Origin of the sequence: Dyella telluris (assembly GCF_014297575.1) — a bacterium.
GTDB classification, from domain to species: domain Bacteria; phylum Pseudomonadota; class Gammaproteobacteria; order Xanthomonadales; family Rhodanobacteraceae; genus Dyella; species Dyella telluris.
Genome location: NZ_CP060412.1, coordinates 795,913 through 853,433 on the forward strand (window position 1 = coordinate 795,913; position 57,521 = coordinate 853,433).

A 57,521-nucleotide genomic window follows, 5' to 3' on the forward strand; every position below is an offset into this window, starting at 1 on the left:
CCCCCGCGCAGATATAGCACAGGCGCGGCAGCCAGCCTTGCCGCACCACGGCGAAAGTTTTCGCGATACCCCCTCACTCGGAAATCCCTTCCCGGTACATGGTGGCCATCCTCTCCACCACCGGCTCGATGCGACGGATGGGGTTTGATTCGAATCGAAAGCGAACCCGAGACGTCGGCCTCTCGTTGACCAGCAACGCGGCGCCAGCGAGCGCATCGAACCGGCGTGTTCTGCCCGGCAGCGAGACGGCCGTGCAACTTACGGTATCGGAGAATGCCGAATGGATGAACACGGAGAGCGTGTCACCACCAGCCAGTTCGAAAGACCGTGAACTGCGCAAACGTCGTGCCCAGTACGACTGGCAAAAAAATCAGCAAGTCATCCTCGACGTGGTGGCGTTCGGCGATTGCCCCAAACCGAAGCGCATGTCGGCCCAGTGCAGATCAAGATCCGCCGTTGATGCGTCAAGCAACGCTTTCGCATATCTCCGCGATGCGTTGCGGATCCGGATCATGATCCCTGCCTGCACCACTCTTTCACGCATCATGAGCCCGTTTCCCGACACCCACATCAAGGTTGCGTGGAGCTTACGTGCCAGGGCGATCGCCAGGGTTGGCCATGCCAACGGGTACAACGATAGTCATAGGCGGCGACGTTAAGACACCTGTACTTCTAGACGGCTTCCGCAAGGTAATCGCCGTGCTAGTCTCCCGGCGGGGAAGCCAGCCGCGCTTTGGTGCCCAGGCTGGCGCTGCATGATTACCGTCCATGATTGGGGATTTCCCGGCAAAGGACTGCGCTGACTGGTGCAGGAGTGCGGCTCGTCATGGCGCAGGACCCCGTTTTGCCGGAATTCCGGTATCGCGCATTCATCAGTTACAGCCACCAGGACAAAGCCTGGGCCGACTGGCTGCACAAGGCCCTGGAGAACTACCGGGTTCCCCGGCGCCTGGTGGGGAAAGCCACCGCCGCAGGCGTCGTGCCACGGCGTCTGGTTCCGGTTTTCCGTGACCGCGATGAACTGGCAAGCGCCACCGACCTCGGCCGCAAGGTCAACGAGGCCCTGACGCTATCGGCCAACCTGGTCGTGATCTGTTCGCCCGCGTCAGCCAGGTCGCGATGGGTCAATGAAGAAGTCATGGCCTTCAAGCGGCTTGGGGGTAGCGATCGCGTTTTCTGCCTGATCGTGGACGGCGAACCGAACGCCACCCAGCTTCCCGGTCGCGAGGATGAGGAATGCTTCGCACAAGCTCTGCGCTACCAATGGGGCGACAACGGCGCGCTGAGCAACGTGCCTGCCGAGCCGATCGCCGCCGATGCACGCCCGGGGAAAGACGGCCGGACCAATGCCAAGCTCAAGCTGATCGCCGGCCTGCTGGATATTGGCTTCGACCAGCTCAAGCAGCGCGAGCAGCAGCGCTACCAGCGTCGCCTCGCCGCCATCGCGGCCACGGCGATGGTGATAACCGTGATGACATCCACCCTGGCCGTCGTGGCCATGCACGCACGCCGCACGGCCGAGCGCGAGCGCAATCAGGCGGAGGGCCTGGTCAGCTTCATGCTCGGTGATCTCAACGAAAAGCTCGGGCAGGTACAGCGTCTGGACATCCTGGAGGCGGTGGACGATCGCGCGATGTCCTATTTCCAGTCCCTGCCCAGCACCGACGTCACCGACACGTCGCTTGAGCAACGCGCGAAGGCGCTGGAAAAGATCGGCAGCGTGCGCTTCGACCAGGGCCACCTGGATGCGGCACTGCTTTCCTACCAGGCGGCGGCGCGCATCGCCGGCCCCCTGGCCAGCCGCGCACCGGCCAACATTCCGCGACAAACTGCCTATTCACGCGTGATCACCTTCATCGGCATGACCCAGTGGATGCAGGGCGACCTTGAGGCTGCGGGTAAAAGCTTCGCCACTGCGCAGGACGTATTGCGCCGCATACCGCTGCCCTTGTCCGGCGACAAGGCGCTGATCCAGCAATGGGCCACCCTGGACAACGACCTCGGCCATGTACTGGAGGCACGTGGCAAGCTCGACGAGGCCGTCGCGCAATACCAGAACATGCTGTTGCAATGCCGGCACCTGGTGGACGGTGCCCAGACCAAGACCGAATGGCATGAACTCCTCGGGGAAGCGCACAACAACCTCGGCAAGATGGCCCTGATGCGCGGCGATCTCGCTACGGCCATCGCTGAATACCGTGACGACGACGCCATCGAAACCGCGTTGAGCGAGCGCGATCCGAAGGACCACGACCAGCGGGAGAACATGGTGCGCGTACGTGCCATCCTCGGCCGCACCCTGGCTCTGGGCGGAGCCGTGGACCAGGGTGCGCAAAACATTCAGCAGGCGATCGACGGCGCGGTGCAGCTGAACCAGTTCGATCCCGAGAGCACCGGCTTCCGCGCGAAGATCGCGCTGTATTCCACGCAGCTGGCCAGGCTACGGCGACTGTCGGGTGACTTGGAGCAAGCGCGACGCCTCAACGACAAGGCGCTCGAGATCTTTGGCAACATGACGCACCAGGATCCGAGCAACGCGGAGTGGCAGCAGGACTATGCCGAGGCCCGGCTTGAACAGGTCGAGCAGCTGTTGGCTGCCGGCCAACAAGGCCAGGCACACAACGAAGCGACGCAAGCCCTCTCGGTGCTCTCCCCCATGCAGGCCAGGAATCCCGACGAACGCAGCTTGCTGCTGGACACCGCCCGTGCCCGCCTGCTGCTGGCCGCCGCCACACCTGACGCCGATGCCTCGCGCCAATCGCGCGAAGCGGCACTGAAGGACCTGTCGTCGGCCATCAGCGCCAACAGCGATCCGCGTCTGCTGGCGCTCCACGTGGAAGCACTGCTCAGCCTCGATCGGCGCGCCGATGCCGACCCCATCGTTCGGCAATTGTGGGCATCCGGCTATCGCGATCTGGAACTGCTCGCTGCGCTCAAGCGCAGCGACATCGACTACCCCTCCAATGCCGCCGTCGAGCAGCGCCTGCAAGCCACCATTGGCGCCACGGACCCGCGATAGGGCTTGTGTCAAACAAACAAAACGATGATCCGTCCGGGAGAGAAACCAACTCCTTCAATGAAAGAGGATCCAGTCATGCCGAACAACCTCAAGGTCAGTCTCGACGAAAGCCAGAACCCGTGGGTCGTGACGATCGATGAAAAAGGCAATGGAAACGGGAAAGAGAACGAGGTCGCCAGAAACGCCGCGCAACAAACCATCACCTGGCAGCTCAACGGCAACGCCGCGACCGGCAATATCATCGATTTCCAGTGGCTCGGCACTGGGCCGGGGGCCGGCATCTTCGGCCAACCGCAGTACAGCAGCAACAACCACAACATGACGCTGACTGACCTCAACAACAGCGCCGCCACCACCGGCGACTGGATCTACATGCTTGCCATCGAGGTCAACAACACCCGGTACACCACCACCGCTTCCATCGTCGGCACCACGAACAACCCCTCCATCAAGAACAACTGACCGGCACGAGTCATTGACCATGCATCGCAGGGAAAGCCCGCAAGCGTCCGCGCAGGGGGTCCAAGGCGACCTCCTCGCGGCCTATGACGCACACCGTGTCGACGACGTTCACTTTCGCACGACGCCCACCACGACACCGCTGGTGATCGGTGTCACCAGCCACCGCAATATCTCCGCTGCGGAGATCGAACCGATCCGGCATTGCCTTGCCGAACTCTTCGCCATGCTGAAGCGCGAATTTCCGCAACTTCCGCTCTGCGCGCTTTCGGCCCTCGCGGAAGGCGGTGATCAGCTGTTCGCCGAGGAAGCCTTGCGCGCCGGTGCGGAGCTGGTTGCACCACTGCCCATGCCGGCGGCGCTCTATCTGGATGACTTTGCAACACCGGAGGCCCGCGCGAGCTTCCAATCGCTGTGTGCCCAGGCGCGCGTGCTTGAATTGCCGCTGCCCCGGGGGCAACCGCACCACGTCGTGGAAGCGCCCGGTGCCGCGCGCGACAAGCAGTACGCAAAAGCCGGTGTATTCATCGCCAGCCATTGCCACATCCTGCTTGCGATCTGGGACGGCAAGGATTCCGGGCGCCTTGGCGGTACCGCGCAGATCGTCAACTACCATCTGAACGGTGCGCTTCCTGGTTTGGTGGAGCGCCATCGTGAAGCGCGCCATGTGCTCGGCGGCGGCGACGAGCGGCTGCTCCATCACATCGTGTGCTCGCGCGAGGACAGTCACGGCGACGTCGCGCCCGGGTTGCAACCTTTGCAGCAGTACTGGCGCAGCGGCGACATCACCACGACCGACACCATGCCGCCACCCGAGTTTCGCCAGATGTTCGCGAACATGGCGGAGTACAACACCGACTGGGATAAATACCGGCAGGATATCGAGCTGACATCGAGCCAGCAGGCCAGCCGTGTCATCAACGACCAGACCACCGTCGGCCGCACGTTTCATGCGGCCGACTGGCTGGCGATCCATTTCCAGAAACGCGTGCTGCTCGCCCTGCGGCTCACCTATGTGCTGGCCGCCTTGATGGGTATCGCCTTTGCGTTCTATGCCCATCTGTCCGAACCGGACTTTCTCATCTACACGTTCCTGCTGTTGTTTGGCATCGGCGCACTGGTCGCCTTGCTGGCAGGGAACCGTGGCTGGCATCGCAAATACCTGGACTACCGTGCGCTTGCGGAGGGCTTGCGCGTGCAGGCCTATTGGCGGCACGCCGGCATCTCGGCCAGTACCGACCACGAATTCGCCCACGACAATTTCCTTCAGAAGCAGAACATCGAGCTCGGCTGGATCCGCCACGTGATGCGTGCCGTGGGCATCGAACCGTCACCCGGCATCGATGCACACACGACAGAAGCACTGGCCGAGGTGACGCAGGAATGGGTCGGCGAATCCGGCCGCAGCGGCCAGCTGTACTACTTCGAGCGCAAGACCATCGAGCGCACCGGCTTGCACCACGTGACCGAAACCGTGGGCATGATCAGCCTGTGGGGCGGCATTTCCATCAGCGTCTTCCTGGCGATCTTCGCTTTCAAGCTGCCCGAGCAGATCAAGACCACGCTGGTGCTGATCATGGCGGTGCTATCCATCGTTGCCGCCGTGCGCGAAGCCTATGCTTATCGCAAGGCCGACAAGGAGCTGATCCGCCAGTACCGTTTCATGCAACGGATATTCAGCGGTGCCCGCGCCGCCCTGGACCGCACCGCGGATCCTGCCAAACAGCGCGAGATTCTGCTGGCACTGGGCGATGCCGCGCTGACCGAGCACGCGGAATGGACACTGATGCATCGCGAGCGCGATGTGGAGCACAGCAAGTTCTGAGCGCGCCAGCATCATCGTCAGCCACGTCGCGCCACGATTTCCTGGCCTCATTGCGGATAACCACGCTGCGCTATTTGCCCACCAGAGGGTCAGTCTTCAGTGCAGCCCTTTTGCGATGCAGCAAGCATCGCGATGCAGAAGCGGGTTAGAGTCCGCTGCGGACATTGATCGCTGAGTATCCGGACACCGGGTCCATCACGGCATGGCCTTTTTTTTGGGGATACGATTTAGATCGATCCAAATACGCCTTTTCTGCAAAAAGTCGGCTGGGGAGCGCAGGGCCATGAGGCAGTGCTTGTCGGTAGGGCGGGAACGTGATGGCACAAGGGGAACGGCGTTGCGCGCGGCGCTCGCCTGGCTTTTGTCATGGCGACCACATCGCCGAATACGAACGGCCACCTCTTTCGCTGGCAACCACCGATGCGGCGACCCTCAGCGCGTCGCTTCATGCACATCCTCAACAGCGACCTTGCCCTCCTGGACATGGATACGGACATGCAGCACGCGATTCATGCCAGCTCAAGGCATGTCCGCGGGCATTCCGATATAGCCGTCCAGATGCTTCAAGGCACGTGTATGGCCACGCCGGATCCTCGCCCACGATCCGGCCGTGGACGGGTGGAAGTCATGCCCCCTTCCCTTTGTGGGTAATCGACAGGAGCGCGTCTGATCATGAGTCCCATGGCAAAACGCACACGCATGCGAACACTGCTCGCCGCCACCAGCCTGATGTTGCTGGCCACCGCCCTTCCCTCCCCCGCCACCGAACAAGCCCAGCCGTCCAATGCACGGACGGATGGTGCAACCGCCATGGCCCGTGCCCGCGTGGCGGCGGATGTGCTGATGAACGCCTACGACCCCGACAAGGCCTGGTTTCCGTCAAGCTGGTGGAATTCGGCGGTGGCGTTGCAGACCATTGGCGACTATATGCAACGCACGGGCGACCGTCGTTACCTGGCCCAGCTCGACAACACCTTCGAAAAGGACAAGGGCACGTTTCCTGCGGGCGTGTTGTCCGGCGATCCCCTGCTGGGCAATTTCACCAGCCGCGCCATCGATGATTCGGAATGGTGGGGCCTGACCTGGGTACAGGCGTACGACCTGACCAAAAACCCCAAGTACCTGGCCATGGCGGTCACCATTGCCAATTACGTGAACGGCTATTGGGACACCAGCACCTGCGGCGGTGGTGTGTGGTGGAACGCCGAGCGCACCTACAAGAATGCCGTCACCAACGGCTTGTGGATACGGCTCACCGCGGAGCTCCACAACCGGATTCCCGGGGATACCCAATGGCTGGCGCGGGCCCGTACGGGTTGGGCGTGGTTCCAGGGCAGCGGCATGATCAACGCCAACAACCTGGTCAATGATGGCCTTACCGATGCCTGCACCAACAATGGCCAGAACGTGTGGACGTATAACCAGGGCATGGCCATCGGTGCCGGCCTGGAGCTTTGGCGCGCCACGCGTGATCCGCAGATCCTGGCCAGCGTGCGCCGCCTGGCCGACGCCGCCACCGGCCCGAGCGCCTTGGTCAGCAATGACATCCTGACCGAATCGTGTGATGCCATCGATCAAACCTGCGACGACAATGGCAAGCAGTTCAAGGGCATCTTCATGCGCTACTGGACCGAACTGGTGGACATCACCCGGGACAGCCGGTACGCCGCATTCCTCGACCTGCAAGCGGAAAGCATCTGGGCCGACGATCGCGATGCGGCGGGCAGGCTCGGCACGCGCTGGTCAGGCGCCACGAGCAACGATCACCCCAACGTGTTCGACTGGCGCACCCAGGCCAGCGCGCTCAGTGCCCTGATTGGCGATGTGCCGACACCCGCGCCACCGGAGTCGCTGGCCGCCACCCTGTCGCCGGCACAACCCGTGGTGATGCCGTCGGCCTCGGGCAACACGGCGATCACCATCCAGCTTGGCGCGTCGGCGACGGGGTTCATTCCGCTGCAGGCAATCACCTCGGTCGATACTCCATCCGGCTGGAGCATCACCCCGCGAGCCACCATGATGCGGCTGGATCCGCATGGCAATGCGAACCCGGCAAGCAACAGCATGCCGTTGACGCTCAGCGTGCCCAGCCTGGCCACGGACGGGCATCACTTCGTCACGGCCAACCTGGCAGCAGCCGGCCTGCGCTTCTCCACCCAGGCTGACGTACTGATTGCGCACACGATTGATTTCGACACCGGCACCGTTGACGAAAACCCGTGGCTGTTCGATGCCGACGGCTCGCAGAGCAACGGCGTGCAGAACCGCTTCGCCGACGGCAATGCCCACTTCACCTATCGGTTCCCGTTCCCGGCCGATACCAGCTCTGCGCAGATCACATTGATCATCGACAACGAGTTCCTGGTGCAGGCCAGCGTCGACAACGTGCACTGGACCACCGTGCTGCAGCAGAGTCAGCCGGTGACCGACGGCTCCAACAAGGCTGCCCGCACCATTGACCTTACGCCGTACCTAGGCGCGGCAGTGAACGGCGCCAAGCCGGTGTACATGAAAGTGTCCGACTCCTTCCCCAACGATGGCTGGGGTGGCCGCGTGTATCACGTCTCGGCGAATATCGTGCACTAAGCCAACCGGCGCGTCCGCTCATGCGGGCGGGCGCGCCGCTTGTTGGCCTGACCACCGATCGCCTTCTCCACACAACGCCCCACCATGGCGAAATCGATCTTGCAGTCGGAAAGCGACATAAGCGTCGTGCCGGAAACCGCGACTCGCGTGGCGCCCAGCCATGTCAAAAGTCACGCTAAACCTTCGAGGGTGATTCGGCATCCTACGTAGGTGCCACCACTAACCGGAGAGACATCGTGCGCTGCAGCCTACTTGCCTTGTCCTTGCTTCTTCCGCTGACCGCCATGGCTACGGATCAGGACATCAACAAAATCAGTGACGACATCCGTATTGAGTCAGGCCAGCATGCCGGCGACCTCAGTGCGGTCAGCGGTGATATTGAGGTGGGTGATCATGCCGTGGTTGGCGACGTAAACTCGATCAGCGGTTTGATTACCGTAGGCCGCGAGGCTCAGGTCACCGATCTTGGCACGGTCAGCGGGAATATCCGGGTTGGAAAGGGAGCCGTTGCCAAAGGCAATATCGGAACCGTCAGCGGCCACATCGAGTTGTCCCCGGGGGCGCAAGTGAAGGGGCACGTTGCTGGCGTCAGTCAATCCATAACGCTGGACGACGCTCGTGTCAGCGGGGGAATAGAGACGGCTACCGGGGATATCACGATTGGCGCCGGATCGATTGTTGAAGGTGGCATCCTGGTGACTCAACCACAGCGCGGCAATGTTCACTTCGGTAGCGGTCACGCGCCGACAGTGGTGATCGGGCCAAAAGCGGTGGTGAAAGGCACTCTTGAGTTCCGCCAAGAAGTGGTCCTGAAGGTCAGCAACAGCGCACAGATCGGCACCGTGAAAGGAGCGACGCCGGAGATGTTCAGCGGCGCAGCCCCGTAGCTTCGGTTGGCGCACATCCGGTCGCGCGGCAGGCAAAGGCCGCGCAGTACCCCGATGGGGAGCTATTTGAGGGAACGCCATCACCCTGTATGAATGGCGCGTGGTGCTATCCTCGGTCCGGGGAAAGTCCACGCAGCCATGTCGCTGCCAAGGGGTTTTATGCTGGGGCGCACTCACCCTGTGATATCGGCACTCTCCATTGCGCGGGCCTTGCATGAGCTCGCCACAGACGCCGTGAACGATGGCCTGTTTGCCGCTCCCATGGCGGCGACGATGTCGAGGGCCGCACGAGAGGCTGCCAGTTCGCTAGGCCTCTTTATCGTTGCGCGTGGCCCTGACGTCACACACAAAATCGGTAAAGCGCTGGACGATGCCCGCGTCGACCTGGAGGCCCTCGCTGAACTGGCCGACATGGTCTGTACATACGACCTGACCCCGGCTAACACCGTGCATCTTGCCCTGGCCATGCGTTACACCTCAGAACAGACGGTCAATCGGCTCATGCTGGCCGAATCTTCATTGACCTGAGTTCCCTAAACCTGCCGATCACGTCAAACCTGCTGAGCGCTTCGTTTTGGGCGAAAGCGCATTTTCATCAACGGTCACGCCGGTCGCGCGATCTGTTCGTACGGGCAAGCCTGTCATTCGACACGACCAGAGGCTCTGAACCCATCGGCGCCGCCGCATCAGTCACAGGCACGCCGCTATGGCAGACCCGATCGCCTTGGCCATCCCCTGGGCCAGTTCAGCGCTAGACTCGACACCTGTCTGCCCACGTTCGACAGGCTTCTTTGCCCGATACCACGGGAGGGTATAAACCTCCCATGCGCCTACCCACCCTGGAGCACCAGGCTGCGCCATAGGGGAGGTGTAAACCCGGACCATGCACGCGCCCACGACGAATTCTTCTGGTGCGGCTAGCGACACGGATAAGCCCTCCTGTTGCCCTGTTCGCATCCTCCGGCCGAGCCACGGCTGACGCAAGGGTCTTGGACCCATGTCTGCCCCAGGTCGAACGCGGAAGGCTGGGCACGGGTAGCCCGGACGGGCCAACGGAGCCATCCGGGATCCGCCCTCATGGCGGAGATCGTGCTCGGGCGGGTGCGGCGATCCCGGATTCTCGCTGCGCTTCATCCGGGCTACGGGTGGAGCGCCGCACTTTCCATGTCCGCGGGAACACGTAGCCCGGATGGAGCCAACGGCGGAATCCGGGATTCAGCAACACGGTGCATGCCATGCCTGCCGGGCGCGGCGATCCCGGATTCTCGCTGCGCTTCATCCGGGCTACGGGTTGCACGCGGTACCTCTCATGTCCTCTGGACATGTAGCCCGGATGGAGCCTAAGGCGGAATCCGGGATTCAGCGACGCGGTGCATGTCGTGCTAGCCCAAGCGTGGCCATCCCGGATTCTCGCTGCGCTTCATCCGGGCTACGGGTTGTGCGCGGTACTTTCCGTGTCCGCTGGCACATGTAGCCCGGATGGAGCCAAAGGCGGAATCCGGGGCCCACCGACACGGTGCATGTCGTGCTTGCCCAAGCGCGGCCATCCCGGATTCTCGCTGCGCTTCATCCGGGCTACGGATAGGGCTACGGATAGGGCTTTAGCGGGTGGCGCGCGCCGGGGACTCGGCCATCGCGCCCTGCTCCGCCAGCAGTTCCTGCTTGGCCACCTTTGCGGTGTGATGATTGCCGTCGTGGCTCCAGCCCGGCGGCATCAGCAGGTAGAGCAGTTTGTTGTGCAGTCCCGGTGCGTGCCAGACATCCCGTCCTAGCAACCAGAATTCACCGAGCATGGCGTCGATCACGCTGTAGCGCTTGACCGGCCGCGTGATGCCGTACTCGATGCGGGTGTCCTCGCGCACTTCCATATAGGTTCCGAACACGCGATCCCAGAGGGGAAGCAGGTTGCAGAAGTTGGTGTCCATGTAGATCACATTGCGTGCGTGATGGACACGGTGATGCGACGGCGTCAGCACCAGGCGATGGAGGAAGCCCAGCTTGCCTTTGGGCAGCACGTTCTCACCCAGGTGGATGAGCTGGCCCCAGAAGTTGTCGATGATCATGATCAGCACGAGCAGCGGCGGGCTTACGCCGAGCAGCATGCAGATGCTGGTACGCACGACATCGGCATACATGCCTTCCAGGAAAATGTGTGCGTAGTTCACTGACAGATTCATCGACACCGGCGCGTGATGGGTCGAATGCAGGCACCACAGCAGGCGCACCTTGTGGGCCAGAAAGTGGTAGACGAAGTGCGCCAGCTCCCACACCAGGTAGCCATACAGCAGCCCATACCAGGTGAGCCCCGCCTGGAACGGTGCAAGGTGGTTGAACAGGCCGATGCAGTAGCCGACCACGGCCACGGTGAGAAACGCGCCGATGAAACGATTCACCACCCACAGCAGCATGGGTACCTGATAATCCTCGCGCGTGGTGCCTCGCCGGAGGATGCCGCGAACCAGCTCGATCACCAGCAGCACGGGAATGATGGGCCCGAGCAGATGGCCGAAGCCGTCCACCGTGGCCAGTGCACGGTAGTTGCCGGAGGCGAACATCTCCAGCAGCGGACCGAAGCCGAAGAAGTCCATCAGTTGATCGCGGATCCAGCCCAGCATGCCCATGCACTCATCCTCGGATGACGTTTCTACGATGGACCTGGTGCCTTGTGACAACCAGGCTCATCGTTGCCTCACACGGCGTCTGCGGGTGGTGCAATTCCCCGTGAGGCGATAGCGATCCGCCGCTTACTTCGGCGGAGAAAACGACGGCGGCGCCTTGGCGATATCGCTGCCCCACGACGTATTCGCCTTGGCTCCCAGCGTGAAGTCGAGCTGGCCGCCATGCTCCGCAAAACTGGCCGGCAGCCACGGACTGTCGTGCGGCTTGCCGTCGACACTCAGCGCCTGCACAAACGGCGTTTGCGGCGAAGCGGCAGGCGCGGTGATCACCACATTGCCCTGCGCGCGGTGCACCACGGCATGCGTAAACAACGGGCTGCCCAGCACCAGTTCCGCGCGACCGGGAATGGCGGGATACATGCCCAGCGCCGACCACACGTACCACGAGGACATCTCGCCAAGGTCGTCGTTGCCGGGGATGCCTTCGGGGGTGTTCTTCCACAAGATGTTGACCACGATGCGCACGGCTTCCTGCGTCTTCGACGGCTGCCCGACGAAGGCATACAGCCACGGCGTGCCCACGGAAGGCTCGTTGTTGAGCTCGGCATGCAGCGGACCGGCCTCGGTCAGCGCCCACTGGCCCTTGTCGTCGTGGAAGAAGCGATCAAGACGTGCGGTGGCCTTGGCCACGCCGCCCAGCTGATCGAACAGGCCGCGCACGTCGAACGGCACCATCCACAGGTAAACCGCCGCGCTTCCTTCGACGAAACCGTCGTCGCTGTCGGGCTTGAACGCCGGCCAGGTGCCATCGGCGTTGCGGTTCTGGATATAGCCACCTTCCGGCGCCGCCTTCGGGTTGAACAGGTTGCGCCAGTAGCCGGCACGCGTAAGGAAATAGCGCTCGCCCTCGTGATCGCCCACACGCGCAGCCAGCTGCGAAAGCGCGAAATCCGCCGTGGCGTCTTCCAGCGTCTCGGCCGCACCGCCCCACGCGTTCGACTCCGTGGCGATGTAGTGGAGCTTCAGCCACTGGTCCAGCGACGGACGCTGCCCCACGCATTCCACATTGCAGCCTTCATTGGAAAGATCATGCGCCGTCGGCACCGTCGCGGCCTTGGCCAGCGAATCGTAGGCGCCACGCAGGTCGAACTCATGCCCACCGAATGCATCGATGGCCGCGATCGAGGGAACGGCCGGGTCGCCGCTCATCACGTGCGTGCCGCCGCTGTTGTGGCTCCAGCGATCCCACTCGCCGCCGTTCTGGTTCGCCTGGTTGAACAGCGACTGCGCAATGTCGCTGCCCACATCCGGGTAAAGCCAGGTGAGCAACTGCACCTGCGAACGGTAAACATCCCAGCCGGAGAAGTTCGCGTACTGCGCGCGCTGTCGACCTTCCACGCGATGCGTCTTCTGGTCAAAGCCGCGGTATTCACCGTTGACGTCGCTGAAAACGTTCGGCTGCAGCAGCGAGTGATAAAGCGCGGTGTAGAACGTGGTGCGCTGGTCGGCGCTGCCGCCGGTGATGTCGATCTTGCCCAGTGCCGCGTTCCAGGCATCGCGCGCCTTGGCCTGCACTTGCGCCGTGGTCGCCTGCGCCGGAATTTCCGCAGCGAGATTGGCCTTGGCGTTGTCCAGGCTCACATACGAAATGCCCACGCGCACTTGCACGGGCCCCTTCGCGGGATCGAAACCGACCCACACGCCGGAGCCCTTGCCCGAGGCGGGAAAGCCCTTCGCGTCATAACCCGTGCCGCCCTGCGCGGCGGTCTTGCCGGCCTGCACGTCGCCATCGTGCCAGGCACCCGTTGCGGCGAACGGCTGGTCGAACTGCGCCACGAAGTACATCGTGTAATAGCTGCGCGTGCCGGCCTTGGCCAGATAGCCGCAGAAGTTGCCGCTGGTCACCGAGCCAGTGATGGTGTGATGCACCTGGTCGATGCTGACGTTGGCATCACTGCTGCCCACTTCCGAATCGGAAGCGCGCAGCAGCAGGTTGGCTGGTTTCCCGGCCGGGAAACTGAAACTGCCCATGCCGGCGCGCGTGGTGGCCGCCAGATCGACGGATACGCCGTTGGCGAGCTTCACGCGATACGCGCCGGCCTTCGCCTGCTCGTTGTCGTGGGAGAAATCGCTGGCGTAGGTCGCGTCGGTGAGATCAGCCGAAGGCGAACCCGTCACCGCCGATGTGATGGGCATGAACGGCACATCGCCACTCGCACCGCGGCAACCGGCGCCGGACAGATGCGTAAGGCTGAAGCCACGAATGCGCGGCGCATCGTAGAGATAACCGCTGGGCGAGGCCGTGTGGTCGTGCTTGCCCCGCGTGTTTTCGGGACTCCACTGCAACATGCCAAAGGGAACCACGGCCCCGGGATAAGTATTGCCGCCGTGGCGACTGCCGATGATCGGATTGACCTCATCCGCCGGCGCGTGGGTGCCCTGCGCCAGCACGGGCATGGCTGCCGCCATCGACACGCCGCATGCCATGGCCACCATCAACGCGCGGCGAAGCCCCCGCCCACCCGACAAACCCTGCCTCATCTGCTGCTCTCCCCGAAAATGGTGCGATTTGACCGGATTTGTATCGATCCAAATTCCGGATCCAAAAAAAGGCGATCAAGGCGGAAACCCATGTTGCGGGTTGCGGCGACTGATGCCTGACACCGAACCGTAGCCTGATTTCCCACCGCATGCTTGCTGCGCTGCAAAAGCCGTGACGGCGGACACGCATCGGCACCCCGGCGCCCTCCTGTTTCCCACATACCGGAACCGTTCACCGCCACGCGCACGTCGTTGTGACCTCTGCAACTCCCCGCTGACTGGCGGGCCACCGATTTGACCGGTCACTCACATCCGCCGGCGTAGCTGTCGTGGGTGCAAGCCTGAGGAACAGCTCGCCACCATCAAGGAGCCTCGCCATGAACAAACACACCATCACCTCACTGGTTCTCGCCCTTTCCATGCTCACGGGCACCGCGTTCGCGCAATCCAGCGAACCGCGCACGCGCACCGTGTGCGAGGACGTTCAGGTCAAAAAGGTGAACTCCAGCGACACCCATCGCGTGGCAGGCACGGCCATCGGCGCCGTTGCCGGTGGCCTGGTCGGCAACCAGATCGGCGGCGGCAAGGGCAAGACACTCGCCACGGTGGGTGGTGCCGTCGCAGGCGGCGTCGTGGGCAACAAGGTGCAGGAGAACCACCAGGACAAGAACGCCACGTACACCACGGAGCGGCGCTGCCACCAGGAGCAGTACTGATGTCGGCATGCGCGAACGCCCGTTGGAACGAGAGGCCCTGGAGAGCAGCGAGAACTAGCCCCGGGATATAACCCTACGCGCTTTCGAGTTCACTTGACACTGTATCGTGTATAGCCACACGATACAGTGTCCAAGTGATCGTCAGCTTCCGCCACAAAGGCCTCCAAACCTTCTACGCCACGGGCTCCACCCGTGGCATCCAGGCAGCGCATGCCGGCAAGCTGGGCCGCATCCTTCAGGTGCTCGATGCCGCAACGCAAGCACACCCGAAGGCGTCGACCTTCCCGGCTATCGCCTGCACCTGCTCAAGGGTGAGCTCAAGGGCTTGTGGTCAGTCACGGTGAACGGCAACTGGCGCGTGATCTTTCGTTTCGTGGGCGCCGACGTGGAACTCGTCGACTATCTGGACTACCACTAAAAGGCCTCGACATGATCAAGAACCCCGTGCACCCCGGCCTGATCCTGCAAGAGGACGTGCTCGCCCCGCTGGAGCTCACCGTCACCACCGCCGCCGAGCGCCTGGGCGTGTCGCGAGTCGCCCTCTCGCGTGTGCTCAATGGTCGTGCCGGCATCAGCTCCGAACTCGCCATCCGCCTGGAAAAAGCCGGCGCAGGCAAGGCCGAGACATGGGTGAAGCTGCAAGCCGACTACGACCTGGCCATCGCCCGCAAAACCAGCATCCGAAACGTCCATCCGCTAGCTGCCTGACCCCGTTATTCCGCTCAAGGGCGTAGCCACTCGTAGCCCGGATGGAGCCAACGGCGGAATCCGGGGTTCAACGATGCGGCGCATGTCGTGCTTGCCCGGGCGTGGCGATCCCGGATTCTCGCTGCGCTTCATCCGGGCTACGGATGCGCGCCTTGACCCGTAGCCCGGATGGAGCCAACGGCGGAATCCGGGGTTCAACGATACGGTGCATGTTGTGCATGCCCAAGCGTGGCGATCCCGGATTCTCGCTGCGCTTCATCCGGGCTATCCGGCATCCAATCAGCGTATGGGGACACCACTGGGACAGAAAAAGCGGAGCACGAGCGGTATAGAGCGGGACAAATCGGGGACATCGCAAAAGAAAAAGGCCCAACCTAGTAGATTGAGCCCTTTTCTAACTGCTTGATTTTGGTGCCGGAAATAGGAATCGAACCTACGACCTACGCATTACGAATGCGCCGCTCTACCAACTGAGCTATTCCGGCGAGGAACCGCTAATTCTACGGAGCGAATCGAAAGCGCGCAAGACGTTGCCGCTTACAGACTTGCCGAAACCCCACCGGCCAGGCGAAGTTCCTTGGGCAGCGCGAAGGTGATGGTCTCCGGCTCGCCGTCCAGCTCACGCACGGCACCGGCGCCCCACGACTGCAGGCGGGCGATGACGTCGCGTACCAGCTTCTCCGGGGCGGAGGCACCGGCGGTCAGGCCGATGCGGGTGACACCATCGAGCCAGCTGCGCTCGATGTGCTCGGCGCCGTCGATGAGGAAGGAGCGCACGCCCTCTTTCTCCGCCAGTTCGCGCAGGCGGTTGGAGTTGGAGCTGTTGACCGAACCAACCACCAGCATCAGATCCACCGAGCTGGCCAGACGGCGCACGGCGTCCTGACGGTTCTGCGTGGCGTAGCAGATGTCGTCCTTGCGCGGGCCTTCGATGTCGGTGAACTTGGCGCGCAAGGCTTCGATGATGGCCTTGGTGTCATCCACCGACAGCGTGGTCTGGGTGACGTAGGACAGCTCGTGCGGGAACTTGGGTTCCAGCGTGGCGACGCATTCCACCGACTCCACCAGCAGGATCTCGCCGGTGTTGGCCGGGTTCCACTGGCCCATGGTGCCTTCCACTTCCGGATGGCCGGCGTGGCCGATCAGCACCACGCTGCGGCCCAGGCGACCCAGGCGCGCCACTTCCATATGCACCTTGGTGACCAGCGGACAGGTGGCGTCGAACACTTTCAGGCCGCGCTGCTCGGCTTCCTCGCGCACGGCCTTGGACACGCCGTGGGCGCTGAAAATGACCGTGGCGCCATCGGGCACTTCGTGCAGTTCTTCCACGAACACGGCGCCATCGTTGCGCAGCTTGTCGACCACGTAGCGGTTGTGCACCACTTCGTGACGCACATAGATGGGCGCGCCATAGGATTCGAGCGCGCGCTCGACGATGGCAATGGCACGGTCCACGCCGGCACAGAAGCCACGGGGATTGGCGAGCAGTATGTCCACGAATGCTCCGGATCGATCGGGCGGCTGACAGATACGGATTATCGCACGGCCGGTGTTGCCGTACGTGAGGGTGTGTTCAGGCCTTGGTTTTGCCCTGAAACAGGCCGAAAACCACCAGCGCCACGGCGCCCACGGTGATCCCACAGTCAGCGAGATTGAACACCGGGTAGTTCCATTCGCGGAAATACACGTGGATGAAGTCGGTGACCTGCGAGGCATGCAGGCGGTCGATCAGGTTGCCCAGCGCACCGCCGATGATCAGGCTGACCGGCAGCGCCGTCTTCCAGTCGCCGCGCGGCGTGCGCGACAGCCACGAAACCAGCACGCCACTGATCACCACCGCCAGCAGCACGAAGAACCAGCGCTGCCAGCCGTCGCTGGCGGCAAGGAAGCTGAAGGCCGCGCCCTTGTTGAAGGCCAGCGTCCAGTTGAGGAAACCCGGGATCACCGGATGCGGCGTGCCGGCCGGCTGCAGCGCGGCGAGCGCCCACCACTTGCTCAGCTGGTCGAGCACGATGACGACGGCGGAGAGCAGGAGCCAGTTGAGGGCGTTGGGTTTGGGTTTCATGGACACATCAATCTTGCGTAGCTACTCCCTCGCCCCTCCGGGGAGAGGGTTGGGGTGAGGGGCCAATCTTGCGGCGGGTTGGGTGTGAAGCGAAGCCTGCGCTACTGCAATGATCCCGCGAGCACCCACCCCTCACCTCGGTCCTCTCCCCGGAGGGGAGAGGAAGAAGTGTGGTCAAAACCAGCGACGGTCCTCACCCGGACCGTCCACGTTGCTGATGCAACGATCGCACAGCTCCGGATGGTTGGCGTGCGTACCGACGTCGTCGCGACGGTGCCAGCAGCGCACGCACTTGATGGCGTCGCTGACCGTGGCCGAGACCCACACGTCCGCGCCTTCCAGCTCCGTCAGCACCGCGTCCGCCGGTTGGCCACCGGCCAGATCCAGGCGCACGTCCGAGGTGATGAAGAAGAAGCGCAGCTCCGACGCGGTGGGCTGGTAGCGCGCGACAATGGCCGGATCGGCATGGATCGCCAGCTTGGCTTCCAGCGAAGCGCCGATCTGCTCACCCTTGCGCATGCCTTCGAGCACGCGCGAGGCCGTGTCGCGAATCGCCAGCAGGTCAGCCCAGTAGCGGCGCTGTTCCGGCGAGCCCTGCGTGGAAGCCAGGCCGTCGTACCAGGTTTCGAACAGCACGCTTTCGCTACGCTCGCCCGGCATGTGCTGCCAGATTTCTTCCGCGGTAAACGTGAGCACCGGCGCCAGCCAGCGCACCAGCGCCTCGGCGATGCGGTACATCGCGCTCTGCGCGCTGCGGCGACCGTGGCTTTCGGTCGGCATCGTGTAGAGGCGGTCCTTGGTGATATCCAGGTACAGCGCGCCCAGCTCGTTGGTGCAGTAGTTCTGCACGCGCTGCACGATTTCCGGGAAGTCGTAGCGGTCGTACGCCGCCATCACCGCCTGCTGGGTGTCGTACGCCTGCTGCACGGCCCACTGGTCGAGCAACAGGCTCTCTTCCACCGGCACCAGGTGCTTGGTGGGGTCGAAACCGTCCAGGTTGCCCAGCAGGAAGCGCGCGGTGTTGCGGATGCGGCGATACGTGTCCGACACGCGCTTCAAGATTTCGTCGGACAGCGACATCTCGTTGCGGTAGTCGGTGGAGCAGATCCACAGGCGCAGGATGTCCGCGCCCAGGTTCTTCATGATGTCCTGTGGCTCGATGCCGTTGCCCAGCGACTTGGACATCTTGCGGCCCTGCGCATCCACGGTGAAGCCGTGGGTGAGCACGTCGTTGTACGGCGCCTTGGCGAACATGGCCGACGAGGTGAGCAAGGAGGACTGGAACCAGCCGCGATGCTGGTCCGAGCCTTCCAGGTACATCACGTGGTAGCTGGACGCCTTGCCCTGCTGCAGCTCGGGGCGCTGGCCCACCACGGCGAAGTGGCTGACGCCGGAGTCGAACCACACGTCGAGCACGTCCAGGACCTTTTCATAGTCCTTGGCCTGGTCGCCGAGCAGTTCGGCCGCGTCGAGCGCGTACCACGCATCGATGCCGCCCTGCTCCACACGCTTGGCCACCTGCTCCAGCAGCGCGACGGAATCGGGATGCGGTTCCTGCGTACCCTTGTGGATGAACAGCGCGATCGGCACGCCCCAGGTGCGCTGGCGCGAGATGCACCAGTCGGGACGGTCGCTGACCATGCCAGCGATACGCTCTTCGCCCCACGACGGCACCCAGCGCACATGCTTGATCGCATCGAGCGCGGTCGGGCGCAGCCCTTCCTTCTCCATGCTGATGAACCACTGCGGCGTGGTGCGGAAGATCACCGGCGTCTTGTGGCGCCAGCAATGCGGGTAGCTGTGTTCGATCTTGGCGAAGGCCAGCAGCACGCCGCGACGGCGCAGCAGCTCGACGATTTCGTCGTTGGCCTTCCACAGGTGCTTGCCGGCGATGACGGTGCCATCGAGCGCGGCCGGCGTGTCGGCACGATAGGTGCCGCGCGCCTCGGTGTAGTTGAGCGTCTCGATGCCGTACTTGCGCGACACGACGAAGTCTTCCACGCCGTGGTCGGGCGAGGTGTGCACGGCGCCGGTACCGTCTTCGGCGGACACGTGGTCGCCGATCAGCACGGGCACTTCGCGGCTGTAGAACGGGTGCTTCAGCAGCACGCCTTCCAGCGACTGGCCCTCGACGTGGCCGAGCACCTTCGCCTCGCCCTCGATGCCGTAGCGCTGCGCGACCTTTTCCACCAGCGCGCTGGCAACGACCAGCAGCAGGCGATGGCCATCGCGCGACGGGCCTTCGATCAAGGCGTATTCGAGTTCACCACCCAGCGACACAGCCTGGCTTTCCGGCAGCGTCCACGGCGTGGTGGTCCAGATGGGGATGGCGACGATGGCGTCGCCCGCGTCCACGCCGAACTTCTGCGCGAGCGCCTTGGCGTCCACCGCGTCATAGGCCACATCGACGGCCGGCGAGACCTTGTCGGCGTACTCGATTTCTGCTTCCGCCAGTGCGGAGCCGCAATCGAAGCACCAGTACACCGGCTTGGCACCGCGCACCACGTGACCGTTGCCGACGATCTTCGCCAGCGCACGCACCATGTCCGCTTCGTACTTGAAGTCCATCGTGCGGTACGGGTTTTCCCAGTCACCGAGCACGCCCAGGCGCTTGAAGTCGGTGCGCTGCAGGTCGATCTGCTGCTGCGCGTACTCGCGGCACTTCTGACGGAAAGCCGCAGCGTCGAGCTTGTCGCCCACGCGGCCGAATTTCTTCTCCACCGCCACTTCGATGGGCAGGCCGTGGCAATCCCAACCCGGCACGTAGGGCGCGCGGAAACCGGCCAGCAGGCGCGATTTCACCACCACGTCCTTGAGCACCTTGTTCACCGCGTGACCCAGGTGAATGGCACCGTTGGCATACGGCGGGCCATCGTGCAGCACGAACACCTTGTCGCGGTTGGCCGCGCGCTCCTGAATCTGCACGTAGCGGTTCACCTGCTGCCAATCGGCCAGCCACTTGGGCTCGCGCTTGGGGAGGTCACCGCGCATCGGGAATTCCGTCTGCGGCAGGTTGATGGTGTTCTTGTAATCCTGGGTCATTGCCTGGGGATGCTCAGATCGTAGGGTTGTTCGGGGTCACCGGGCGGGCGCCATGGCCTTTCGGGCCGGCGCCGCCATCGTCTGGCGAAAACGCCAACGTTACCGGATTTAGGCCGGTTACGCCTCGCTGAGACGCGGGTTCATGCCCAGCAATTCACGGGCTTGCCGCGCGTCTTTAGCCATCTGGACGGTCAAATCGTCCAGATTGTCGAATTTCTGCTCATCCCGGAGCTTGGCGACGAATTCCACCGCCATGCGCTGGCCGTAGAGATCGCCCTCGAAGTCGAACAAATGGACTTCCAGCAGCGGCTCCGGCACTTCGTTCACCGTGGGCCGCACGCCCAGGCTGGCCACCGCAGGCCAGCTGCATTCGCTTTCACCCAGGCCCACGCGCACGGCGAAGATGCCGTGGACCGGGCTGGTCCGTTCGCGCAGATGGATGTTGGCGGTGGGATAGCCCAGCTGGCGCCCCAGCTGTTTGCCGTATTCCACCTTGCCTTCCATCACGAAGGGTCGCCCCAGCAGCGGCGCGGCGCCGGAGAACTCACCCGCGGAAAGCAGCGCGCGCACCCGGGTGGCGGAAACCCGTGCGCCTTCCAGCAGCACCGACGGCATGGTGCGGGCGGTGAAACCGAACTCCGGCCCCACCCGCTCCAGCATGGCCACGTCGCCGCTGCGCTTGTGGCCGAAGCGGAAATCCGCGCCCACCCAGACCTCGCGGGCATGGAGCCGCTCCACCAGCACCTTGCGCACGAAATCGTCCGCAGACATGGATGTAAGGGCGCGATTGAAGCGCAGCAAGAGCACCTGCTCCATGCCCGCGGCGTCGAACCCGCGCAGCTTCTCGCGGACGCTGGAAAGGCGCGGCACCGGCTCGGGCGAGAAGAACGCCCGCGGCAGCGGCTCGAAGCTCACCACGATGGGGGTAAGACCCAGCTCGGCCGCGCGCTCGCGCACCTCGGCAAGCAGGGCCTGGTGACCACGATGCAGGCCATCGAACGCACCGACGGCTACTACGCTGCCGCCGGGAGCCAGGCTGGAGCCGGCGACATCCCTGGAAAGTCTCATCATCGGGCGAGTATAGCGTCTGGGCAGGTAGTGCCGGTTGCCATACTTGCACTCACCGCAATCTCGGATGCCCCTCACCGTCATCCCCGCGAAGGCGGGGATCCAGTGACTTTTGAGGCATCGGGCAAGAACGAAAGACGCTGGATCCCCGCCTTCGCGGGGATGACGACTTCAGGACCTCAGACGCCGCGCAATTCGCGCAAGCGGAAGCCCGTCGCAAACAACGTGACCACGTAGGCACCACCGCCCGCCCCCACCAGCACGGCCAGGCGCCACACACGCGTCCATTTGTCCGCATCGGTCCAGTCCGGCCAGGTGTGCATGCCCACCAGCAGCACGGCCACCATCACCGCACAGGACACCACCAGCCTGAGCATATGACGCGCCCAGCCAGGCTGGCGCTGGTACACGCCGGCGCGGCGCAGCCAGTGCCACAGCAGGCCAAGGTTGATGTAGCTGGCCAGCGCGCTGGCCATGCCCAACGCCATATGCAGGCCCGGCACGGCCGCAATGCCGTCCAGCCACGGCAGCTGGCGCTGCTCCGGCGTGGCCCACAGCACGTACAGCAAGGCCACGAAGGCCACGTTCATCACCATGTTCGCCACCAGCGAGGCCACGCCGGCGCGCACCGGGGTCTTGGTGTCCTGGCGCGAATAGAACGCCGGCAGCGCCACCTTCACCAGTGCAAAGGCCGGCAGGCCGAAGCTCAGTGCGGTGATGGACAGCGTCGCCATGTGGGTATCGAACGGCGTGAACTGACCGTGCTGGAACAGCGTAGCGACCAGCGGCCGGGCCAGCAGCATCAGCGCGAACATGGCCGGCACGGCGATCAGCAGCGTGGTGCGCAGGCCCCAGTCCAGCGCCTTGGAGAAACCTTCGCGGTCGGTGGTCACGTGATGGCGCGACAGCGACGGCAGGATCACCGTGCCCAGCGCCACGCCGAACAGGCCCAGCGGCAGCTCCAGGAAGCGGTCCGCCTGCGACAGCCAGCTCTGCGAGCCGGTCATCAGATAGGCAGCGATCACCGTGTCCAGCAGCAGGTTGATCTGCGCGATGGAGGAGCCGAACAGCGTCGGCACCATCAGCTTCAGGATGCGGCGCACGTCCGGGTGGCTCCAGCCCCAGCGCGGCAGCGCCAGCAGGTCCAGGCGGCGCAGCGACGGCAACTGGAAGATCAACTGCAGCACGCCGGCCAGCATGATCGCCCAACCCATCGCCATGATGGGCGGGTGCACCCACTTCGACAGCCACAGCGCGCCGCCGATCATGCACAGGTTGAGGATCACCGGCGTCAGCGCCGGAAGCGCGAACTTATGGAAACTGTTGAGCGCGCCGCCACACAACGCAGTGAGCGAAACGAACAGCAGGAACGGGAAAGTCAGGCGAAGCAGCTGCGCGGTGAGCTCGAACTTCTCCGGCGTGTCGGCCGCGCCCTGCGAAAACAACGCTGCCACCTGCGGCGCGAAGATCACGCCCAGCGCGGTGATCAGCAACAGCACGCCGCCCAGCGTGCCCGACACGCGCGCCATCAGCTCCTTGAGGTCGCCGTGGGGGCGCTTTTCCTTCACCTCGGTGAACACCGGTACGAACGCCGTGGAGAACGAACCCTCCGCGAACAGGCGACGCATGAAGTTGGGGATGCGGAACGCCACCCAGAACGCGTCGGTGGCCGCATTGGCGCCAAAGGTGGCGTTGATCGACATGTCCCGGACCAGACCGAGTACGCGCGAAATCATGGTCATGCTGCTGAAGGACAGCAGCCCACGGAACATGCTGGGAGACTTCATGCCGCTAGTCGTGCCTTTTCTGGTGAGACGTACCGGACGCCGGGCCCCTCTGCCCTGACGCCGAAAGGCGCGTAGTGTGCCAGCCCGGCATGGCAAGTTGACAGCTCAGACGTGGCATAATCAGGCGTTCCCGTTCACCTTGGGCCGCCCATTCAGCGGTTCGATGCCTTCCGGCATGCCCCGGCAGCGCTAAGCTGTTGACGCTGCGGCTCATTAGCCGCATAATTGCCGTCTTTTTCCAACCCAGCAATTCATTTCGGAGTTCTACCTTGGCCAACATCAAGTCCGCGAAGAAGCGCGCGCGCCAGTCCGAGCAGCGCCGCCTGCGCAACGTCAGCGCCCGTTCCATGGTGCGCACCGCCCTCAAGAAGGTCGTCAAGGCCATCGAGAACAAGGACAAGGCAGCCGCCGTTGAGGCCTTTGCCGCCGCCCAGCCGGTCATGGACCGCTACGCGTCGCGCGGCCTGATCCACAAGAACAAGGCTGCTCGCCATAAGAGCCGCCTCAACGCGAAGATCCGCGAGCTGGCGTAAGCCAGCTCCGCGTACTGAATCTCGGGTTGGCGAAGAAGCCGGCGCAAGCCGGCTTTTTTGTGTGCCTGGAAGAAGGGGCCGACGGGAGTCGGTCTTTTTTGTTTTGGGCCAAGGGAATTCCGCGGCGGGGGAGTGTCCCGTGGATCTCTTTGCCGGGTGAGATGGAGGGGGTTTAGATAACGCCTCCTTGGGCAACAGTTCTTTGGTTTCGCCCAAAGCGCCATCGCGAACTGGCCGCCTGCGCAGCGGGCGTTCCGACCTCCTGCCGGAGGCCGGGTCACTTTTCTTTGCTTGCCCAGATAAAAGTAACCAAAAGAAAAGGCACCCCATCTCGGCGCTCAAGGGGAGCGGTAGGCAAAGAGCAGACGGCTCGTGCGGCTACGCTGCGGCGGTCTATCGCGTGTCGGCTCAGCTTTTCTGTAGGAGCGCACCCTGTGCGCGACAGCCTGACGGAGCGGTATCGACATGGCGCTGCGGTCGCGCACAAGGTGCGCTCCTACAGGGGTGTCTCGCACCGTGTGAAGTCTGTTTCTCTCTCACCTCAGTGCCCACCCCAGTCCTCTCCCGAACGGGAGAGGACGAGCGACAGGTGATGTTCAACGTGAACACCCGAGTGGCAAGGAAGGAAGTGCCGCGCAGCGGCACGACGCTCCGCGTTAAGTCCTCAGAGCATCGGCGCGTTGCGAAGCGCATTGCAGTACCCGCTGTGTAGAGGCGGAGGTTGCCAAGCAACAACGTTCCTCAGCCGTTCGGGCTTTTCCTAACGGAATGCTGCCAGCTCTTAAGGCCATTTTCTTTGGGTTACTTTTCTTTTGGGCCAGCAAAAGAAAAGTGACTCGGCCTCCGGCAGGAGGTCGAAACGCCTCCGCGGCGTAAGCGGCAATCTAGCGAGAACGCTACAACCCGAAGGCCAGTGCCAAGTCACTGGATCCCAGCTCCCGCTGAAATGACGGTTCCTATGAAGCGACGTGGCCAGGTTGCCCCCTCACCCCAGCCCTCTCCCCAGCGGGGAGAGGGAGCAGAAGCGTCCACGCTTTCTCTGCCCACGCAGCCCAAGGAGCGGGAAAAAGAAAAAGGCGGCCAAGGCCGCCTTTTTTCAACACCAGGGATCAGGCGCGAGCCACGCTCACTCCGCCACGCCATCCCCACGCAGGCGCACATCTCCCGGCAACATATCCGTGCGCTCTTCCTGCGCCATCTGCTGCTCAGTAAGGAAGTGCCACACCTGCTGGCACACCGGCATGGTGTTCTCGCGTGCAATCGCGGAAACCAGGAACCACGGCTCCTTCCAGCCAAGGCGCGCCACGACATCCGCCGCCACGGCCTGGCGCTCGTCTTCCGGCAGCACGTCAGCCTTGTTCATCACCAGCCAGCGCGGACGCTGCAGCAGTTCGGGGTCGAATTTCTCCAGCTCCTGCTCGATGGCCTGCACCTGCTCCACCGGATCGGAACCGTCGATCGGGGCGATGTCCACCACGTGCAGCAGCAGGCGCGTGCGCGATACGTGGCGCAGGAACTGGATGCCCAGGCCGGCACCGTCCGCGGCGCCTTCGATCAGGCCCGGAATGTCGGCGATGACGAAGCTCTGGTCCGTGCCCAGGCTGACCACGCCCAGGTTGGGGTGCAGCGTGGTGAACGGGTAATCGGCCACGCGCGGCGTCGCGGCGGACACGGCGCGGATGAAGGTGGACTTGCCCGCGTTCGGGAAACCCAGCAGGCCGACGTCGGCCAGCAGCTTCAGTTCCAGCTTCAGCTCACGCAGGTCACCCGGCGTACCCGGCGTGGACTTGCGCGGCGCGCGGTTCACCGAGCTCTTGAAATGGATGTTGCCCAGGCCGCCCTTGCCGCCCTGCGCCACCAGCAGGCGCTGGCCGTGCTGGGTGAGGTCGCCGATGGTTTCGTCGGTGTCGACGTTGATCACCACGGTACCCACCGGCACGCGGATGTAGGTGTCTTCGCCGCCCTTGCCGTACATCTGGCTGCCCATGCCGTTCTGGCCGCGCTCGGCCTTGAACGAGCGCTGGTGACGGAAGTCGATCAGGGTATTGAGGCCCTCGTCGGCCACCAGCCACACCGAACCGCCACTGCCGCCGTCACCACCGTCGGGGCCGCCGAAGGGGATGAATTTTTCGCGACGGAAGCTGATGCACCCGTTGCCGCCGTCACCGGCTTTGACATTGATGATGGCTTCGTCGACGAATTTCATGGGGAAGGTTCCGGGAAAGAGTACGGGGGAACGATGACGCGCAGCCGCGAAACATCATAAGGGAATCCTGCAGTTGCGCTCTCTCTGGCGCTCGCCGCTCCGTTCCCGACAAAAACAAAAGCCCCGCCGAAGCGGGGCCTTCGCTGCAACATCGCTGGGAATTAACCCTTGACGACGCTGACGAACTTGCGGTTGTTCTCGCCGCGCGTCTTGAATTCGACGGTGCCGTCGACCAGCGCAAACAGCGTGTGGTCACGACCCAGGCCCACGCCGGTACCGGCATGGAACTTGGTGCCGCGCTGACGCACGATGATGTTGCCGGCCTCGATGGCCTGGCCGCCGTACACCTTCACGCCGAGATACTTCGGGTTGGAGTCGCGACCGTTGCGGGACGAACCTACGCCTTTTTTATGTGCCATGACTATCTACTCCGGCTGATCAGGCGTTGATGCCCGTGATCTCGACTTCGGTGAAATGCTGACGATGTCCCTGCTGCTTCTTGTGGTGCTTGCGGCGACGGAACTTGATGATGCGGACCTTGTCGGCACGACCATGCTTGCGCACGGTGGCGCTGACGGTGGCACCGGCCACGGTCGGGGCACCGACGGTGATCGACTCACCGGCACCGACCAGCAGAACCTGGTCGAAGGTGAAGGCTGCGCCTTCTTCAGCGTTGAGCAGCTCCACGCGCAGGACGTCGCCCTGCTGAACGCGGTACTGCTTGCCGCCGGTCTTGATGACTGCGTAACTCATGGGAATATCCCTTCTGTCGTTATTCTCTTGGGCTCGCCGGGCCTGATTGGACACCGACGAACTCGGGAGTATAGCGAGCCCGAAGGGGGCTGGTCAATTACTGACCACCCTGCCCGCTGCTCGTCGCGGGCTTGGTGTCCGTCTTGGCCGGGGCCGCCTTGCTGTCGGTCTTGGCGGCTGGCTTGGCCGCCGGTTTGGCCGGAGCCTTCTTCGGCGCTGGCTTGGCCGCGGGCTTCTTGGCCGGGGCCTTGCTGTGCGAGGTGGTATGGCTGGTGGCCTTCGCCGCCGGCTTGGCTTCTTCCCCGTCCGAAGCGTTATCCGCGCCCTTCAGGGCGGCGGCGCCCGCCACGGCCGCTCCCGGCGCCGGCGATGCGGCGACCTTGGCCGGGCACCGGCCGGAGCCGTCCAGGGTGCCCATGTGCTTGAGCTCGTTGACCATCTGGTCGCTGCGCTCATGGCTCCACTGCTGGCCGGCCTCGTTCGCCTCGGCCATGGTGGTGGGCATCTCGGTGATGACCTTCTGGCCCAGCGGTGAGCGATAGAACTTCAGCAGGCCGTTCATCTCGTCCGAGGTGAAGTGGCGCTGCCACACGGGCACCAGGCGACCGATGAACAGCTGGGTCTGGCTCTCGTTCATGTAGTTCTGCCAGAAGTCCGTCGGCACGCACGGCATGGACGCCTGCAGGGTGTTCACCGCCTGGGTGTTCATCTGCAGCAGCATCTTGCCAAGGCCGACCACTTCCATCAGCTGACGGACCTGATCCTCGGTCGCCGGCGACGATGCTGCCATTGCCTGCCCGGCGGCCATTGCAAGCGCCATCGCGGCACCCCATCTGCTCAACTTGCCCATCCGCACTCTCTGCCCGTCTTGTCGGCCGGAAACCGGCCAAAGAATCCATTAGGCCATACTCGGCCGGATCTTCTCTTAAGAGTTTGTTGGATGGGGTCAGACGGCAATAACCGAACTGACAAGTTTGATATAGTACAGTTTTCCCCTACTCCCTCCGACCATCCCGGGCGACATGGACACCATCCGCATACGCGGTGCGCGCACGCACAACCTCAAGAACATCGACCTCGACCTGCCCCGCGACAAACTGATCGTGATCACCGGCCTGTCGGGTTCGGGCAAGTCCTCGCTGGCGTTCGACACCATCTATGCCGAGGGACAGCGACGCTACGTCGAATCGCTGTCGGCGTATGCGCGCCAGTTCCTCTCGATGATGGAGAAGCCGGACGTCGATCACATCGAAGGCCTGTCGCCGGCGATTTCGATCGAGCAGAAGTCCACCTCGCATAACCCGCGCTCCACCGTGGGCACGATTACCGAGGTGTACGACTACCTGCGCCTGCTGTACGCCCGCGTGGGCACGCCGCGCTGCCCGGACCACGGCATTCCACTGGAAGCGCAGACGGTCAGCCAGATGGTGGACAGCACGCTGGCGATGGACGCCGAGAAGCGCTTCATGCTGCTGGCGCCGGTGATCCGCGAGCGCAAGGGCGAGCACGTGCAGGTGTTCGACCAGCTGCGCGCGCAGGGTTTCGTGCGCGCGCGCGTCGACGGCACCGTGTACGACCTCGACGCCGTGCCGCCGCTGACGCTGCGCCAGAAGCACACCATCGAAGTGGTGATCGACCGCTTCCGCCCGCGCGATGACATCAAGCAGCGCCTGGCCGAATCGTTCGAAACCGCGCTGCGCCTGGGCGATGGCCTGGTGATCGTGGTCGACATGGACGATGCGAAGGCGCCGGAGCAATTGCTCTCGTCCCGTTACTCCTGCCCGGTATGCGATTACTCGCTGCCGGAGCTGGAACCGCGCCTGTTCTCGTTCAACTCGCCCGTGGGCGCCTGCCCGACCTGCGACGGCCTTGGCGTGACGCAGGTGTTCGATCCCGCGCGGGTCGTGGCGCATCCGGAGCTGTCGCTGGCCGGCGGTGCCATCCGCGGCTGGGATCGCCGCAACGCGCACTACTTCCAGCTGCTGCTGTCGCTGGCGGCGCATTACAAGTTCGACGTGGATACGCCGTGGCGCAAGCTGCCGGCGGACGTCCAGAAGGCCGTGCTGTACGGCAGCGGCAAGGAACTGATCGCGTTCAAGTACATCACCGAGCGCGGTGGTCGCGTGACGCGCGAACATGCGTTCGAAGGCATCCTTCCGAATATGGATCGCCGCTACAAGGAGACCGAATCGGCGGCGGTGCGCGAGGAACTGTCCAAGTACATCAGCGACCAGGCCTGCCGTGACTGCGAAGGCCAGCGCCTGAACCGCTCGGCGCGCAACGTGTTCGTGGCCGATCACGCCCTGCCCTCGCTGACCTCGCGCTCCATCGACGATTCACTCGCCTTCTTCGAGAAGCTCGCCCTGACCGGCTGGCGCGGCGAGATCGCGGTGAAGATCGTCAAGGAAATCCGCGAGCGCCTCACCTTCCTCAATGACGTGGGCCTCAATTACCTCACGCTGGATCGCCAGGCCGACACGCTGTCCGGCGGCGAAGCGCAGCGCATCCGTCTCGCATCGCAGATCGGCGCCGGCCTGGTGGGCGTGATGTACGTGCTCGACGAGCCGTCCATTGGCCTGCACCAGCGCGACAACGAACGCCTGCTGGGCACGCTGACGCGCCTGCGCGACCTGGGCAACACGGTGATCGTGGTGGAGCACGACGAAGACGCCATCCGCATGGCCGACCACGTGCTCGACATCGGCCCCGGCGCCGGCGTGCATGGTGGCGAAGTGGTGGCCGAGGGTTCGCTCAAGGACATCCTGAATTCGTCGCGTTCCGTCACCGGCCAGTTCCTGTCCGGCAAGCGCGGCATCAAGGTGCCGGAAGAGCGCCGCCAGCAGCTCGACCCCGACTCGTGGCTGCACCTGAAGGGCGCCAGCGGCAATAACCTCAAGAACGTCGACCTGGACATTCCGGCCGGCCTGTTCACCTGCGTCACCGGCGTATCCGGCTCGGGCAAGTCCACGCTGATCAACGACACGCTGTTCCGCCTGGCCTCCGCGGAGCTCAATGGTTCCAGCGAGAAAGCGGCGCCGTACGAGTCCATCGAAAACCTGGAACTGTTCGACAAGGTGGTGGACATCGACCAGTCGCCGATCGGTCGTACGCCGCGCTCCAATCCGGCCACCTACACCGGCCTGTTCACGCCGCTGCGCGAGCTGTATGCGCAGGTGCCCGAAGCGCGTGCGCGCGGCTATACGCCGGGCCGCTTCAGTTTCAACGTGCGTGGTGGCCGCTGCGAAGCCTGCGAAGGCGACGGCATGATCAAGGTGGAGATGCACTTCCTGCCGGATGTGTACGTGCCTTGCGACGTCTGCCACGGCAAGCGCTACAACCGCGAAACGCTGGAAGTGCACTACAAGGGCCACACGATTGCCGATGTGCTCGACATGACGGTGGAAGACGCGCTGAAGCTGTTCGAGAACGTGCCGACCATCGCCCGCAAGCTGGAAACCCTGCGCGCCGTGGGCCTCGATTACATCAAGCTCGGCCAGAGCGCGACCACGCTCTCGGGTGGCGAAGCGCAGCGCGTGAAGCTGTCCAAGGAACTGTCCAAGCGCGACACCGGCCGCACGTTGTACATCCTCGACGAACCGACCACGGGTTTGCACTTCCACGACATCGAGCAGTTGCTCGACGTGTTGCACCAGCTGGTGGAACAGGGCAACACCGTGGTGGTGATCGAGCATAATCTGGATGTGATCAAGACCGCCGACTGGCTGGTCGATCTCGGCCCGGAAGGCGGCGCCGGTGGTGGTCGCATCCTCGTGACCGGCACGCCGGAGACGGTGGCTGCCACGCCGGGCTCGCATACCGGACACTTCCTTGCCCCGCACCTGGACATGAAGCCCGCCAAGGCGGCCAAGGCCCAGGGCAATGGCAAGAGCAAACCTGCATTACGGAAGAAGACTGCATGAGTTCCACCGAAACAGTGCCTGAGAAGCGCACGCGTTCCCGCAAGGCCGAGACGCAGGAAAGTGCCCCGGCCGTGACGGACGCACAGGCACCCGAGGCGGCGGCCGGACCGCTGTTCGTCGCCCCCATTGGCGTGCGTTGGCGCGACCTGGACGCGTTCAATCACGTCAACAATTCCAACTACCTGACCTATCTCGAAGAAGCGCGTCTGCAGTGGCTGCAGCACGTGCCGGGCTGGTTCGACGAACACTCGATGCCCGTGCTGGCTGCGAGCGAAGTGAATTACCGCCGCCCCATTGAATGGCCCGCGCAGTTGAACGTGGAGCTGTTCTGCGAACGGTTGGGCAACAGCTCGGTAACCATCGGGCACCGCATCATCAACGCACACGACGGCGCGCTGTACAGCGACGGCAAGGTGGTGATGGTGTGGATGGATCCGGCCAGCGGCAAGCCGGTGCCCCTGCCGCAATCCATCCGCGACGCCGCCGAAGCAGGCGCTTGAACGGACCAGCCGGCAATCGGGGTTAGCCCTACCGGCACGACGGATGCCGCAGCTTCATGCGGCATCCGTACTATCAACGGCGACCACCCGAAAGGAGTTCGACCGTGATCCCGCTTCCCCTCCGCACCTTCGCCTTCGCCATGGCCGCCGGCACCGGCGCAGGCGCCATCGCCGCACCGTCTTCCACCACGCTCACGCTGTACCGCAGCGACGACGCCTCGCTGTTCAGCGCGGGCGACAACGGCGGGGTGAATGCCGGTTACGCCGTGGCGCGCGAACCCCGCCAGCTTGAGCTGACCTCCGGCACGCAGGACATCAGCCTCGGCGGACTGCCGCAGTATCTCGACCCCGAAGCCATGGCGCTGAATGTGGACGGCGATGCTGCCCAGGTGATCTCCCAGCGCCTGCTGCTCAGCCAGGGGCAGAACGCCGCGCTGGGCAGCCTGATCGGCCAGAAGGTGGACGTGGTTTCCTCGAGCGGGCAGTCGCTCGCCAGCGGCACCCTGCTGCGCGCCAGCGACGGCTTGGTGGTACAGGAGAGCAACGGGTTCTCCACCCTGATCCGTGACTACGCGGCGGTGCGCGCACTGGGCAGCTTCCAGACCGGCTCCAGCCTGCAGTTGCGCGTGGACGCCAAACGCGCCGGCAAGGCGCAGGCCACGTTGAGCTACACCACCGCCGGTCTCGGCTGGCGTGCCGCCTACGTGGGAACGCTGGCGCAGGGCGATAGCTGCAAGATGCAGTTCGAATCACGCGCCAGCGTCGCCAACCGCAGCGGCCGCGACTGGAAAAACGTGCAGCTGACGCTGGTGGCGGGCGAACCGCAGATCACCAAGCAGGCCGGAGGCCCCCGCCCGATGGCTTTCGCCGTGCGTGCCAAGACCGCCGACGCTGCCATGCCTGAGCAGGCCACGCTGGCCGACTACCGCACCTACACCATGCCCGGCGCGGTCGACCTGCCCGATGGCAGCGTGAGCCAGCTGCCGCTGTACACCACGCGCAGCATCGCCTGTGAACGCACATCGCTCTACGAGAACGGCGGCGGCTGGGTACCTCCGCAGCCGATGATCAGCCAGGACTTCGTGCCCGGCGGCGAGAACACCGGCATCGTGAGCACCCTGCAGTTCCGCGCCTTCGACAGCCTGCCGGCGGGCTACCTGCGCGTGCTCACCGCCGACCGAAACGGCACGCCGCAGTTCATCGGCGAAGGCCGTATCAGCGACACGCCCAAGGGCAGCGATGCGCGCATCACGCTCGGCCAGGCATTCGACCTGCGCGGCAAGCGCGAGCGCACGAGCTTCCACGTGGACAAGAACGGCCGCACGCTGGACGAAGCGTTCCGCATCACCCTGACCAACGCCGGCGACAGCCCGCGCACGGTCACCGTGCGCGAGCATCCGCAGCGCTGGCGCCAGTGGACACTGGTCTCCTCCAGCGGCAAGCCGAGCACACAGACCACCGACACGCTGGAGTTCAAGGTGACCGTGCCCGCCAGCGGCTCGGCGACCGTCGACTACGCGGTGCGTTACACGTGGACGGCCGAGGACAACCCTCAGGGCTGAGATCAGAAGTGAGTGAAGAGAAGTGAGGAGTGAGATAAGGCGACGGGGTCGCAACTCTGGTCCTTTCTTCTCTCACCCAGCCCTACTCACGCCCAGCCTTCCGGTCTTTGCTACTCTCGCTTCTCACTCCTCTCAACTCACTCCTGCCCCTATGCTCAACCTCATCACGCACGACGCGGTTACCGAAATCAACCTGGCACGTCCGCCGGTGAACGCGCTCAATGTCGAGCTGCTGGGCGCACTGCGCGACGCCATCGACAAGGCCATTGCCGGCGGTGCGCGCGGCATCGTGCTGTCGGGCCAGCCGGGCATGTTCTCCGCCGGCGTGGACGTGCCCTCGCTGCTTGGTCGCGACCGCGAAGGTGTGGCCGACTTCTGGCGCGAGTTCTTCCTCACCGGTGCCAAGCTCGCCATGTCACCGGTACCCGTGGTGGCCGCGATCACCGGCCACAGCCCGGCGGGCGGCGCCGTGTTGTCGCTGTTCTGCGATTACCGCGTGATGGCGGAGGGCCCGTTCCGCATCGGCCTCAATGAAGTGCAGGTGGGCCTGGTGGTGCCGGAGAGCATCCAGATGGCGTTGCGCCGCATCGTGGGCAACTACCGCGCCGAGCGCCTGATGGTCGCGGGCACCATGGTCGAATCGTCCGAGGCGCTGGCCATCGGTCTGGTGGACGAACTCACCAATGTCGAACAGGTGGTGACGCGTTCCGTGGTGTGGATGCAGGCCCTGCTCGCCCTGCCCTCCAATGCCATGCTCAAGACGCGCGCGATTGCCCGCGCCGACCTGACGGCCGTATGGGCCCATCCGGAGAAATTGCCGCTCGACGAGTTCGTCGATGCGTACTTCCATCCGGAAACGCAGGCGGTGCTGGAGAAGCTCGTCGCGAGGCTGAAGAAGAAGGACTGATTTCCGTTCCTTGCAGGAGCGCACTTGTGCGCGACCGTTCCGATATTCGGTCGCGCACAAGTGCGCTCCTACAAGAGAGCCATTAGCCCGGCTCGGCGCCCTTGGCCACGGGCCGGCCTGCATCGCTCACCCAGCCGCTCCACGACGGCGCATACAGGCGCGATCCGGACAGCCCGGCGTGTTCCATCGCCAGCAGGTTGTGGCACGCGGTGACGCCCGAGCCGCACATGTGCACCACGTCCGGCGCTGCATGCGAGCCCAGCGCCGCTTCGAACTCCCTGCGCAGCACATCGGCCGGTTTGAAACGGCCATCCTCGCGAAGGTTTTCCGAGAATGGACGATTCAGCGCACCCGGCACGTGGCCGCCGACCGGATCGATCGGTTCCACTTCACCGCGGTAACGCGGCACGGCGCGTGCGTCGAGCAGCACGCGCTTCGGATCGTTGCGCAGCGATGCATGATCGACGATGTACTGACCGGCATCAAAATGCAGTGACACCGGACGCGCGGCGCGATGTACGTCGCCCGCTTCCACCGTCTTGCCTGCGTTGACCCATGCGGGATATCCGCCGTCGAGCACGGCCACGCTGCGGATGCCTGCCAGTCGCAGCAGCCACCACAGGCGCGCCGCAGCGAGCGAACCGCTGGCAGCGTCGTAGCACACGATCTGCGTGCCTTCCCGCCAGCCCCAGCGTGACAGCACTTCGGAAAAGGCCTGCTCCAGCGGCAGCGGGTGGCGCCCCAGGCCTTCGGCCTTGCGCGAGAGATCGGACAGGTCGGCATCAAGGCTGGCATAGACCGCACCGGGAATATGCCCCTCGCGATAATCGCGCTCGCCCTTGCCTACATCGCGCTGACCCGAGCCCGGCGCCATCAGGTCAAAGCGGCAATCAACGATCAGCACATCGTCAGGCACGAGCGCCGCCAGTGCCTCGACATCGATCAACGTCGTCTTGAGTGTCATGCCCGTCCCATCCTCTGCAGGAGGTTGAACACCATGGCGGCGGTGGCACCCCAGATACGGTGGCCGCCATGCACGAACTCCACCATGTCACGGCGATGGCCGCGGAAATCCATGGTGTAGCGTTTGAGATTGCGCGGTTCGAGGAAGAACGACAACGGCACCTCGAATACTTCCGCCACTTCCGCAGGCGCGGGATACAGCCGCGCGTCCGGATCGATGCGCGCCACCACCGGCGTGATGGTGTAACCGCTGATGGTCTCGAAGCGATCAAGAAAGCCCAGCGGCGTAACGAGCCGGCGCTCAAGGCCGATTTCCTCTTCGCTCTCGCGCAGCGCGGTGGCGATGGCGTCGGCGTCACCGGGATCCGTGCGGCCGCCCGGAAAGGCGACCTGGCCGGCGTGGTCCTGCAGGTGATCGGTGCGCACGGTCAGCACCAGGCGCGGCTGCACGCCTTCGCGCAGGCCCACCAGCACGGCGGCCGGCCGACGCGGCTTGTTGCCGATCAGCTCGACCATGTCGCTGTGGTTCCAGCCCTGCCCTTCCGGCGGCGACGACAAGGGCAACACGGCGTGGCTCAGGTCGGCGAGCAGTTCATCCATCACGCGGTCTTCCGCGAGGGAAGCACGTCGCGCATGTAGCGGATTCGTTCGTCGTCCGGCATGCCTCGCCAGCGGGCGATTTCGTCGCCGGTGCGCAGGCAGCCGATGCAGTAGCCGCGCTCGTCCAGGCGGCAGATGCCAATGCAGGGACTGAGGGGGTTGCCGGAAGAACCAGGGGAGCTGTCAGCCACCGTCATGCCGCTAGGAGATATCCACGAAAGCGCGGCACGGAAGCGTGCCGGGCAAGCGGCGATGTTATCACGGCAGGCCCGGGGGCCGGGCCGGGTGGTCGCGCGCCATGGCGGCGACCACGGGGGTCAGGGCTTGATTTCGAGCAGCTCGATTTCGAACACGAGCGCCTCGTTCGGCCCGATGCGCGGCGGATCGCCCTTCACGCCATAGGCCAGGCTGGGCGGCACGGTGACCTTCCACAGGTCACCCACATGCATGCGCTGGATCACTTCCTGCCAGCCCGGAATCACCTTGTTGTTGACCACAAAGCTCACCGGCGAACCATGCGCCCACGAGCTGTCGAACTCGGTGCCGTCGATCAGCATGGCGCGGAAATTCACCGTGACCACCGAGCCCTCCGGCACCGGCTTGCTGCCCGTGCCCTTCTTCAGCACTTCGTACTGGATGCCCGACGGCAGCTGGATCACGCCCGGCTTCGCCTTGTTGTGCTCCATGTAATCGGCGCTCTTGCGCGCATTGGTTTCGGCGGCCTGCCTGAACTGCGCCAGCGCCTGGGAGTGCATCTGCTCGTCGAGTTCGCGCAGCTGGTCGTGCATGTCGCGCATCGGCACGGTCGGGCGCTTCTTGGCGTAGGCGTCCTGGATCGCACGCAGCAAGGTGGGGATGTCCACGTCCGGTTCGCCGTTGGCGAACTGGCTGCCGATCTGGTAGCCGATGGCGTAGGACAGCTTGGTCTTGTCGAGCTTGACCTTGGACTGGTCCTGCGGGGCTGCACTGTCCTGGGCATGCGCCACGACACCCCATAACAGGACGCCCAGCGCGAGCCAACGCAGTTGTGCCATGCCTTCCTCCATTCAGAGCCTACCCAGGCTCAAACCGCAGGTCCGCCATCCTAAGCGGTCTTGGCGAATCGTGCAGCGGTGCCGGACCATCCGGCGTCCCTGCTAAGAACGTGCGAAGCGCCAAAGGTTCCCGCTGGTACCATGAGCCCCTTTTACCGCCGGAGTGGAATCATGGCCTATCGCAACCTGGAAATCGCCAACCGTGGCGCGGTGCGCACCATCACCGTCAACCGCCCGGACAAGCTCAATGCGCTCAACCGAGAGACGCTCAACGAGCTGACGCTGGCCTTCACCCAGGCGGCCCAGGACGATGACGTGCGCGTGGTGGTGCTGGCCGGCGCCGGCGAAAAGGCCTTCGTGGCGGGCGCGGACATCGCCGAAATGAACGGCTACACCCCGGTCCAGGCACAGGGTTTCTCGCGTGCGGGCCAGCGCCTGATGAGCCTGGTCGAACGCCTGGGCAAGCCGGTGATCGCCCGCATCCAGGGCTTCGCCCTCGGCGGCGGCATGGAGCTGGCGATGTGCTGCCATCTGCGCGTGGCCAGCGAGAAGGCCAAGTTCGGCCAGCCCGAAATCAATCTCGGCCTGATCCCCGGCTTCGGCGGCACGCAGCGCCTGCTTCGCCTGGCTGGCCGCGGTGCCGCGCTGGAGCTGTGCCTGCTGGGTGCGCCCATCAACGCCCAGCGCGCCTATGAGCTCGGCGTGGTCACCCGCGTGGTGGCGCCCGAGGCGCTGGACGACACCGTCAACGCCATGGCCGACCAGCTGGCCGCTGCCGCGCCGCTGGCCGCTGCGGGCATCCTCGATGCCGTGCTGCAGGGTGGCGAAACCAGCATCGATCAGGGCCTGGAGTTTGAAACGCAGGCGTTCGCCCTCGCCTTCTCCACCGACGACATGCGCGAGGGCACCACGGCGTTCCTCGAAAAGCGCAAGGCGGAGTTCAAAGGGCGCTGAAGAGCGAGAAGTGAGTGAAGAGGAGTGGGAAGTGAGAGTGGTTTCTCTCACTCCTCACTTCTAAATCCTCACTACTCGCTCTTAATGACCGCCGCGATACTTCTTCTCGCCAGCCGTCACCGCCAGATCCATCCGGTTTTCCGGCGGCGCCAGCGGGCACGTGGCGTAGGGCGTGAAGGCGCAAGGCGGGTTGTACGCGCGGTTGAAATCGAGCACCACCTTGCCGTCCTTCGGCAGGTCGGCATACAGGAAACGCGCGGCGCCGTAGGTTTCCTTGCCGGAGGTGCGATCGGCAATCACGAAGAACAGCGAGTCGGGTTCTTCCTGGATCGGCATCAGCTCGTAGGTGTGGCCATCGCGCTGGAACACGGCCTTGCCCGGTACCTTTTCCTTGTTGATGGTGCCCAGCACCGAGCCGATCTCCAGCTCGTGCGGTGGGTTGAACGGCACCCAGTCGGCCACGATGCGCCACGACGGATCGGCCGGGTAATAGTCCAACCCGAGGAAATGCGTGCGCGTTTCTGCGTCGCTGTCCTTCACGCGCAACGCCTTGCGGCCGTCACGCTCGATGACGAGGAAGCTCACCGAGCCGAACGCCACCACGGACGGCGCGCCGGCACCGGCGTGGGCGTCGTCGACCAGCGCGGTCTCATGCACCAACTTGCCGTCGACGGTGGCGCCACTGTTCTTGTCGAGCACGATGTGCAGGCTGCCATCCTTCGACAGGGTGACCACGCCCAGGTGGGCAGGACCGGCCTTCAGCACGATGTCGTTGTCGGCGGCGCTGCCTACGCGGTTCGCGCCTTCCTTCAGCCATTCGAGGCCGATCAGGCTCAACCAGCCATTCGGCGCGGTGAGGCTGGCGAGGCGGGTCTGTTGCCAGTGGCTGTTCTGCTGCGGGAAATCGGTGGCCACGGCGGCGTTGGTCTGGGCTTGCACGTTGGCAACTCCAAGGCTGAGGGCAAAGGCGAGAGCGGCGGTACGCAACATGGTCAGCCCCGTCGGAATGAGGCTCCGAGTATGGACGTCCATTTATCGACGTGGCAAGCGCGCACCGTACAGAAAATCAGCGTCCCCGGAGGAACAGCTTGTCCAGCTCGGGCAGGCTGAGCTGGGTCCAGGTCGGGCGTCCATGGTTGCACTGCCCCGAGCGTTCGGTGGCTTCCATTTCCCGGAGCAGCGCGTTCATTTCAGGCAGGGTGAGACGCCTGCCCGCACGAACCGACCCATGGCATGCCATGGTGGCGAGCAACTCGTTTTCCAACTCCTGCAGCCGGCGCGAGCTGCCGTGCTGCGCCAGCTCAGCCAGCACGTCGCGGCACAGCTGCGCCACATCGGCACCTTCCAGCAGCGCGGGGATGCGCCGCACCACCACGCCGGACGGTCCGCTGCGCGACAGCTCCAGGCCCCAGTCGGCCAGCGCGTCGCCGTGTTCTTCGGCGGCGGCAGCCTCTTTCGCGCTCACCGACACATTCAACGGCACCAGCATCAACTGCGAACGCAGATTGCTGCACGCGCGGCCGGCCTTGAGCTTTTCGTAGGTGATGCGCTCGTGCGCGGCATGCATGTCCACCAGGATCAGCCCATGCATGTTCTCCGCGAGGATATAGATGCTCTTGAGCTGGGCGATGGCGAAACCCAGCGGCGGGGCCTCCTCCTCGGAAGCCTCCGGCATGGGCACATGGGCCGGGAACGCCATGGATGCGGGTGCATGGGCCGGTTCACCGAGCAGTGCGGCGTAGCCGGCCATCGGTTCGTCGCGCACACCCAGGCTCAGTCGACTCTGGCTGAAGGCGTTCGGCCAGGCCGGCGCGGACACTGCAGCGGCGGATGGCGGCGCCATGCTGTAGGACGGCGCCATCATGGGCGCCTGTGGCTCACTGGAAGGAAGCCCCGTATTGCCGGCGCGCGTGTGCGCCAGGGCTTCGTGCAGCGTGCGGAACAGGAAGTCGTGCACCAACCGCTGCTCGCGGAATCGCACTTCGCTTTTGGCCGGATGCACGTTCACGTCCACACCGGCCGGGTCGAGTTCCAGGTACAACACGAAGGCCGGGTGACGCCCGTGGAACAGCACGTCGGCATACGCCTGGCGCACCGCATGGGCCACCACGCGGTCACGCACGAGACGGCCGTTGACGTAGAAATACTGCGAGTCGGCCTGCGAACGCGATGCGGTAGGCAAACCCACCCAACCCGACAGATGCAGGCCCGCGGCAGCGTGATCGATGCGCAGGCTCTGCGCGGGGAAATCCTCACCCATCACCTCGGCCACGCGCAGCAAGGCCGCGCTTTCGTCGCGTGCCGCCTTGAGGATGCGTACTGGCTTGCCGTTGTGGCTCAGGCGAAATTCCACCGAGCCACGCGCCAGTGCGAGCGACTTCAGCAGGTCGTCGATGTGCGCGAACTCGGTACGCTCGGCGCGGAGAAACTTGCGTCGTGCCGGTACGTTGTAGAACAGGTCGCGCACTTCCACGCTGCTGCCCTGCGGATGCTGCGCCGGCCGGGCTGCCTGCATCTTGCCGCCATCCACTTCGATGCGGAAGGCGGTTTCCATGCCCTGCGCGCGAGAGGTCAGTGCAAAACGCGCCACCGACGATACCGACGCCAGCGCCTCGCCACGGAAACCCATGCTGGCGACGTGCTCCAGATCGTCGAAACTGCCGATCTTGCTGGTGGCATGCGAGGCCACTGCCAGCTGCAGTTCGTCGGGAACGATGCCGCAGCCATCGTCGCGTACGCGGATCAGCCGCGCTCCGCCCTGTTCGATATCCACCTCGATGCGCGTGGCGCCGGCGTCGAGGCTGTTTTCCACCAGCTCCTTCACCACGGACGAAGGTCGTTCGATCACTTCACCGGCAGCGATCTGGTTGATGAGTTCAGGCGGAAGCGGACGAATGACTGGCATCCGCGAAGCTTAACGGGAAAAGGCGGGGAGTGAGTGGCGAGAAGTGAGTAGTGAGAGGTGCCAAGCGTAACCGCTTGCTTTCTCTCGTTTCTCACTCCTCTTCACTCACTCCTGGCTGTTCAGCCGGCCGGAATGGCCAGCATCATGCCCACGCGCATGCTGTTGTCGCCGTCGAGCTTGTTGGCGTTCTTGAGCGCGCTGATGCTGACGCCGTACTGCTTGGCAATGCTGCGCAGGCTCTCGCCGCGCTCGACGCGATGCATGTCCTGCACGCCGTCGTCCGCGCGTGCGGAGCCGGCCGGCGTGGACGCCATGGCCTGCGCCACGGCGCGGGTGGCCCGGGCCGAGGTGTCGTCGTCACCCTGAGACGTGGCCACGTTGGCCACGCCGTTGCGACGCGACGCCTGGGCGGCAAACCAGCTGCCCGGCGGCGGGGTGGATTCGAAATAGCTGCGGACGCCGCCCATCACCGCCGCGGCGAGGCGCGCCTGGTGGGACGGGTCGCGCAGCTTGCGCTCTTCGTCCGGATTGCTGATGAAGGCGGTCTCGACCAGGATCGACGGCACGTCCGGTGAACGCAGCACCACGAAGTTCGCACGCTCCACGTAACCGCGATGGGTCGGGCCGAGATTGCCCAGCGCGCGCAGCACGTTGCCGGCCACCGATTCGCTGGCCTGCATGGAATAACCCTGCTGCAGATCCAGCAACACGGCGGCCAGGCCGTCGTTCTTGTCGTCCAGCGTGACGCCGCCGATCAGGTCGGCGCGGTTCTGGCCGTCGGCCAGCCAGCGGGCCGCCATGCTGGTCTTGCCGCGCGGTGACAGCACCCACACGGACGAACCCTTGGCGTCACCGTTGATGAAGGCGTCGGCGTGGATCGACACGAACAGGTCGGCCGAGTTGTTGCGGGCAATCTGGTAACGCTGCGCCAGCGGAATGAAGAAGTCGGCGCTGCGCGTCAGCACGGCGCGCATGCCCGGCTGCTGGTTGATCTGGTCGGCCAGCTGGCGCGCCACCGCCAGGGTGACGTTCTTTTCCAGCGTGCCGCCGGGACCGTGTGCACCCGGGTCATCACCGCCGTGACCAGCATCGATGGCAATGACCACCTTGCGCTCGCCGTTGAGCATGGCCGCGGCGGCACGGGTAGAAGCCATGCCGCTCTGGGTGGACTTGAGCGAGGACTTGCCGGTGCTGCGCACCGGTTCCGGCGCAGGCGCGGGGGCCGGCGGCGGGGTGGCGACCACGGGCGCCGCCACGGATGCCGTGCTGCTGTCGCCGTCGTCATCCGACGACGGCACGGGCGCGGGGGCCTGAGCCGGCACCGGGACGCCCAACTTCGCCGCCGCCCTGGCCACGCTGCCACTACTGCCGGGGTAAAGGTCGACCACCAGACGGTAGCCGTAATCGGCCTGCGGCTTGAGCAGGAAGCTCTTCACGCTGCTGGAGGGGTCGATCTTCGCGGTCAGGTGGACGTTGTTGCCCTGCCGCTCGCCGCTGAGGCCCTTGTACAGGCCCGTGGCGCCAGGCGCGCTGAAATTGCTGGCGATGGAGCTGGCGTTGACGTCGACCGTGAGCTCGCCGCCGTCCTGGTTGAGCTTGTAGGTCACCGGGCCGGATACGTCGAGCACCACACGGGTGTACTCAGGGCCAGCCCAGACGCGGGCGGACCTCACGTCGGCCGCGCGACTCGCGCAAAAAGGCGCCGCGGCCAGCAAGACCACAGCGCCGAGCACAGCTGGTTGCGTCCGATATCCCTTCATGGAGCGGAATTGAAGCCCAGCGGCCTCACGAAAGCAAGAGGTTTTCCCTTGAATATCCATAACCTGCAAGGCTTTTGTCAGTCGGCATCCAGCTATCGGCCGCAAGCCACGCAAACTGAAGGCTTAGCGCCCTGCCAAGCCCTCGAAAAAAATCTCAGCAAGTACGGATACTTAGAGGCGACGAGCTTCAGCCCACGCCGCCGTCGAGCCGGGAAACCACACCGGCACCCCGCGTCGTCTGCGCCTCCATCCGCGCGCTGCGGCCCGTACCGGCATAACCCAGATGAATCACCAGATCGGGCATCGGCAACGCCCCCTTGCCGCGCTCGGGCCACTCCACCAGCACCAGCGCGGCGGGGTCGGACAAGGCGTCCAGGCCCAGCCACTCCAGCTCGCCCGGATCGGCAATGCGGTAGAGATCCAGGTGCCAGGCCGGGCGACCGTTGGCGCGATAGGACTCCACCAGGCTGTAGGTCGGGCTCTTGATGCGCTCGCCCACGCCCAGCGCCCCCAGCAGCGCGCGGGCGAAACTGGTCTTGCCCGCCCCGAGGTCGCCATGCAGGTACACCACCAGCCCGCCGTCCAGCACCCCGGCCATGCGGGTGGCGAGCGCGGCGGTCGCGGTTTCGTCGGGAAGGTTCCAGCTTGAATCGGTCATGCGTCCCTTCCGTTGAGCAGGAGCCGGAGCGGCTCCAGCAGGTCGGTGGCCAGAAGGCCGCGTTCGCCACCGCGTGCCGCGGCCAGGTCGCCGGCGCGTGCATGCAGCGAAACGCCGAGGCAGGCAGCCTGCCAGGCATCGCAGCCCTGGGCCAGCAGCGCCGCAATGATGCCCGTCAGCAGGTCGCCCATGCCGCCGGTGGCCATGCCCGGATTGCCCCAGGGGCATACGGCGACACGCCCCTGCGGGTCGGCGACGAGACTGCCTGCACCCTTGAGCACCGCCACCGCCTGGTAGCGACGAGCCAGTTCACGCACAGCGGCATAGCGGTCCTTGCCGATGGTTGCGGTATCGCAGCCAAGCAGGCGCGCCGCTTCACCCGGATGCGGGGTGATGACGGACGAACCCGTGCATTCTCTCGGCTCAAGGGCCAGCAAGTTCAGGCCATCCGCATCCAGCACCAGCGGCAGCTGGCTATCCAGCGCAGTCAGCCACAGCGCGTGGCCCCAGGCGCCCTGCCCCAGCCCTGGCCCCACCGCGAGCACGGTGGCACGCGGCAATAAGGCCTCCAGTGCCTGCGGGCCATTGACGTCGTGGGCCATCAACTCCGGTCGTGCGCTGTTGAGCGCGGTCAGGTGATCGGCGCGGGTCGCCACGCTGACCAGCCCTGCCCCGCCACGCAACGCAGCTTCACCGCACAGGCGAATCGCGCCGGCCGTGCCGTGGTCGCCACCGATGGCGAGCACGTGGCCGTTACTGCCTTTGTGTGATTGGCGCGGGCGCGGCGGCAGGGTCCACGGCTGCATGAGGTTGGCATCCGGATCGACACCCTGCCACAGCGTTTCCGGCAGTCCCAGCGACTCCCACTGCACGGTGCCGACATAACCCGGCGCAACCCCGGTGAACAAGCCGCGCTTGAGTGCGATGAAGGTCACCGTGACATCGGCCTGCACCGCGTCGCCCGGCACATCGCCGGTATCGGCATTGACGCCCGAGGGCACATCCAGTGCCAGCACCGGCCTGCCCGTCGCGTGAATGTCACGGACCAGCGCTGCCACATCGGGCGTCAGCGCGCGCTGCAGGCCCGTGCCGTACAGCGCATCCACGTGCACATCGACCAGCGGCAGCTCGATGCCTTCGCGCCAGGCATGCACGGTGCCGCCACTGTGCTCGAACTCGTGGCGCGCGCGCATGGCGTCGTCGCCACGGCTTTCGCCCCAGGCCAGGACATCGGCATGAAGGCCGGCCTCACGGCCAAGCGCCGCCAGCAGGAAACCATCACCGCCGTTATTGCCCGGGCCGCAGTACACCGCGATGCGACGCGCCTGCGGCCAGTGCTGGCGCAGGCATACCAGCGCGGCCGCCGCAGCCCGTTGCATCAATTCGTAGCCAGGGATGCCGAGCCCATCGATGGCACGGCGATCGAGCGCCCGCACCTGTTCAACGGTATAGAGCTCGTGACGATGGGAAGAGGCAGTCATGACGGAATTATAGGCATGCCGGCGCAGGAGCCCATGACCATACCGCCTACAATAGGCACATGGCCTCCGTTTCCGCCCCTGCCGCCGACTACGCCGCGCTCGCGCTCGACATCAAGCGCTGGGCGCGCGAGCTCGGCTTTGCCGATTGCGGCATCGCCGGTACCGACCTGGGCGAGGACGAAGCGCATCTCAAGCGCTGGCTCGACGACGGTCACCATGGCGAGATGGATTACATGGCGCGCCATGGCGACAAGCGCAGCCGCCCAGCGGAACTGGAACCCGGCACGCTGCGCGTGATCTCCGTGCGCATGGATTACATACCGCCCGGCACCAGCAATGCGTGGAACGTGCTGCGCGATCCCGATGCCGGCTACGTCGCGCGTTACGCGCTGGGCCGCGACTATCACAAGCTCATGCGCAACCGCCTGCAGAAGCTGGCCGAGCGCATCCACGGCGCCATCGGTGACTTCGGTTACCGCGCCTTTGTCGACTCGGCGCCGGTGCTGGAGAAGGCACTGGCGCGCAATGCAGGGCTGGGCTGGATCGGCAAGCACACGGTGCTGATCAACCGCAGCGCCGGTTCGTACTTCTTCCTCGGCGAGCTCTACACCAACCTGCCCTTGCCGGTGGATGCACCTGCCGGCGCGCACTGCGGCAGTTGCCGACGCTGCATCGACATATGCCCCACCCAAGCCATCGTCGCGCCGTACAAGCTCGATGCGCGCCGCTGCATTTCGTACCTCACCATCGAGCTGCGCGGCAGCATTCCCGAAGAGCTACGCGAACCCATGGGCAACCGTATCTTCGGTTGCGACGACTGCCAGTTGATCTGCCCCTGGAACAAGTTCGCGCAAGACGCCACCGAGCCCGATTTCGCCCCGCGACATCAACTGGATGGTGCAAAGCTGGTGGAGCTGTTCGGCTGGAGCGAGCAGGAATTCCTGCAACGTACCGAAGGCATGGCGATCCGACGCACCGGCTACGAAGGATGGTTGCGCAATATCGCCGTGGCGCTGGGCAATGCACCGGGTTCGGTGCAAGTGCGCGAGGCGTTGCTGGCGCGCGCCGATCATCCGTCGGAGATCGTGCGCGAGCACGTGGCGTGGGCGCTGGCCCGCCATCCAAAAACACGGTAGGAGCGCACCTGGGCGCGACCGCCGTGGCGAGAGGCGGTCGCGCCCAAGTGCGCTCCTGCATTCGATCGAAGCGTTACTTGGCGATGCGGCGCTCGTGAATGACGTCGATCAGCGCCTGCGTGGCCGAGTCGAACGATGAGGCATGGCCTGCGCCGCCCTCTTCCAGCGAGGGCAGGATCTGTCGCGCAATCGCCTTCCCCAGCTCCACGCCCCACTGGTCAAACGCGTTGATGCCCCAGAGGTGGCCAAGCATGAACACCTTCTGCTCGTACAGCGCGATCAGCGCGCCCAGGCTTTCCGGCGTGAGTGCATCGAGCATCATGACCGTGCTCGGTCGATCACCCGGGAAGGTACGTTGCGCGGCGAGCACGCGACGCTCTTCCTCGGTGCCCGACGTCGCTTCGGCCAGCGCTTCGTCCAGCGTCTTGCCCAGCGCCAGCGCAGCGGCCTGCGCCAGCAGGTTGGAGAGCAGTGCGTCGTGGTTGGCGCTGAGGTCATGCGCAGGCTTCACCACACCGATGAACTCCAGCGGCACGACATCCGTGCCCTGGTGCAGCGCCTGGAAATACGCGTGCTGCGCGTTGGTACCCACGCTGCCCCACACCACCGCCGAGGTGGACTGCGCCACGGGCTGCCCCTGCGGCGTGACCTGCTTGCCCAGGCTTTCCATTTCGAGTTGCTGCAGGTACGAGGTGAGGTCGGTGAGCAGGTCCGCGTACGGCACCACGGCACGACTGCCGCGTCCCTGCGCATTGCGGTTCCAGTATTCCACCAGGCTCAGCAGCACCGGCAGGTTTTCCGACCACGGAGCGGTGCGGAAATGGTCATCCACCAGCGCCGCGCCACGCAGCAACTCATGGAAGTTGTACGAGCCGATGGACAGCGCCAGCGACAGGCCGACGGCCGACCACAGCGAGAAACGGCCGCCAACGAAATCCCACATGGGATACACCTGCGCCGCCGGCACACCCCATTTTTCGACTTCGGCCACATTGGCGCTGACGGCGAGGAAATGGCGCGACACGGCGGCCTTGTCGCCGTTGTAGGCACGACTGATCCAGTCGCGCATGACGTTGCCGTTGAGCAGCGTCTCCTGCGTGGTGAAGGTCTTGGACACCACGATGACCAGCGTGCGCCTGGGATCGAGCTGGTGCATCAGCTCGTAGGCCGACTGGCCATCCACGTTGGTGAGGAAGTGACTGCGCAGGCCCGGCACGTGATACGGCGTAAGCGCACGCACGGCCAGGCGCGGCCCCAGGTCGGAACCGCCGATGCCGATGTTGACGATGTCGGTGATGCCCGGCGCCACGCCGAATGCGGTGGCATCGCCCAGCTCGACCGCCTTCACCAGCGCATCGATGCGCGTGAGGGTCTGCTGGATTTCCTTCAGGGCGTCCTGCGGTGCCGGCGACGGCAACGAAGAACCCGAGGCACGCAGCGCCGTGTGCAGCACGGCACGGTTCTCGGAGGTGTTGATGGGGGCACCGGCGAACATGGCGTCGCGCGCGGCCTGCCAGCCCGAGGCTTCGACGTGTGCGCCGAGCGCATCCAGTGCCTCAAGATCCAGCTTCTGCCGGCTCAGATCCAGCAGGATCGGGCCCAGACGATGTCGCAGGCGTTTGCCGCGTGCGGCGTCCTTCAGCAAGTCACGAAGATGGGTACCGGCAAGACGGTCGACGTGTTCTGCCAGGAAAGACGGACGACGCTCGTGCGACATGGGATCTCATGCTTGGCTTGGAGAGATCCCGATCTTACGCAGCTTTTCGCGCAGTGCGCCAGCAATTTTGTTGCGGCGCACCCAAGCGCCGCCCGAAGGCGGCGCCACCAGCATCAGGCGGCTGCCATCTGCTTGGGAATGGAGCGATTGGTGTGCGAAATGGCGTTCTTCGCATCCACGTACACCAGCGTCGGCTGGAACTGCTCCACCTCGGCTTCGGAGAACTGGGCAAACGCGGCGATGATGATCAGGTCACCCGGCTGCGCACGGTGCGCGGCACTGCCGTTCACCGAGATGATGCCCGAGCCTTCTTCGGCACGCAGCGCGTACGTCACAAAGCGCTTGCCGTTGTTGATGTTCCACGCATGGATCTGTTCGTACTCGCGGATGCCGGAGGCATCGAGCAACAGACCATCAATGGCGATGGAGCCTTCGTAATGGAGCTCGGCGTGAGTCACCGTGGCACGGTGGATCTTGCACTTGAGCATGTTCAGGTTCATGACTTCATTTTCCGGCAGGTACAGCCCGCGTAGCTCACCATTATCCTGCCGGGACACGCCGCGTCGCAACATGGGTCCCGGCACGGCCTAGATAAGGGTGCTCAGTCGAAAGGCAAGTTGTCGATCAGGCGGGTGGTACCCAGCCTGGCCGCAATCAGCGCCACCAGGCCCTCGGTCTCGCCCTCACCCGGCTCGGACAGGTCCTCGACCCGGCGGATGGCGGCGTAATCGGGCTCGAACCCGGCCCGGGCCAGCTTGGAGGCCGCCGCCTGCTCCACCACCGGCCAGGCGTGGCCCTTGGCGATGAGATCGCGCATCTGCTGCAGGGTGGCGTAGATCTGGGGGGCCAGGGCGCGCTGCTCGGGGGACAGGTACTGGTTGCGGGAGCTGAGCGCCAGGCCATCGTCGGCGCGCAGGGTCGCCGCGCCCATGATCTTCACCGGCAGCGACAGGTCGCGGACCATGCGCTCGATCACCTTGAGCTGCTGGAAATCCTTCTGGCCGAACACCGCAAGATCCGGCTGGACCAGGTTGAACAGCTTGCACACCACGGTGGCGACGCCATCGAAATGGCCCGGGCGATGGGCACCCTCCAGCGTTTCGGTAAGCAGCGGCACGTGGATGCTCACGCTCTGCTCCGCGCCAAACGGGTACAGCGTGGTCACGTCAGGGGCAAACAGCAGGTCGCACTCCTGCTCGGCCAGGCCGACCTGGTCCTGCACCAGGGTGCGTGGGTAGCGCTCGAAGTCCTCGTTCGGGCCGAACTGGGTCGGATTGACGAAGACGCTGGCCACCACGCGGTCGGCGCGGGCACGGGCCAGCTTGATCAGCGAATGGTGGCCGGCGTGAAGGTTGCCCATGGTGGGCACGAAGCCCACCGTAAGGCCCTGGCCGCGCCATCCGCGGATGACGGCGCGCAGCGCCGCGGCATCTTGCACTGTCTGCATGTCTGTTCTGCTTTACTCAGTCGCTTCAGTCGAAGCAATGTTCCGGCGCCGGGAAGGCGCCATTGCGTACGTCATCGGCATAGGCCGTGATCGCCGCGCCCACAGAATCGCGTCCTGCGAGGAAATCCTTGCTGAATTTCGGTCGTTTGCCAGGCGTGACGCCCAGCATGTCGTGGATCACCAGCACCTGGCCGTCACAGTGCGGGCCGGCGCCGATGCCGATGGTCGGGATGGAGATGGCCTGCGTGATGCGCTCGCCCAGTGCGGTCGGGATGCCTTCGAGCACCAGCAGGTCGGCACCGGCCGCTTCCACGGCCCTGGCCTCCTCGACCAGACGGTCCGCGGCGCTCTGCTCGCGCCCCTGTATGCGGAAGCCGCCGAACTTGTGCACGGACTGCGGCGTGAGGCCCAGGTGGGCGCACACCGGAATGGCCCGCTCGACCAGCGCCGTGATCACTTCGAGGATGTGCGGTGCGGCGCCTTCGATCTTCACCATCGCGGCACCGCCCTCGCCCACCAGCTGCGCGCCGGCTTCCAGCGCGTGCGCCACGTCGCGATCGGCCATGAACGGCAGGTCGGCGACCAGCAGGGTGGCCTGCAGCCCGCGGGCCACGATGCTGGTGTGATAGACCATGTGGTCCAGCGTGACCGGCAAGGTGCTCTTGTGCCCCTGGATCACCATGCCGAGCGAATCACCGACGAGTGCCACGTCGATCCCGGCCATTTCAAGCTGTGCCGCGAAGCTGGCGTCGTAGCAGGTGAGCATGACGATGCGACGGCCTTCCGCCTTCATCGCGCGCAGCATCGGCACGGTAACCGGCTTGCGCGTGGGTGCGTTCGCTTTTTGCGCGTACACGGGTTTTCCTAGAACGGAGGCAGACGCGGATTATCCCGCGCTAAATGTGAAGGGCTCAAGGTAGACGTTCGCAACCGGCAGCATCCACCGTGGCCAGCAGGTCGGCCACCCGGCCCTGCCCCGGCAGCAGCAAGTCCGGCGCCAGCGCATGCAACGGCAACAGCACGAAGGCGCGATCGGCAATGCGCGGATGCGGCAGGGTCAGCCGCTCGTCGGACAGCACCACGCCATCCATGTGCAGCACGTCCAGATCCAGCGTGCGCGGCCCCCAGCGCTCGCCATCACGCACTCGCCCTGCCGCGCGCTCGACGGCGAGCAGCGCATCGAGCAGATCATGCGGCGACAAGGCGGTGTCGATGCGCGCCACGGCATTGACGAAGGCGGGCTGATCCACCACGCCCCACGGCGGCGTGAGGTACAGCGGCGAGCGGTCCAGCAACCGCGTCCGCGGAAGTTTATTCAGCGCATCGAACGCGCCCAGCACCTGGCCGTGCGCGTCACCGAGATTGCTGCCCAGCGCAATGAATGCTTCGGTCACGCCGGGTCCGACTTGCCCTTCTTCGACGCCGGCTTGCGTCGGCGCCGCTTGCGCGGCTTGGGCGCGACGGCATCGTCCGCCGGACCACCGGCCGCGCCGCCCGCCAGTGCAGCCGCCAGCGTCTCGGGCGGCAACTGCTGGGCATGCGCCCACCATTCGCCCAGCTGCTGCACCGCCTGCGATTCGGCCGCACGCAGCAGCAGGAAATCGAACGCGGCACGGAAACGCGGATGCGCCATCAGGCGGAATACGCGCTTGCGCTGCACCTGCTCGAAACGTGGCTGCAGGCCCCAGATTTCTTCCATGGTGAGCGTGAAACGGCGCGGGATGGCCACGCGCTGGCACTGCTCGGCGATCACATGGGTTGCGGCACGCTCCCATGCCACCACCGGCTCCACGCTCTTGGTCATCCAGGTATGGGCCAGGTCACGCACCTCGCCCCACAGCAGCACCGCGAACAGGAACGCCGGCGTCACCGACTTGCCTTCCGCCACGCGTGCGTCGGTATTGGCCAGGCCCTGCTCGATCAGCGAGCGCAGCGCCTCGTCGCCGCGCTTGAGCGCGCGGGCGGTGGCAGGGAACATGAATTTCAGCAGGCCGGTCTGTTCGAGCATGTGGAAGCTCTTCAGGCCATGGCCGGAAAGGAACAGCTTGAGCGACTCGTCGAACAGGCGTGCGGGCGCCGCTTCGGCGAGCAGCGGGCCCAGCTCCGCAAACGGCGCGGCAGCGGCGGCATCGATGCGGAAATCAAGCTTGGCCGCCAGGCGCACCGCACGCAGCATGCGCACCGGATCTTCGCGATAGCGCGTGGCCGGATCGCCGATCAGGTGCAGCACGCGGTTCTCCACGTCCTGCATGCCGCCGACGTAGTCGCGCACCGAGAAATCGCTGATGTCGTAGTAGAGCGCATTGACGCGGAAGTCGCGGCGCAGCGCATCTTCCTCGATGGTGCCCCACACGTTGTCGCGCACGATGCGGCCGTCGACGATGTGGCGATCGCCCTCACCCTCTTCCTCACCGGTGCCACGGAAGGTGGCCACCTCGATGATCTCCGGCCCGTACACCACATGGGCCAGGCGGAAACGTCGCCCGATCAGGCGGCAATTGCGGAAGAGTTTCTTGACCTCGTCGGGCGTGGCGCTGGTGGCCACGTCGAAGTCCTTGGGGTGGCCACCGAGCAGCAGATCGCGCACGGCACCGCCCACGAGGTAGGCCTGGTAGCCGGCTTCGTTAAGGCGGTAAAGCACGCGCAGCGCTGCCTTGCTGATGTTCTTGCGCGAAATCACGTGCTGCTCGCGCGGAATGATGCGCAGTGCAGGCGTGGCGTTGGTCCTTGCGTCGTGATTCAAGCGGTTTGGATCCTTAGAGCCTATCCAGGGCGCACAGCGCCGTTCAAAGCGATCAGTCGCGGCATCGTTCCGCCGCATCCACATCTACGCAAGCCCCACGGAGCTGGCGGCCGTCCCACCAGGCCGGGTCCGGGAGCCCCACGGGCATTGCCGGGCGAAACAATTTCGCTATACTAGCGCGCTCCGGTGCATTTCGCTCCCTTCGTCTAGTGGCCTAGGACACCGCCCTCTCAAGGCGGGAACACGAGTTCGAACCTCGTAGGGAGCGCCACTTCCGGCCTGGCACGGGCCGCGTCCTTCTCAACAACAGGCGCGCGACAGCATGACTTTTGTCGTTACCGACAACTGCATCAAGTGCAAATACACCGATTGCGTCGAGGTTTGCCCGGTCGACGCCTTCCACGAAGGCCCGAACTTCCTGGTGATCGATCCGGACGAGTGCATCGACTGCACCCTCTGCGAGCCCGAGTGCCCGATCAACGCGATCTATCCCGAGGACGATGTCCCCGCGGGCCAGGAATCCTTTGTTGCGCTGAACGCCGAACTGGCCAAGAGCTGGCCGGTGATCACCGAGCGCAAGGACGGCCTGGCCGACGCCAAGGACTGGGAAAACAAGCCTGACAAGCTGGGCCTGCTCGAACGCTGAGCCTGCCGCCGGGCTCAACCAACCACCCGGCCATGACGGTTCAAGCATAAAAAAACGCCGCCCCTGGGCGGCGTTTTTCGTGGCCGGGAAGGCAGCGGATCAACCGCCGCCCATGCGACCCTTGAGCGTGTCGACCACCTTGGCCACGGCGCCGGCATCGCCCTGCGCACGCACTTCGCTGGCCTTCTCGCCGCTGGTGCTGACGGCCAGGGTGACCTGCTTCGGGGTTGCGCCCGGGGCATCGGCGCTCTGCTTGGACTTGCCGTTGAACATGCTGCTGAAGAAGCCCTTCTTCTCGGACGGCAGGTCCGAAGCCACCACGCTCAGCGTGTAGGTATGGGCAGCGTCGTCATGCGCCACCACCTGGCCGATATCACCGTTCTCCAGAGCCTGACCCACGCGGCGATACGTGTTGTCGACGCTGTCGTTCAGCACGAAACCGTCGGCAATCTGGCCGGCGCTCTGGCCGACGCGCGCCGTGGCGCCATTGGAGGTCGGGTTGTTGGCACCCTGCTCCGGGATAACCAGCGCAGCGCTGGTGGACGGCGTATCCAGGCCCGGCGGGATTTCGAGCGGCGTTTCCTGTTTGGCGGTTTCCCAGGCCTTCTGCGAACGGAACATGCCGCAGCCGGAGAGCAGCAAGGCGGACAGGGCCAGTACCGGCAGGGCCACGACAAGCGGGGATTTCTTCATGTAAGCAGATTCCGTAGGAGTATCAGTTGCCCAAAAATGTCAGGCCGCATTCGCCAAGGATGCCAGACCCGCCAGCGCTTCGCGAAGTCGCGCGCGATCCGGACCATCCTCCAATTCAACCAGAGGCAGGCGTGGTGCCGCCAATCCCAGCCCCAGCGGAGGCAGACCCGCCTTCACCGCGATCGGGTTCGGTGCGCAGTTCAGCGCCGAAACCAGCGGGGCCAGGGCCGCGTCGCAACGCTGTGCCTCGCCCCTGTCGCCGGCGGTGGCCGCATCGCACATCATGCGAAACGCACGAGGTGCGAGATTGGCTACCACCGAGATCGTTCCCGCCCCGCCCGCAAGCATGGCCTTGCAGGCCGTGCCATCGTCGCCGGACAGATAGACGAAATCCGGGCGCGCAAGTTCCGCAATGGCGGCAATCCGCTCGTCCGTGCCCAGGGCTTCCTTGAGGCCCACGATGGCCGGATGGTCGCGCAGCGCGGCCACCGTGGCCGGCAGCAGGTCGCAACCCGTGCGCGCCGGCACGTTGTACAGGATCACCGGCAGGCCGCCATGCTCGGCCACTTCCAGGAAGTGGCGACGCAGGCCCTCCTGCGTGGGACGCACGTAGTACGGCGCCACCACCAGGGCTGCATCGGCGCCCAGGGCTTTCGCACGGCGCGTGAGAGCCACGGTCTTGGCCGTGCCCGCCTCGCCGGTGCCGGCGATCACGCGAATACGGCCGGCGATGTGCTGCACGGCGAAGGCGAGCAGGCGCTCGTATTCGTCGTGCTCCAACATGTGGGCTTCGCCCGTGGAGCCAGCCACGACCACGCCTTCAGTGCCGCTGTCGAGCTGGTAGTCCAGCAGTTTCTCGAAAGCCGGCAGATCGAGCGCGCCCTCCGCGGTGAACGGCGTTACCAGCGCGCAGATGCTTCCGCGAATGTCCAAGACCGGCTCCGGCTGAAAATCAAACCCCGCATGTTACTGGAAAAGGCTCTTACGCCAATACAAGACGGCAGCCGGCGCGCCAGCGCCCGGCACGGACGGGCCAGGCGCCGGATCAGGCACGGTCAGATCGCAAGATTCCCCGCCTGCAAGCCATTTCCCGTCACGCTCCAGGTGGGTCAAAAGCCGCCGGGACACCCCGCCCGGACTTACTTGCGGCGCTCTGGCAGCGGCAAGTAAGCTGGCTGGACGTGCTTTTCGACCCGCATCCTGCGGGGGCCGCCACAGGTGGACTCCTTGAACCGTTCTTCCGCGCGCACCAGCAGCGACAACCAGTTGCTGATCCAGACGCTGACCCCCTCCTCCCAGGCGCCCCTGCTGACGCTGGCCAAGCGGATCGCGGAGGCGGGCTGCAACCTTGCCGATGCCAGGGTGGCCTCGCTGGGCGCCGACACCTCGCTGACGCTGCTCGCCACGGGCTCCTGGGATGCCGTGGCCAAGCTGGAAACCGCACTGGCCAAGGTGGCCCGCGACGAAGACCTGCGCCTGTCGTTCTATCGCACCGGGCCGCGCGAACACCATTCGCACCTGCTGCCCTACCTCATCGAGGTGATCTCGGCGGATCGGCCAGGCATCCTGGTGAAGATCATCGACTTCTTCGATCGCCGCGACATCGTCATCGAGCAGCTGAGCTCGCTGCGCTATCAGGCCATGCAGACCGGTGCGGACATGTTTCAGGCGCAGATCACCATCGGCATTCCGGCGGCAACGCACATCGCCGCGCTGCGCGATGATTTCCTGGAGTTCTGCGATGGCCTCAACCTGGATGCCATCATGGATCCGGTGAAGTTCTGAGCAGCCAGAAGGGTCGCTGAAAACGAAAAACCCGGCACTCTGGCCGGGTTCTTGAGCATGCTCCCTGACGTCGCCTGCCGCAAGGGCTGTCATTGACGCCGTGGCAAGCGCTAGTCTCTGTTCCCGAGGGCAGCACCGGAGAGGCATGCATGCAGCAGGAGGGTCGAGTCGCAACGCTCGCAGGGCGCACGCCGATCGCCCGCTTCCCCTTCTCCGCTGCCCCGTTCCCCTTGATTCATTGCATTCAGTCGAAGCCGTCCCCGGCTTCGCAGGAGAACCCATGCCCGAAGTTGGCAAGAAAGTCCCCAAGCTCAAAGGCCCGACCGGCGATGGCGGTGAACTGAAGCTCGACAGCCTGAAGGGCCAGTGGGTGGTGGTGTACTTCTACCCGAAGGACAGCACGCCCGGTTGCACCACCGAGGCCAAGGATTTCCGCGACCTCTACCCCGCGTTCCAGAAGCGTCATGCCGAGATCATCGGCGTGTCGCGCGACTCGGTGAAGTCCCACGCGAACTTCGCCACCAAGCAGGAGCTGCCGTTCCCGCTGGTTTCCGACCCCGACGAAACCTGGTGCAACGCCTTCGACGTGATCCACGAGAAGGTGCTGTATGGAAAACGTCACATGGGTGTCGTACGAAGTACCTTCCTGATCGATCCCGAAGGCAGGCTGGCCCAGGAATGGCGCAACGTGAAAGTCACCGGACACGCCCAGGCCGTGCTCGACGCCATCCCCGCCAAGTGACCGCTCAGCGCTCCTTTCGCCATGTCACCGCCCGTCCCCGGGGACGGGCATCCACCGGTGCACAGGGCAAACCGGCCGGATTGGCCGGGTCCCCGCGGCATGCCGCATGCCGCGGTTCATCCACCTCGCACGCTCAAGAGGTTTCTTCCGTATGACCGGAAGCAAGCGCATCTACGCTCTCGACACCAACGTGTTGCTGCACGATCCGACGTCGCTGTTCCGCTTCGAAGAGCACGATGTCTTCATCCCGATGACGGTGTTGGAGGAACTGGACGAGAAGAAGAAAGGCGCCTCGGAAGTCTCGCGCAACGGCCGCCAGGTCAGCCGTTTCCTCAATGAACTGATCGAACGCGGCAACGGCCACGGCATCAGCAACGGGCTCGAACTGGCCAACCCGCAAGGCGTGAACCTCAAGCGCGGCGCGGGAGTGGGTCGCCTGTATTTCCAGCAGCGCACCAGCAACGGCCACGGCAAGGCGGACAACCTGATTCTGTCGGCCGTGATCGAGCTGCGTGACGAGAACCCCGACCAGTCGGTCATCCTGGTCACCAAGGACATCAACCTCCGCATCAAGGCCAAGATCTACGGCATCCACGCGGAAGACTACGAAAACGATCGCGCCCTCGACGATTTCACCCTGCTCTACACCGGCTCCACGGCGCTGCCGGAAGACTTCTGGGACAAGCACCCAGAAGTGCAGTCGTGGAACGAGCGCGGCCGTACTTTCTACAAGCTCGACCGTCGCGATGACGAAGACTGGTACGCCAACCAGTGCCTGTACCTGCCCGGCGACAACAGCGTGGAGCTGCGCGTGCTGCACGTGGACGACACCAAGGCCACGCTGGTGCTGCTGGACGACCACAGTCACTCCAACCACGCTGTCTGGGGCATTGCCGCGCGCAACCGCGAACAGAATTTCGCGCTCAACGTGCTGATGGATCCGGACGTGGATTTCGTCACCCTGCTCGGTACGGCGGGTACCGGCAAGACCCTGCTGGCGCTCGCTGCCGGCCTGGCGCAGGTGATGGACCAGCAGCGTTATCGCGAAATCATCATGACGCGCGCCACGGTATCGGTGGGCGAGGACATCGGCTTCCTGCCCGGCACCGAAGAGGAAAAGATGACGCCGTGGATGGGCGCCCTCACCGACAACCTCGAAGTGCTCGCCAACCCGGAGGAAGGCGGCAGCTGGGGCCGACAGGCCACCAATGACCTGCTGGCCTCGCGCATCAAGATCCGCTCGCTGAACTTCATGCGTGGTCGCACGTTCCTTTCGCGTTACCTGATCATCGACGAGGCGCAGAACCTCACGCCCAAGCAGATGAAGACACTGATCACCCGCGCGGGACCGGGTACCAAGATCGTCTGCCTGGGCAACGTGGAACAGATCGACACGCCCTACCTCACCGAAACCACGTCCGGCCTGACCTACGCGGTCGACCGCTTCAAGCACTGGGAACACTCGGCGCACATCACGCTGCGTCGTGGCGAGCGCTCGCGACTGGCGGATTTCGCGTCGGAAGCGTTGTAACGATCACTGGCGGCGTTCCGGCCCGTGCCGGAACGCCGCAAGCCCCTCGAACAGGGATAATGGCGGCCATCGTGACCGACGGACGCCGTCATGCCCCATGCATCCCCTCCCATCGCCCTCACCATCGCCGGCTCCGATTCCGGCGGCGGCGCCGGCATCCAGGCCGACCTGAAGACCTTTCATGCGCGTGGCGTGCATGGCCTGTCCGTGATCGCGGCACTCACCTCGCAGAACACGCGCGGGGTCACGGCGGTGCATACGGTGCCGCTGAAACACATCCGCAGCCAGCTCGATGCCGTTTTCGACGATTTCCCCATCGGCGCGGTGAAGACCGGCATGCTCGGCAGTGCAGCGGTGACGAAGCTGGTGGCCAAAGAAATGCGCACGCGCCAGCCGTCCTGGCTGGTGGTGGACCCCGTGATGATTTCCACCAGTGGCGCACGGCTGCTCGACGAAGACGCGGTACAGGCCATGGTGGAAGAACTGATTCCGCTGGCCGACGTACTCACGCCCAACCTGCCGGAGGCCGAGGCCCTGCTCGGCCGCAAGCTGCGCAAGGCGAAGGATTTCGACCGCGCTGGCGAAGCCTTGCTCGCCCTGGGCGCGAAGGCGGTGCTGCTCAAGGGCGGCCATTCCGACGAACGCCAGGTGGTGGATCGCCTGTACGACGAACGCGGCGTGATGGAGCTGCGCCACCGTCGCCTGCCCATCGAGGGCCATGGCACGGGCTGCACACTGGCCTCGGCCATCGCTGCAGAACTCGCCAAGGGACAGGCGCCGCGCTCAGCGGTCCGGCGTGCGGTGGCCTACGTGCAGCGCGCACTGGAACGCAGCTATCGCCCTGGCGGCGGCGCGGTTCACGTGCTCGGCCATTGACGTGACAAATCCGCACGCCGGCTGAACCGGCGCCCGGGCGCCGGCTCGTTCAGGGGGTAGAATGGCGGTTTCCGCCGCCGTCACGCTTTTGTCCATGATCCTCGCCCCGCGCCTCGTGCTGTTCATCCTTCTCGCGCTGTTCGTGCTG

50 protein-coding genes, 2 tRNA genes and 1 pseudogene (1 of these 53 running past the window's edge) are annotated in these 57,521 nt (G+C 65.0%); 25 read left to right on the forward strand and 28 right to left on the reverse strand.

Going from position 1 to position 57,521, the window contains the following annotated elements; genetic code table 11:
- Window positions 1–98: 98 nt before the first annotated feature.
- The 7 genes from H8F01_RS03675 (at window position 99) to H8F01_RS03705 (ending at window position 9,304) form a co-directional block, all read left to right on the forward strand.
- Window positions 99–659 (forward strand): hypothetical protein, encoded by a 561-nt coding sequence (locus H8F01_RS03675; RefSeq protein ID WP_187057726.1) that lies wholly within the window; start codon window positions 99–101, stop codon window positions 657–659.
- Between the two features lie 167 nt (window positions 660–826).
- Entirely contained in the window at window positions 827–3,019 is a 2,193-nt protein-coding gene (locus H8F01_RS03680) for a toll/interleukin-1 receptor domain-containing protein (protein ID WP_187057727.1), read from the forward strand.
- 75 nt (window positions 3,020–3,094) lie between these two features.
- Window positions 3,095–3,481: a hypothetical protein gene (locus H8F01_RS03685; protein ID WP_187057728.1), complete on the forward strand. Its 387-nt coding sequence runs from the start codon at window positions 3,095–3,097 to the stop codon at window positions 3,479–3,481.
- Complete coding sequence (locus tag H8F01_RS03690; RefSeq protein ID WP_238481139.1) at window positions 3,396–5,303, forward strand: DUF4231 domain-containing protein; 1,908 nt, start codon at window positions 3,396–3,398, stop codon at window positions 5,301–5,303. Before H8F01_RS03685 ends, H8F01_RS03690 begins: the two co-directional genes overlap by 86 nt.
- A 681-nt stretch (window positions 5,304–5,984) precedes the next feature.
- A complete protein-coding gene (locus tag H8F01_RS03695; RefSeq protein WP_187057729.1) occupies window positions 5,985–7,889 on the forward strand; it encodes a glycoside hydrolase family 76 protein in 1,905 nt (634 codons plus the stop codon).
- Between the two features lie 236 nt (window positions 7,890–8,125).
- On the forward strand, window positions 8,126–8,776 hold the full coding sequence (locus tag H8F01_RS03700) for a DUF4097 family beta strand repeat-containing protein (protein ID WP_187057730.1): 651 nt from the start codon (window positions 8,126–8,128) through the stop codon (window positions 8,774–8,776).
- A gap of 159 nt (window positions 8,777–8,935) precedes the next feature.
- Complete coding sequence (locus H8F01_RS03705; RefSeq protein WP_187057731.1) at window positions 8,936–9,304, forward strand: hypothetical protein; 369 nt, start codon at window positions 8,936–8,938, stop codon at window positions 9,302–9,304.
- A 1,073-nt stretch (window positions 9,305–10,377) separates the two neighbouring features.
- Here the strand turns inward: H8F01_RS03705 and H8F01_RS03710 are convergent.
- Entirely contained in the window at window positions 10,378–11,397 is a 1,020-nt protein-coding gene (locus tag H8F01_RS03710; protein WP_187057732.1) for a sterol desaturase family protein, read from the reverse strand.
- Window positions 11,398–11,520: 123 nt separating this feature from the next.
- Window positions 11,521–13,935 carry a GH92 family glycosyl hydrolase gene (locus H8F01_RS03715; RefSeq protein WP_238481140.1) on the reverse strand — a complete coding sequence of 805 codons (2,415 nt, stop codon included), beginning with the start codon at window positions 13,933–13,935 and terminating at the stop codon, window positions 11,521–11,523.
- Window positions 13,936–14,312: 377 nt separating this feature from the next.
- Here H8F01_RS03715 and H8F01_RS03720 point away from each other — a divergent pair, with 377 nt between their 5' ends.
- From H8F01_RS03720 to H8F01_RS03730, 4 genes are all read left to right on the forward strand, one after another.
- Window positions 14,313–14,651, forward strand: a complete 339-nt coding sequence (locus H8F01_RS03720; RefSeq protein ID WP_187057733.1) for a glycine zipper 2TM domain-containing protein — start codon at window positions 14,313–14,315, stop codon at window positions 14,649–14,651.
- Window positions 14,652–14,785: 134 nt separating this feature from the next.
- On the forward strand, window positions 14,786–14,995 hold the full coding sequence (locus tag H8F01_RS03725; RefSeq protein ID WP_274380581.1) for a type II toxin-antitoxin system RelE/ParE family toxin: 210 nt from the start codon (window positions 14,786–14,788) through the stop codon (window positions 14,993–14,995).
- Entirely contained in the window at window positions 14,977–15,069 is a 93-nt protein-coding gene (locus H8F01_RS21945) for a type II toxin-antitoxin system RelE/ParE family toxin (protein ID WP_425490068.1), read from the forward strand. Before H8F01_RS03725 ends, H8F01_RS21945 begins: the two co-directional genes overlap by 19 nt.
- An 11-nt stretch (window positions 15,070–15,080) precedes the next feature.
- Complete coding sequence (locus H8F01_RS03730) at window positions 15,081–15,359, forward strand: HigA family addiction module antitoxin (protein WP_187057734.1); 279 nt, start codon at window positions 15,081–15,083, stop codon at window positions 15,357–15,359.
- Between the two features lie 409 nt (window positions 15,360–15,768).
- Here H8F01_RS03730 and H8F01_RS03735 read toward each other — a convergent pair.
- The 6 genes from H8F01_RS03735 to murJ form a co-directional block, all read right to left on the reverse strand.
- Window positions 15,769–15,844 (reverse strand) — tRNA-Thr (locus H8F01_RS03735).
- A 52-nt stretch (window positions 15,845–15,896) separates the two neighbouring features.
- Window positions 15,897–16,856, reverse strand: coding sequence for a 4-hydroxy-3-methylbut-2-enyl diphosphate reductase (gene ispH, locus H8F01_RS03740; protein ID WP_187057735.1), 960 nt, complete (start codon window positions 16,854–16,856; stop codon window positions 15,897–15,899).
- A gap of 76 nt (window positions 16,857–16,932) precedes the next feature.
- Window positions 16,933–17,424 carry a signal peptidase II gene (gene lspA, locus H8F01_RS03745; RefSeq protein ID WP_187057736.1) on the reverse strand — a complete coding sequence of 164 codons (492 nt, stop codon included), beginning with the start codon at window positions 17,422–17,424 and terminating at the stop codon, window positions 16,933–16,935.
- Between the two features lie 174 nt (window positions 17,425–17,598).
- Window positions 17,599–20,466 carry an isoleucine--tRNA ligase gene (ileS, locus tag H8F01_RS03750; protein ID WP_187057737.1) on the reverse strand — a complete coding sequence of 956 codons (2,868 nt, stop codon included), beginning with the start codon at window positions 20,464–20,466 and terminating at the stop codon, window positions 17,599–17,601.
- A gap of 117 nt (window positions 20,467–20,583) precedes the next feature.
- A complete protein-coding gene (locus H8F01_RS03755; protein ID WP_187057738.1) occupies window positions 20,584–21,537 on the reverse strand; it encodes a bifunctional riboflavin kinase/FAD synthetase in 954 nt (317 codons plus the stop codon).
- Between the two features lie 176 nt (window positions 21,538–21,713).
- Window positions 21,714–23,306, reverse strand: a complete 1,593-nt coding sequence (gene murJ / locus H8F01_RS03760; protein ID WP_187059138.1) for a murein biosynthesis integral membrane protein MurJ — start codon at window positions 23,304–23,306, stop codon at window positions 21,714–21,716.
- A gap of 284 nt (window positions 23,307–23,590) precedes the next feature.
- On the opposite strand from murJ, the gene rpsT reads away from it, so the two are divergent.
- Window positions 23,591–23,854: a 30S ribosomal protein S20 gene (rpsT, locus tag H8F01_RS03765; RefSeq protein WP_167254468.1), complete on the forward strand. Its 264-nt coding sequence runs from the start codon at window positions 23,591–23,593 to the stop codon at window positions 23,852–23,854.
- 1,126 nt (window positions 23,855–24,980) lie between these two features.
- On the opposite strand, the gene cgtA is transcribed toward rpsT, so the two are convergent.
- The 4 genes from cgtA to H8F01_RS03785 form a co-directional block, all read right to left on the reverse strand.
- On the reverse strand, window positions 24,981–26,060 hold the full coding sequence (gene cgtA, locus H8F01_RS03770) for an Obg family GTPase CgtA (RefSeq protein ID WP_187057739.1): 1,080 nt from the start codon (window positions 26,058–26,060) through the stop codon (window positions 24,981–24,983).
- A gap of 161 nt (window positions 26,061–26,221) precedes the next feature.
- On the reverse strand, window positions 26,222–26,479 hold the full coding sequence (gene rpmA / locus H8F01_RS03775; protein ID WP_019465502.1) for a 50S ribosomal protein L27: 258 nt from the start codon (window positions 26,477–26,479) through the stop codon (window positions 26,222–26,224).
- Between the two features lie 19 nt (window positions 26,480–26,498).
- A complete protein-coding gene (rplU, locus tag H8F01_RS03780; RefSeq protein WP_019465501.1) occupies window positions 26,499–26,813 on the reverse strand; it encodes a 50S ribosomal protein L21 in 315 nt (104 codons plus the stop codon).
- A 97-nt stretch (window positions 26,814–26,910) separates the two neighbouring features.
- Window positions 26,911–27,633 carry a DUF2059 domain-containing protein gene (locus H8F01_RS03785; RefSeq protein ID WP_238481141.1) on the reverse strand — a complete coding sequence of 241 codons (723 nt, stop codon included), beginning with the start codon at window positions 27,631–27,633 and terminating at the stop codon, window positions 26,911–26,913.
- A 202-nt stretch (window positions 27,634–27,835) separates the two neighbouring features.
- Here H8F01_RS03785 and uvrA point away from each other — a divergent pair, with 202 nt between their 5' ends.
- The 4 genes from uvrA (at window position 27,836) to H8F01_RS03805 (ending at window position 33,702) form a co-directional block, all read left to right on the forward strand.
- A complete protein-coding gene (gene uvrA / locus H8F01_RS03790; RefSeq protein ID WP_187057741.1) occupies window positions 27,836–30,733 on the forward strand; it encodes an excinuclease ABC subunit UvrA in 2,898 nt (965 codons plus the stop codon).
- A complete protein-coding gene (locus H8F01_RS03795) occupies window positions 30,730–31,233 on the forward strand; it encodes an acyl-CoA thioesterase (protein ID WP_187057742.1) in 504 nt (167 codons plus the stop codon). Before uvrA ends, H8F01_RS03795 begins: the two co-directional genes overlap by 4 nt.
- Window positions 31,234–31,337: 104 nt before the next feature.
- Window positions 31,338–32,795: a DUF4139 domain-containing protein gene (locus tag H8F01_RS03800; protein ID WP_425490069.1), complete on the forward strand. Its 1,458-nt coding sequence runs from the start codon at window positions 31,338–31,340 to the stop codon at window positions 32,793–32,795.
- Between the two features lie 151 nt (window positions 32,796–32,946).
- Window positions 32,947–33,702, forward strand: a complete 756-nt coding sequence (locus tag H8F01_RS03805) for an enoyl-CoA hydratase/isomerase family protein (protein ID WP_187057743.1) — start codon at window positions 32,947–32,949, stop codon at window positions 33,700–33,702.
- Window positions 33,703–33,784: 82 nt separating this feature from the next.
- Here H8F01_RS03805 and H8F01_RS03810 read toward each other — a convergent pair whose 3' ends face one another.
- From H8F01_RS03810 to H8F01_RS03825, 3 genes and pseudogenes are all read right to left on the reverse strand, one after another.
- Complete coding sequence (locus H8F01_RS03810) at window positions 33,785–34,666, reverse strand: sulfurtransferase (RefSeq protein ID WP_187057744.1); 882 nt, start codon at window positions 34,664–34,666, stop codon at window positions 33,785–33,787.
- Window positions 34,663–35,462 (reverse strand): annotated as a pseudogene (locus H8F01_RS03815) (CoA pyrophosphatase). Before H8F01_RS03815 ends, H8F01_RS03810 begins: the two are co-directional and overlap by 4 nt.
- 120 nt (window positions 35,463–35,582) lie before the next feature.
- Window positions 35,583–36,299, reverse strand: a complete 717-nt coding sequence (locus H8F01_RS03825) for an FKBP-type peptidyl-prolyl cis-trans isomerase (RefSeq protein ID WP_238481142.1) — start codon at window positions 36,297–36,299, stop codon at window positions 35,583–35,585.
- Between the two features lie 171 nt (window positions 36,300–36,470).
- On the opposite strand from H8F01_RS03825, the gene H8F01_RS03830 reads away from it, so the two are divergent.
- Window positions 36,471–37,253 (forward strand): enoyl-CoA hydratase-related protein, encoded by a 783-nt coding sequence (locus H8F01_RS03830; RefSeq protein ID WP_187057748.1) that lies wholly within the window; start codon window positions 36,471–36,473, stop codon window positions 37,251–37,253.
- A gap of 81 nt (window positions 37,254–37,334) precedes the next feature.
- Here H8F01_RS03830 and H8F01_RS03835 read toward each other — a convergent pair whose 3' ends face one another.
- From H8F01_RS03835 to H8F01_RS03855, 5 genes are all read right to left on the reverse strand, one after another.
- Window positions 37,335–38,243, reverse strand: coding sequence for a DUF1684 domain-containing protein (locus H8F01_RS03835; RefSeq protein ID WP_187057749.1), 909 nt, complete (start codon window positions 38,241–38,243; stop codon window positions 37,335–37,337).
- Between the two features lie 76 nt (window positions 38,244–38,319).
- Window positions 38,320–40,158 carry a DNA mismatch repair endonuclease MutL gene (gene mutL, locus H8F01_RS03840; protein WP_187057750.1) on the reverse strand — a complete coding sequence of 613 codons (1,839 nt, stop codon included), beginning with the start codon at window positions 40,156–40,158 and terminating at the stop codon, window positions 38,320–38,322.
- A 119-nt stretch (window positions 40,159–40,277) separates the two neighbouring features.
- Window positions 40,278–41,918, reverse strand: coding sequence for an N-acetylmuramoyl-L-alanine amidase (locus tag H8F01_RS03845; protein ID WP_187057751.1), 1,641 nt, complete (start codon window positions 41,916–41,918; stop codon window positions 40,278–40,280).
- Window positions 41,919–42,105: 187 nt separating this feature from the next.
- A complete protein-coding gene (gene tsaE / locus H8F01_RS03850) occupies window positions 42,106–42,576 on the reverse strand; it encodes a tRNA (adenosine(37)-N6)-threonylcarbamoyltransferase complex ATPase subunit type 1 TsaE (protein WP_187057752.1) in 471 nt (156 codons plus the stop codon).
- On the reverse strand, window positions 42,573–44,057 hold the full coding sequence (locus H8F01_RS03855) for an NAD(P)H-hydrate dehydratase (protein ID WP_187057753.1): 1,485 nt from the start codon (window positions 44,055–44,057) through the stop codon (window positions 42,573–42,575). The genes tsaE and H8F01_RS03855 overlap by 4 nt, the downstream gene beginning before the upstream one ends.
- A 59-nt stretch (window positions 44,058–44,116) precedes the next feature.
- Between H8F01_RS03855 and queG the strand changes: the two genes are divergently transcribed.
- Window positions 44,117–45,193: a tRNA epoxyqueuosine(34) reductase QueG gene (gene queG / locus H8F01_RS03860; protein WP_187057754.1), complete on the forward strand. Its 1,077-nt coding sequence runs from the start codon at window positions 44,117–44,119 to the stop codon at window positions 45,191–45,193.
- A 73-nt stretch (window positions 45,194–45,266) separates the two neighbouring features.
- Here queG and pgi read toward each other — a convergent pair whose 3' ends face one another.
- The 6 genes from pgi to pcnB all read right to left on the reverse strand — a co-directional run bounded on the left by pgi (window position 45,267) and on the right by pcnB (window position 51,100).
- Window positions 45,267–46,910, reverse strand: a complete 1,644-nt coding sequence (gene pgi / locus H8F01_RS03865; RefSeq protein ID WP_187057755.1) for a glucose-6-phosphate isomerase — start codon at window positions 46,908–46,910, stop codon at window positions 45,267–45,269.
- Window positions 46,911–47,023: 113 nt separating this feature from the next.
- Window positions 47,024–47,410, reverse strand: a complete 387-nt coding sequence (gene panD / locus H8F01_RS03870; protein ID WP_019465485.1) for an aspartate 1-decarboxylase — start codon at window positions 47,408–47,410, stop codon at window positions 47,024–47,026.
- Between the two features lie 101 nt (window positions 47,411–47,511).
- On the reverse strand, window positions 47,512–48,357 hold the full coding sequence (panC, locus tag H8F01_RS03875) for a pantoate--beta-alanine ligase (RefSeq protein ID WP_187057756.1): 846 nt from the start codon (window positions 48,355–48,357) through the stop codon (window positions 47,512–47,514).
- Between the two features lie 25 nt (window positions 48,358–48,382).
- The gene (gene panB / locus H8F01_RS03880; RefSeq protein ID WP_187057757.1) at window positions 48,383–49,213 is read right to left on the reverse strand and encodes a 3-methyl-2-oxobutanoate hydroxymethyltransferase; all 831 of its coding nucleotides are present in this window, start codon (window positions 49,211–49,213) and stop codon (window positions 48,383–48,385) included.
- Between the two features lie 55 nt (window positions 49,214–49,268).
- Complete coding sequence (gene folK, locus H8F01_RS03885) at window positions 49,269–49,751, reverse strand: 2-amino-4-hydroxy-6-hydroxymethyldihydropteridine diphosphokinase (protein ID WP_187057758.1); 483 nt, start codon at window positions 49,749–49,751, stop codon at window positions 49,269–49,271.
- Window positions 49,748–51,100: a polynucleotide adenylyltransferase PcnB gene (gene pcnB / locus H8F01_RS03890; RefSeq protein WP_187057759.1), complete on the reverse strand. Its 1,353-nt coding sequence runs from the start codon at window positions 51,098–51,100 to the stop codon at window positions 49,748–49,750. Before pcnB ends, folK begins: the two co-directional genes overlap by 4 nt.
- Window positions 51,101–51,295: 195 nt before the next feature.
- On the opposite strand from pcnB, the gene H8F01_RS03895 reads away from it, so the two are divergent.
- Both H8F01_RS03895 and fdxA read left to right on the forward strand, forming a co-directional pair.
- Window positions 51,296–51,371 (forward strand) — tRNA-Glu (locus tag H8F01_RS03895).
- A gap of 51 nt (window positions 51,372–51,422) precedes the next feature.
- Entirely contained in the window at window positions 51,423–51,746 is a 324-nt protein-coding gene (gene fdxA, locus H8F01_RS03900; protein ID WP_187057760.1) for a ferredoxin FdxA, read from the forward strand.
- A 99-nt stretch (window positions 51,747–51,845) separates the two neighbouring features.
- Here fdxA and H8F01_RS03905 read toward each other — a convergent pair whose 3' ends face one another.
- Both H8F01_RS03905 and dapA read right to left on the reverse strand, forming a co-directional pair.
- Entirely contained in the window at window positions 51,846–52,439 is a 594-nt protein-coding gene (locus H8F01_RS03905; RefSeq protein WP_187057761.1) for a hypothetical protein, read from the reverse strand.
- A 39-nt stretch (window positions 52,440–52,478) separates the two neighbouring features.
- A complete protein-coding gene (dapA, locus tag H8F01_RS03910) occupies window positions 52,479–53,372 on the reverse strand; it encodes a 4-hydroxy-tetrahydrodipicolinate synthase (protein WP_187057762.1) in 894 nt (297 codons plus the stop codon).
- Between the two features lie 264 nt (window positions 53,373–53,636).
- Here dapA and H8F01_RS03915 point away from each other — a divergent pair, with 264 nt between their 5' ends.
- The 5 genes from H8F01_RS03915 to H8F01_RS03935 all read left to right on the forward strand — a co-directional run.
- Window positions 53,637–54,224, forward strand: coding sequence for a glycine cleavage system transcriptional repressor (locus H8F01_RS03915; protein WP_425490106.1), 588 nt, complete (start codon window positions 53,637–53,639; stop codon window positions 54,222–54,224).
- 280 nt (window positions 54,225–54,504) lie between these two features.
- Window positions 54,505–54,966, forward strand: a complete 462-nt coding sequence (locus H8F01_RS03920; protein ID WP_187057764.1) for a peroxiredoxin — start codon at window positions 54,505–54,507, stop codon at window positions 54,964–54,966.
- 151 nt (window positions 54,967–55,117) lie between these two features.
- On the forward strand, window positions 55,118–56,497 hold the full coding sequence (locus H8F01_RS03925) for a PhoH family protein (RefSeq protein WP_187057765.1): 1,380 nt from the start codon (window positions 55,118–55,120) through the stop codon (window positions 56,495–56,497).
- Between the two features lie 90 nt (window positions 56,498–56,587).
- Window positions 56,588–57,373 (forward strand): bifunctional hydroxymethylpyrimidine kinase/phosphomethylpyrimidine kinase, encoded by a 786-nt coding sequence (thiD, locus tag H8F01_RS03930; RefSeq protein WP_187057766.1) that lies wholly within the window; start codon window positions 56,588–56,590, stop codon window positions 57,371–57,373.
- 94 nt (window positions 57,374–57,467) lie between these two features.
- A protein-coding gene (locus H8F01_RS03935; RefSeq protein WP_187059140.1) for an aspartyl/asparaginyl beta-hydroxylase domain-containing protein crosses the window boundary here: on the forward strand, window positions 57,468–57,521 show its 5' portion. Its footprint extends 891 nt past the window's final position; 54 of the gene's 945 nt are visible here — the first part of the coding sequence; its start codon is at window positions 57,468–57,470; the stop codon falls past the right edge of the window.

Bases quoted from the DNA above. Each gene is read 5' to 3' on its own strand.
- H8F01_RS03675 (WP_187057726.1), top strand. From the start codon at position 99: ATGGTGGCCATCCTCTCCACCACCGGCTCGATGCGACGGATGGGGTTT.
- H8F01_RS03680 (WP_187057727.1), top strand. From the start codon at position 827: ATGGCGCAGGACCCCGTTTTGCCGGAATTCCGGTATCGCGCATTCATC.
- H8F01_RS03685 (WP_187057728.1), top strand. From the start codon at position 3,095: ATGCCGAACAACCTCAAGGTCAGTCTCGACGAAAGCCAGAACCCGTGG.
- H8F01_RS03695 (WP_187057729.1), top strand. From the start codon at position 5,985: ATGGCAAAACGCACACGCATGCGAACACTGCTCGCCGCCACCAGCCTG.
- H8F01_RS03705 (WP_187057731.1), top strand. From the start codon at position 8,936: ATGCTGGGGCGCACTCACCCTGTGATATCGGCACTCTCCATTGCGCGG.
- H8F01_RS03710 (WP_187057732.1), bottom strand. From the start codon at position 11,397: ATGGGCATGCTGGGCTGGATCCGCGATCAACTGATGGACTTCTTCGGC.
- H8F01_RS03715 (WP_238481140.1), bottom strand. From the start codon at position 13,935: ATGAGGCAGGGTTTGTCGGGTGGGCGGGGGCTTCGCCGCGCGTTGATG.
- H8F01_RS03720 (WP_187057733.1), top strand. From the start codon at position 14,313: ATGAACAAACACACCATCACCTCACTGGTTCTCGCCCTTTCCATGCTC.
- H8F01_RS03730 (WP_187057734.1), top strand. From the start codon at position 15,081: ATGATCAAGAACCCCGTGCACCCCGGCCTGATCCTGCAAGAGGACGTG.
- lspA (WP_187057736.1), bottom strand. From the start codon at position 17,424: ATGAAACCCAAACCCAACGCCCTCAACTGGCTCCTGCTCTCCGCCGTC.
- ileS (WP_187057737.1), bottom strand. From the start codon at position 20,466: ATGACCCAGGATTACAAGAACACCATCAACCTGCCGCAGACGGAATTC.
- H8F01_RS03755 (WP_187057738.1), bottom strand. From the start codon at position 21,537: ATGATGAGACTTTCCAGGGATGTCGCCGGCTCCAGCCTGGCTCCCGGC.
- murJ (WP_187059138.1), bottom strand. From the start codon at position 23,306: ATGTTCCGTGGGCTGCTGTCCTTCAGCAGCATGACCATGATTTCGCGC.
- cgtA (WP_187057739.1), bottom strand. From the start codon at position 26,060: ATGAAATTCGTCGACGAAGCCATCATCAATGTCAAAGCCGGTGACGGC.
- rpmA (WP_019465502.1), bottom strand. From the start codon at position 26,479: ATGGCACATAAAAAAGGCGTAGGTTCGTCCCGCAACGGTCGCGACTCC.
- rplU (WP_019465501.1), bottom strand. From the start codon at position 26,813: ATGAGTTACGCAGTCATCAAGACCGGCGGCAAGCAGTACCGCGTTCAG.
- H8F01_RS03785 (WP_238481141.1), bottom strand. From the start codon at position 27,633: ATGGCGCTTGCAATGGCCGCCGGGCAGGCAATGGCAGCATCGTCGCCG.
- uvrA (WP_187057741.1), top strand. From the start codon at position 27,836: ATGGACACCATCCGCATACGCGGTGCGCGCACGCACAACCTCAAGAAC.
- H8F01_RS03795 (WP_187057742.1), top strand. From the start codon at position 30,730: ATGAGTTCCACCGAAACAGTGCCTGAGAAGCGCACGCGTTCCCGCAAG.
- H8F01_RS03805 (WP_187057743.1), top strand. From the start codon at position 32,947: ATGCTCAACCTCATCACGCACGACGCGGTTACCGAAATCAACCTGGCA.
- H8F01_RS03810 (WP_187057744.1), bottom strand. From the start codon at position 34,666: ATGACACTCAAGACGACGTTGATCGATGTCGAGGCACTGGCGGCGCTC.
- H8F01_RS03825 (WP_238481142.1), bottom strand. From the start codon at position 36,299: ATGGCACAACTGCGTTGGCTCGCGCTGGGCGTCCTGTTATGGGGTGTC.
- H8F01_RS03830 (WP_187057748.1), top strand. From the start codon at position 36,471: ATGGCCTATCGCAACCTGGAAATCGCCAACCGTGGCGCGGTGCGCACC.
- H8F01_RS03835 (WP_187057749.1), bottom strand. From the start codon at position 38,243: ATGTTGCGTACCGCCGCTCTCGCCTTTGCCCTCAGCCTTGGAGTTGCC.
- mutL (WP_187057750.1), bottom strand. From the start codon at position 40,158: ATGCCAGTCATTCGTCCGCTTCCGCCTGAACTCATCAACCAGATCGCT.
- H8F01_RS03845 (WP_187057751.1), bottom strand. From the start codon at position 41,918: ATGAAGGGATATCGGACGCAACCAGCTGTGCTCGGCGCTGTGGTCTTG.
- tsaE (WP_187057752.1), bottom strand. From the start codon at position 42,576: ATGACCGATTCAAGCTGGAACCTTCCCGACGAAACCGCGACCGCCGCG.
- H8F01_RS03855 (WP_187057753.1), bottom strand. From the start codon at position 44,057: ATGACTGCCTCTTCCCATCGTCACGAGCTCTATACCGTTGAACAGGTG.
- queG (WP_187057754.1), top strand. From the start codon at position 44,117: ATGGCCTCCGTTTCCGCCCCTGCCGCCGACTACGCCGCGCTCGCGCTC.
- pgi (WP_187057755.1), bottom strand. From the start codon at position 46,910: ATGTCGCACGAGCGTCGTCCGTCTTTCCTGGCAGAACACGTCGACCGT.
- panD (WP_019465485.1), bottom strand. From the start codon at position 47,410: ATGAACCTGAACATGCTCAAGTGCAAGATCCACCGTGCCACGGTGACT.
- panC (WP_187057756.1), bottom strand. From the start codon at position 48,357: ATGCAGACAGTGCAAGATGCCGCGGCGCTGCGCGCCGTCATCCGCGGA.
- fdxA (WP_187057760.1), top strand. From the start codon at position 51,423: ATGACTTTTGTCGTTACCGACAACTGCATCAAGTGCAAATACACCGAT.
- H8F01_RS03905 (WP_187057761.1), bottom strand. From the start codon at position 52,439: ATGAAGAAATCCCCGCTTGTCGTGGCCCTGCCGGTACTGGCCCTGTCC.
- H8F01_RS03920 (WP_187057764.1), top strand. From the start codon at position 54,505: ATGCCCGAAGTTGGCAAGAAAGTCCCCAAGCTCAAAGGCCCGACCGGC.
- H8F01_RS03925 (WP_187057765.1), top strand. From the start codon at position 55,118: ATGACCGGAAGCAAGCGCATCTACGCTCTCGACACCAACGTGTTGCTG.
- thiD (WP_187057766.1), top strand. From the start codon at position 56,588: ATGCCCCATGCATCCCCTCCCATCGCCCTCACCATCGCCGGCTCCGAT.